This window comes from Mycolicibacterium obuense, from assembly GCF_055397605.1.
The window spans coordinates 167,440-224,033 of sequence record NZ_AP043663.1 but is presented as its reverse complement, the minus strand read 5'-3'; the positions used below and the strand labels follow the sequence as shown (position 1 = coordinate 224,033).

Annotated in this window: 52 protein-coding genes and 1 pseudogene (2 of these 53 only partly in view); 24 read left to right on the top strand and 29 right to left on the bottom strand. The window is 69.0% G+C overall.

The features are described from left to right. The 4 genes from ACZ50N_RS01135 to ACZ50N_RS01120 form a co-directional block, all read right to left on the bottom strand. Positions 1–653 carry the beginning of a thiamine pyrophosphate-dependent enzyme gene (locus ACZ50N_RS01135; protein WP_464474392.1) on the bottom strand. The gene continues 1,330 nt to the left of window position 1, outside the view, so only the first 653 of its 1,983 coding nucleotides appear in the window; the start codon lies at positions 651–653; the stop codon falls past the left edge of the window. Continuing rightward, on the bottom strand, positions 650–2,275 hold the full coding sequence (locus ACZ50N_RS01130) for a glutamate synthase-related protein (RefSeq protein ID WP_464474391.1): 1,626 nt from the start codon (positions 2,273–2,275) through the stop codon (positions 650–652). Before ACZ50N_RS01130 ends, ACZ50N_RS01135 begins: the two co-directional genes overlap by 4 nt. A 16-nt stretch (positions 2,276–2,291) precedes the next feature. Next, positions 2,292–2,924, bottom strand: coding sequence for an NADPH-dependent F420 reductase (locus ACZ50N_RS01125; protein WP_464474390.1), 633 nt, complete (start codon positions 2,922–2,924; stop codon positions 2,292–2,294). A 131-nt stretch (positions 2,925–3,055) separates the two neighbouring features. Further along, entirely contained in the window at positions 3,056–3,799 is a 744-nt protein-coding gene (locus ACZ50N_RS01120; protein WP_464474389.1) for an SDR family NAD(P)-dependent oxidoreductase, read from the bottom strand. 97 nt (positions 3,800–3,896) lie between these two features. Between ACZ50N_RS01120 and ACZ50N_RS01115 the strand changes: the two genes are divergently transcribed. Further along, a complete protein-coding gene (locus ACZ50N_RS01115; protein WP_464474388.1) occupies positions 3,897–4,508 on the top strand; it encodes a TetR/AcrR family transcriptional regulator in 612 nt (203 codons plus the stop codon). A 7-nt stretch (positions 4,509–4,515) separates the two neighbouring features. Here the strand turns inward: ACZ50N_RS01115 and ACZ50N_RS01110 are convergent, their stop codons facing one another. Beyond that, a complete protein-coding gene (locus tag ACZ50N_RS01110; RefSeq protein ID WP_464469440.1) occupies positions 4,516–5,673 on the bottom strand; it encodes a glycosyltransferase family 4 protein in 1,158 nt (385 codons plus the stop codon). Positions 5,674–5,709: 36 nt separating this feature from the next. Here ACZ50N_RS01110 and ACZ50N_RS01105 point away from each other — a divergent pair, with 36 nt between their 5' ends. Both ACZ50N_RS01105 and ACZ50N_RS01100 read left to right on the top strand, forming a co-directional pair. Next, entirely contained in the window at positions 5,710–6,477 is a 768-nt protein-coding gene (locus tag ACZ50N_RS01105; RefSeq protein WP_464469439.1) for a class I SAM-dependent methyltransferase, read from the top strand. A gap of 55 nt (positions 6,478–6,532) precedes the next feature. Beyond that, entirely contained in the window at positions 6,533–8,005 is a 1,473-nt protein-coding gene (locus ACZ50N_RS01100; RefSeq protein WP_073685213.1) for an aldehyde dehydrogenase, read from the top strand. 84 nt (positions 8,006–8,089) lie between these two features. Here the strand turns inward: ACZ50N_RS01100 and ACZ50N_RS01095 are convergent, their stop codons facing one another. From ACZ50N_RS01095 to ACZ50N_RS01080, 4 genes are all read right to left on the bottom strand, one after another. After that, complete coding sequence (locus tag ACZ50N_RS01095) at positions 8,090–8,485, bottom strand: YybH family protein (RefSeq protein WP_464469438.1); 396 nt, start codon at positions 8,483–8,485, stop codon at positions 8,090–8,092. Positions 8,486–8,566: 81 nt separating this feature from the next. After that, positions 8,567–10,402 carry an acyl-CoA dehydrogenase gene (locus tag ACZ50N_RS01090; RefSeq protein WP_464469437.1) on the bottom strand — a complete coding sequence of 612 codons (1,836 nt, stop codon included), beginning with the start codon at positions 10,400–10,402 and terminating at the stop codon, positions 8,567–8,569. Positions 10,403–10,435: 33 nt separating this feature from the next. Further along, on the bottom strand, positions 10,436–10,957 hold the full coding sequence (locus tag ACZ50N_RS01085) for a dihydrofolate reductase family protein (RefSeq protein WP_464474387.1): 522 nt from the start codon (positions 10,955–10,957) through the stop codon (positions 10,436–10,438). Position 10,958: 1 nt separating this feature from the next. Then, positions 10,959–11,870: a helix-turn-helix domain-containing protein gene (locus tag ACZ50N_RS01080; protein WP_464474386.1), complete on the bottom strand. Its 912-nt coding sequence runs from the start codon at positions 11,868–11,870 to the stop codon at positions 10,959–10,961. A 229-nt stretch (positions 11,871–12,099) separates the two neighbouring features. Between ACZ50N_RS01080 and ACZ50N_RS01075 the strand changes: the two genes are divergently transcribed. The 4 genes from ACZ50N_RS01075 to ACZ50N_RS01060 all read left to right on the top strand — a co-directional run bounded on the left by ACZ50N_RS01075 (position 12,100) and on the right by ACZ50N_RS01060 (position 16,539). Then, positions 12,100–12,780: an SDR family oxidoreductase gene (locus ACZ50N_RS01075; RefSeq protein WP_464474385.1), complete on the top strand. Its 681-nt coding sequence runs from the start codon at positions 12,100–12,102 to the stop codon at positions 12,778–12,780. Between the two features lie 153 nt (positions 12,781–12,933). Then, positions 12,934–13,677 carry a 1-acyl-sn-glycerol-3-phosphate acyltransferase gene (locus ACZ50N_RS01070; RefSeq protein WP_464475742.1) on the top strand — a complete coding sequence of 248 codons (744 nt, stop codon included), beginning with the start codon at positions 12,934–12,936 and terminating at the stop codon, positions 13,675–13,677. Then, positions 13,677–15,311, top strand: coding sequence for an acyl-CoA ligase FadD12 (fadD12, locus tag ACZ50N_RS01065; protein ID WP_464474384.1), 1,635 nt, complete (start codon positions 13,677–13,679; stop codon positions 15,309–15,311). Before ACZ50N_RS01070 ends, fadD12 begins: the two co-directional genes overlap by 1 nt. Then, a complete protein-coding gene (locus tag ACZ50N_RS01060) occupies positions 15,304–16,539 on the top strand; it encodes an alpha/beta hydrolase (RefSeq protein WP_046365723.1) in 1,236 nt (411 codons plus the stop codon). Before fadD12 ends, ACZ50N_RS01060 begins: the two co-directional genes overlap by 8 nt. A 3-nt stretch (positions 16,540–16,542) precedes the next feature. Here the strand turns inward: ACZ50N_RS01060 and ACZ50N_RS01055 are convergent, their stop codons facing one another. Together ACZ50N_RS01055 and ACZ50N_RS01050 are read right to left on the bottom strand one after the other, a co-directional pair. Then, complete coding sequence (locus ACZ50N_RS01055; RefSeq protein WP_464474383.1) at positions 16,543–17,961, bottom strand: WS/DGAT/MGAT family O-acyltransferase; 1,419 nt, start codon at positions 17,959–17,961, stop codon at positions 16,543–16,545. A 27-nt stretch (positions 17,962–17,988) separates the two neighbouring features. Further along, complete coding sequence (locus tag ACZ50N_RS01050; RefSeq protein WP_048421744.1) at positions 17,989–19,212, bottom strand: alpha/beta hydrolase; 1,224 nt, start codon at positions 19,210–19,212, stop codon at positions 17,989–17,991. Positions 19,213–19,372: 160 nt separating this feature from the next. Here ACZ50N_RS01050 and ACZ50N_RS01045 point away from each other — a divergent pair, with 160 nt between their 5' ends. Beyond that, entirely contained in the window at positions 19,373–20,287 is a 915-nt protein-coding gene (locus ACZ50N_RS01045) for an alpha/beta hydrolase (RefSeq protein WP_464474382.1), read from the top strand. A 3-nt stretch (positions 20,288–20,290) separates the two neighbouring features. Here ACZ50N_RS01045 and ACZ50N_RS01040 read toward each other — a convergent pair whose 3' ends face one another. Continuing rightward, positions 20,291–21,307 carry a MaoC family dehydratase gene (locus tag ACZ50N_RS01040; protein WP_464474381.1) on the bottom strand — a complete coding sequence of 339 codons (1,017 nt, stop codon included), beginning with the start codon at positions 21,305–21,307 and terminating at the stop codon, positions 20,291–20,293. Positions 21,308–21,345: 38 nt separating this feature from the next. Here ACZ50N_RS01040 and ACZ50N_RS01035 point away from each other — a divergent pair, with 38 nt between their 5' ends. The 3 genes from ACZ50N_RS01035 to ACZ50N_RS01025 are packed head-to-tail and all read left to right on the top strand — an operon-like array spanning position 21,346 to position 24,026. Then, on the top strand, positions 21,346–22,512 hold the full coding sequence (locus ACZ50N_RS01035) for an acyl-CoA dehydrogenase family protein (RefSeq protein WP_464474380.1): 1,167 nt from the start codon (positions 21,346–21,348) through the stop codon (positions 22,510–22,512). After that, positions 22,513–23,241, top strand: coding sequence for a GntR family transcriptional regulator (locus tag ACZ50N_RS01030; protein ID WP_464474379.1), 729 nt, complete (start codon positions 22,513–22,515; stop codon positions 23,239–23,241). A gap of 56 nt (positions 23,242–23,297) precedes the next feature. After that, positions 23,298–24,026, top strand: a complete 729-nt coding sequence (locus tag ACZ50N_RS01025) for an SDR family oxidoreductase (RefSeq protein WP_464474378.1) — start codon at positions 23,298–23,300, stop codon at positions 24,024–24,026. Here the strand turns inward: ACZ50N_RS01025 and fadD4 are convergent, their stop codons facing one another. The 4 genes from fadD4 to ACZ50N_RS01005 form a co-directional block, all read right to left on the bottom strand. After that, complete coding sequence (fadD4, locus tag ACZ50N_RS01020) at positions 24,027–25,577, bottom strand: fatty-acid--CoA ligase FadD4 (RefSeq protein WP_464474377.1); 1,551 nt, start codon at positions 25,575–25,577, stop codon at positions 24,027–24,029. Between the two features lie 63 nt (positions 25,578–25,640). Continuing rightward, entirely contained in the window at positions 25,641–27,470 is a 1,830-nt protein-coding gene (locus ACZ50N_RS01015) for a phosphoenolpyruvate carboxykinase (GTP) (protein WP_464474376.1), read from the bottom strand. Positions 27,471–27,666: 196 nt separating this feature from the next. Continuing rightward, positions 27,667–28,776: a hypothetical protein gene (locus tag ACZ50N_RS01010; protein ID WP_464474375.1), complete on the bottom strand. Its 1,110-nt coding sequence runs from the start codon at positions 28,774–28,776 to the stop codon at positions 27,667–27,669. Further along, a complete protein-coding gene (locus ACZ50N_RS01005) occupies positions 28,769–29,371 on the bottom strand; it encodes a hypothetical protein (RefSeq protein WP_464474374.1) in 603 nt (200 codons plus the stop codon). Before ACZ50N_RS01005 ends, ACZ50N_RS01010 begins: the two co-directional genes overlap by 8 nt. A 464-nt stretch (positions 29,372–29,835) precedes the next feature. Between ACZ50N_RS01005 and trmB the strand changes: the two genes are divergently transcribed. From trmB to mmpL3, 3 genes and pseudogenes are all read left to right on the top strand, one after another. Then, positions 29,836–30,600 (top strand): tRNA (guanosine(46)-N7)-methyltransferase TrmB, encoded by a 765-nt coding sequence (gene trmB / locus ACZ50N_RS01000; protein WP_464474373.1) that lies wholly within the window; start codon positions 29,836–29,838, stop codon positions 30,598–30,600. Continuing rightward, a pseudogene (locus ACZ50N_RS00995) lies at positions 30,597–31,279 on the top strand (NYN domain-containing protein). The gene trmB and the pseudogene ACZ50N_RS00995 overlap by 4 nt, the downstream one beginning before the upstream one ends. Positions 31,280–31,350: 71 nt before the next feature. Further along, positions 31,351–34,347, top strand: coding sequence for a trehalose monomycolate exporter MmpL3 (mmpL3, locus tag ACZ50N_RS00990; protein ID WP_046676677.1), 2,997 nt, complete (start codon positions 31,351–31,353; stop codon positions 34,345–34,347). Here the strand turns inward: mmpL3 and ACZ50N_RS00985 are convergent, their stop codons facing one another. Then, a complete protein-coding gene (locus ACZ50N_RS00985) occupies positions 34,348–35,496 on the bottom strand; it encodes an AI-2E family transporter (protein WP_046366561.1) in 1,149 nt (382 codons plus the stop codon). 77 nt (positions 35,497–35,573) lie between these two features. Between ACZ50N_RS00985 and ACZ50N_RS00980 the strand changes: the two genes are divergently transcribed. From ACZ50N_RS00980 to ACZ50N_RS00970, 3 genes are read left to right on the top strand one after another with little or no spacing between them, the layout of a single operon-like run. After that, positions 35,574–36,755, top strand: a complete 1,182-nt coding sequence (locus ACZ50N_RS00980; protein WP_133412808.1) for a lysylphosphatidylglycerol synthase transmembrane domain-containing protein — start codon at positions 35,574–35,576, stop codon at positions 36,753–36,755. Next, positions 36,752–38,029: a M23 family metallopeptidase gene (locus tag ACZ50N_RS00975; protein WP_464474372.1), complete on the top strand. Its 1,278-nt coding sequence runs from the start codon at positions 36,752–36,754 to the stop codon at positions 38,027–38,029. The genes ACZ50N_RS00980 and ACZ50N_RS00975 overlap by 4 nt, the downstream gene beginning before the upstream one ends. After that, on the top strand, positions 38,016–38,372 hold the full coding sequence (locus ACZ50N_RS00970) for a DUF3054 domain-containing protein (RefSeq protein WP_046366564.1): 357 nt from the start codon (positions 38,016–38,018) through the stop codon (positions 38,370–38,372). The genes ACZ50N_RS00975 and ACZ50N_RS00970 overlap by 14 nt, the downstream gene beginning before the upstream one ends. Here ACZ50N_RS00970 and ACZ50N_RS00965 read toward each other — a convergent pair. From ACZ50N_RS00965 to ACZ50N_RS00950, 4 genes are all read right to left on the bottom strand, one after another. Beyond that, positions 38,361–39,701 carry a HAMP domain-containing sensor histidine kinase gene (locus ACZ50N_RS00965; protein WP_464474371.1) on the bottom strand — a complete coding sequence of 447 codons (1,341 nt, stop codon included), beginning with the start codon at positions 39,699–39,701 and terminating at the stop codon, positions 38,361–38,363. The two genes, ACZ50N_RS00970 and ACZ50N_RS00965, sit on opposite strands and share 12 nt — an antisense overlap. Before the next feature lie 25 nt (positions 39,702–39,726). Then, positions 39,727–40,473: a response regulator transcription factor gene (locus ACZ50N_RS00960; RefSeq protein WP_046366566.1), complete on the bottom strand. Its 747-nt coding sequence runs from the start codon at positions 40,471–40,473 to the stop codon at positions 39,727–39,729. Between the two features lie 5 nt (positions 40,474–40,478). Then, the gene (locus ACZ50N_RS00955) at positions 40,479–40,868 is read right to left on the bottom strand and encodes a heme-binding protein (RefSeq protein ID WP_046366567.1); all 390 of its coding nucleotides are present in this window, start codon (positions 40,866–40,868) and stop codon (positions 40,479–40,481) included. A 136-nt stretch (positions 40,869–41,004) separates the two neighbouring features. Beyond that, positions 41,005–41,517, bottom strand: a complete 513-nt coding sequence (locus ACZ50N_RS00950; protein ID WP_464469421.1) for a hemophore — start codon at positions 41,515–41,517, stop codon at positions 41,005–41,007. A 291-nt stretch (positions 41,518–41,808) separates the two neighbouring features. Between ACZ50N_RS00950 and ACZ50N_RS00945 the strand changes: the two genes are divergently transcribed. Together ACZ50N_RS00945 and ACZ50N_RS00940 are read left to right on the top strand one after the other, a co-directional pair. Further along, positions 41,809–44,733 (top strand): MMPL family transporter, encoded by a 2,925-nt coding sequence (locus ACZ50N_RS00945; RefSeq protein ID WP_464474370.1) that lies wholly within the window; start codon positions 41,809–41,811, stop codon positions 44,731–44,733. Beyond that, complete coding sequence (locus ACZ50N_RS00940) at positions 44,730–45,230, top strand: XRE family transcriptional regulator (protein WP_464474369.1); 501 nt, start codon at positions 44,730–44,732, stop codon at positions 45,228–45,230. The genes ACZ50N_RS00945 and ACZ50N_RS00940 overlap by 4 nt, the downstream gene beginning before the upstream one ends. Positions 45,231–45,312: 82 nt before the next feature. Here ACZ50N_RS00940 and ACZ50N_RS00935 read toward each other — a convergent pair whose 3' ends face one another. Further along, positions 45,313–46,002: a hypothetical protein gene (locus ACZ50N_RS00935; protein WP_046366708.1), complete on the bottom strand. Its 690-nt coding sequence runs from the start codon at positions 46,000–46,002 to the stop codon at positions 45,313–45,315. Further along, the gene (locus ACZ50N_RS00930; protein WP_133412804.1) at positions 45,999–46,595 is read right to left on the bottom strand and encodes an Rv1363c family protein; all 597 of its coding nucleotides are present in this window, start codon (positions 46,593–46,595) and stop codon (positions 45,999–46,001) included. The genes ACZ50N_RS00935 and ACZ50N_RS00930 overlap by 4 nt, the downstream gene beginning before the upstream one ends. A 40-nt stretch (positions 46,596–46,635) precedes the next feature. Between ACZ50N_RS00930 and ACZ50N_RS00925 the strand changes: the two genes are divergently transcribed. Continuing rightward, on the top strand, positions 46,636–48,609 hold the full coding sequence (locus tag ACZ50N_RS00925; RefSeq protein ID WP_464474368.1) for a M13 family metallopeptidase: 1,974 nt from the start codon (positions 46,636–46,638) through the stop codon (positions 48,607–48,609). On the opposite strand, the gene ACZ50N_RS00920 is transcribed toward ACZ50N_RS00925, so the two are convergent. The 6 genes from ACZ50N_RS00920 to ACZ50N_RS00895 are packed head-to-tail and all read right to left on the bottom strand — an operon-like array spanning position 48,551 to position 53,724. Next, positions 48,551–49,030 carry a hypothetical protein gene (locus ACZ50N_RS00920; protein ID WP_464474367.1) on the bottom strand — a complete coding sequence of 160 codons (480 nt, stop codon included), beginning with the start codon at positions 49,028–49,030 and terminating at the stop codon, positions 48,551–48,553. The two genes, ACZ50N_RS00925 and ACZ50N_RS00920, sit on opposite strands and share 59 nt — an antisense overlap. Before the next feature lie 2 nt (positions 49,031–49,032). Next, positions 49,033–50,265 carry a DUF58 domain-containing protein gene (locus tag ACZ50N_RS00915; RefSeq protein WP_464474366.1) on the bottom strand — a complete coding sequence of 411 codons (1,233 nt, stop codon included), beginning with the start codon at positions 50,263–50,265 and terminating at the stop codon, positions 49,033–49,035. Beyond that, positions 50,262–51,227, bottom strand: a complete 966-nt coding sequence (locus ACZ50N_RS00910) for an AAA family ATPase (RefSeq protein ID WP_046366743.1) — start codon at positions 51,225–51,227, stop codon at positions 50,262–50,264. The genes ACZ50N_RS00915 and ACZ50N_RS00910 overlap by 4 nt, the downstream gene beginning before the upstream one ends. Then, positions 51,224–51,706 carry a hypothetical protein gene (locus ACZ50N_RS00905; RefSeq protein ID WP_464469416.1) on the bottom strand — a complete coding sequence of 161 codons (483 nt, stop codon included), beginning with the start codon at positions 51,704–51,706 and terminating at the stop codon, positions 51,224–51,226. The genes ACZ50N_RS00910 and ACZ50N_RS00905 overlap by 4 nt, the downstream gene beginning before the upstream one ends. After that, complete coding sequence (locus ACZ50N_RS00900; protein WP_464474365.1) at positions 51,703–52,668, bottom strand: DUF4129 domain-containing protein; 966 nt, start codon at positions 52,666–52,668, stop codon at positions 51,703–51,705. The genes ACZ50N_RS00905 and ACZ50N_RS00900 overlap by 4 nt, the downstream gene beginning before the upstream one ends. Positions 52,669–52,704: 36 nt before the next feature. Next, positions 52,705–53,724 carry a L,D-transpeptidase gene (locus ACZ50N_RS00895; protein ID WP_048424955.1) on the bottom strand — a complete coding sequence of 340 codons (1,020 nt, stop codon included), beginning with the start codon at positions 53,722–53,724 and terminating at the stop codon, positions 52,705–52,707. A 184-nt stretch (positions 53,725–53,908) separates the two neighbouring features. Here ACZ50N_RS00895 and ACZ50N_RS00890 point away from each other — a divergent pair, with 184 nt between their 5' ends. The 4 genes from ACZ50N_RS00890 to ACZ50N_RS00875 form a co-directional block, all read left to right on the top strand. After that, positions 53,909–54,208, top strand: a complete 300-nt coding sequence (locus tag ACZ50N_RS00890; RefSeq protein ID WP_133412799.1) for a thiamine-binding protein — start codon at positions 53,909–53,911, stop codon at positions 54,206–54,208. Positions 54,209–54,277: 69 nt separating this feature from the next. Beyond that, positions 54,278–55,501, top strand: coding sequence for a lipase family alpha/beta hydrolase (locus tag ACZ50N_RS00885; protein ID WP_464474364.1), 1,224 nt, complete (start codon positions 54,278–54,280; stop codon positions 55,499–55,501). 56 nt (positions 55,502–55,557) lie between these two features. Next, positions 55,558–55,863: a hypothetical protein gene (locus tag ACZ50N_RS00880; protein WP_464474363.1), complete on the top strand. Its 306-nt coding sequence runs from the start codon at positions 55,558–55,560 to the stop codon at positions 55,861–55,863. Positions 55,864–55,942: 79 nt separating this feature from the next. After that, positions 55,943–56,594, top strand: partial view of an HNH endonuclease signature motif containing protein gene (locus tag ACZ50N_RS00875; protein ID WP_464474362.1) — the 5' portion only. Its footprint extends 596 nt past the window's final position; the window shows 652 of its 1,248 coding nt (coding positions 1–652); its start codon is at positions 55,943–55,945; the stop codon falls past the right edge of the window.

The following is a 56,594-nucleotide window of genomic DNA, read 5'->3' as shown; positions in this document are numbered from 1 at the left end:
GCGCGGTCCTCTTTCGCGTCGTAGAGCCCAGTCAGCAGGTTCGTCGAGCCGGGTCCAGCGATCCCGAAACACGCGGCGGGACGGCCGGTGAGCTTCCCGTAGGCCGAGGCTGCGAAGGCCGCCGCGCCCTCGTGACGGATACCGATGTAGCGCAGCGTGTTCTGGGCCTCGGCGCGGTGCATGGCCTCGGCCATACCGAGATTCGAGTGACCCACCATTCCGAACACGGTGTCGACGCCCCAGTTGATCATCGTGTCGACCAGCACATCGCTGACCGTGCGCACGTGCGGTGCAGGCGCAGGCGCGGCGACGTAGACACCGTCGTGGCGGACCTCGACCGGATAGGTCCTGACGTCGAAATCGGGTCCGCCCGCCGCCTTGCCGGTGAACGGGTCGAAGTCGAACCCGTGCCAGGGGCATCGGATCTTGCCGTTTTCCACGGTGCCCTGCCCCAGCGGGCCGCCTTGATGGGGGCAGCGGTTGTCGATGGCGCCGTACTGCCCGTTCAGCTTGGTCAGCGCGACCGACTTGACACCGACCGGGCACACCCTCACCTCGCCCTCGGCGAGTGAGTCCGTCGCAACGGTCCTGTGCCACACCATGTCCGGGGTGTCCGGAGTGTTTGGGCCGTCGTGTGGTTCGTCGCCGGTCACAGCGGCACCACGCCGGCGTAGGGAACTCCGCTCAGACAGGCGACGTCACGGTCGAAGGTCACCAGGTCCTCCACGGTGAAATCAGAGAGGGTGCGGTGGCCGCACGCTCGGGCGAGAACGACCATCAACTCCACGCTGGACTGCAGAAATCGTCGAAGGCGCTGGGCCGCGAGGGCGACGGGCAGGCGCTCGCGCAGGTGGGGCTGCTGAGTGGCGATCCCCACGGGGCAGCTGTTGGTGTTGCAGGCACGCATCCCGACGCAACCGATGGCTTGCAACGCCGAATTCGACAGGCCGATGGCGTCCGCACCGAGCGCGAGTGCCTTGACCATGTCCGCGGCGGTGCGAATACCTCCCGTCACGGCGAGCGTGACGTCGTCGGCGCAGGATGCGGTCAGATGTCGCCGCGCCCGGGCGAGTGCGGGGATGGTCGGCACGGAGATGTTGTCGCGGAACAACAGCGGTGCGGCGCCGGTTCCGCCGCCACGTCCGTCGATGATGATGTAGTCGACGCCGATCGTGAGAGCCGCGTCGATGTCGCGTTCGATCTGCTGTGCACTCATCTTGTATCCGACGGGTATTCCGCCGGACAGCTCTCGAACCTCCGCGGCGAAGTCGCGGAACTGATCCAGGCTCGTCCAGTCGGGGAACCGCGCCGGGGATATCGCCTCGGTGCCCTCCGGGAGACCCCGCACGTCGGCGATCCTGCCGGTGACCTTGCTGCCGGGTAGGTGCCCGCCCGTCCCCGTCTTGGCGCCCTGGCCGCCCTTGAAATGGAACGCCTGCACCTTGCGCAGATGCTCGCGACTCCAGCCGAAGCGCGCCGACGCCAGTTCGTAGAGGTAGCGCGAATTATGCTGCTGCTCTTCGGGAAGCATGCCACCTTCACCGGAACAGATCCCCGTGCCCGCCAGCTCCGCCCCCGCGGCGAGGGCGACCTTCGCCTCCTGCGAGAGCGCTCCAAAGCTCATGTCGCTGACGAACAACGGGATGTCCAACACCAGGGGACGCCCGGCCGCCGGACCGATCACGGTGTGTGTGGTGACCGGCTCGTCCTCGAGCAGCGGCATGCGCGCGAGTTGTCCGGTCACCAGCTGGATCGACTCCCACTTCGGCAGCTGATCCCTGGGCACGCCCATCGCCGCCATCGGTCCGTGATGGCCCACCCGTTCCAGCCCCCGTGCTGCGAGTTCGTGGATCTGCGTGACGAACGGTTCCTCGGCCGAGTCGGCCGGCGTGATCCAGCGACCCTGGTAGCCGTCGTCGAAAGCCACAGCGCCCGTGCGCATCACATCCTCGACAGCCGTGTCGTCGAGGTACACGACACCGTCTGCCACCCAGGCGGGAAACGTGGTGAGGACGACCGACGGGTTCACCGGAGAGACTCCGGTCTCGGCGTGGTAGCGCCACCCGTGCAGGCCGCACACCAGGACGTCACCGTCGACGTACCCGTCGCTCAGTAGCGCGCCCCGGTGCGGGCACCGCCCCGACAGCGCCGACACGGCGTCGCCCCGGCGTATCAGGACGATGTCGACACCTTTGACCGAGACGGGAAATGGTCGATCCGGTGTGAGGTCGTCGAAGGTCGCGACTGGTATCGCATCGGCTGTGCCGGTGTTCACGGGAGACCCGGGCCCGTCAGTTCACGACCGTGATGCCGAGAACGAAGTCGGTGTTCTCGAGCCCGCGGATCTTGAGATTGAGTTCCAGCAGACCGGCGTACTCCAGGGCACGGGCCATCGCCAGGGGTCCGGCATCGAGCGGACGCAGTCCGAGGTTCTCGGCGAACGCGGAAACCTGCGCTTTCGCGTCGACGTCGTCGCCGGCGAGGAACGTGGTGATCGGTCGATCCGGATCCGGTGCCGATGCGAGGACCTCGGCGAAGAGGGTGTTGAACCCTTTCACGACACGCGTGCCGGCCGGGGCTGATGTGGCGGTCTCTTCGGCGCCGGAGCTGCCGTCAGGGATGACCAGACCGGAGAGGTCGGCAGCGAAGGGATTCGTGATGTCGAGTAGCACTTTCCCGTCCAGCGCCGTGCCGAACGCGCCGACCGCGGCCGCGGCCGCGGCGTACGGCACCGCCAGCACGACGATGTCTCCTGCCGGCGGTGCACCGAACGTCCCGACGGTCGCCCCGTCCAGCGCGCCCGCCAGCTGCTGCGCCTTGTGGGGATCGCGACCGAGGATCTCGACGGTGTCACCGGCGCCGAGGGCGCGGCCGGCCAGGGCGGTGGCCATGTGACCGACGCCGATGATGCTGATGCTGCTCACGGGGACTGCCTCGTTTCTGTGTGGATGTGCGATGCGGTGCGCGCCGACTGACTGGGCCGGCGTTCGTCTGGCATGACGGTGTCATCGGGGGCGTCACCTTCGCGTCGGTGAGAGTCCCTTAACCGGCCGCGTCAGAACTGACTGACGCCGCCGTCGACGTAGATTTCCGAGCCGGTCATGTAGGAGCTGCCGTCGGACGCCAGGAACCTGATCACATCGGCGATCTCCTGCGGCCGCGCACGGCGCTTCAACGGCACGGTGGCGGTCAGATCGGCCAGCGCGTCATCGGAGCCGGCGAACAGATCGCTCAGGCCCGGTGTCTCGGTGAGACCCGGAGCGACGACGTTCACGCGTATCCCGCGGTCGACGAGTTCTGCGGCCCAACTGCGTGCGAGGGACCGGATCGCCGCCTTCGACCCGGCATAGACGCTCGCCCCGGGGGCGGCCTTCACGTCGCCGTTGGACCCGCAGAGAATGATCGACGCCCGCTCGCTGAGCAGCGGTAGAGAGGCCTGGACAGCGAAGACGATCCCGCCGACGTTGGTGTCGAAGATCGTCCTGTGATGCTCCCAGGTGAGATTTCCCAGTGTCGCGAACTCGTTGATGCCGGCGTTGGCGAAGACGACGTCCAGTCGCCGTCCGGTTGCTTGGATGGTGGTCGCGACGCGGTCGAGATCGGCTTGGACCGTGACATCGGCGCGAATGGCGGACGCTCGATCTGCGCCGATGTCGGCGACGGCGGCGTCGAGGGCGTCCTGCCGCCGTCCGACGAGGAACACGTAGGCGCCGTCCTTCGCCAGGGCTTGTGCTGCGGCGAGCCCGATCCCGGATGTCGCTCCGGTGACGAGTGCGGTCTTTTCCTTCAGGGTCGACACGAGGGGTCCTCTCAGTTTTGTACCGATCAGTTCGAGACGACCCTACCAGTTTTGTACCGATCGGTATCAGGCTCGGTCGGGACATAGAATCGGGTCCATGGGCGCAGAGCAACGGCACGCAGGAGGCCGGCCGCGCACATTCGACGAGACGCAGGCGCTCGACCGCGCGATCGACGTGTTCTGGCGTCTCGGTTTCGAAGGCGCGTCGCTCGCGGAACTCACCGACGCGATGGGCATCAACAAGCCGAGCCTGTATGCCGTCTTCGGCAGCAAAGAGGAACTCTTCGTCCGCGCCCTGGAGCGTTACCGCCAGACCTACCACGGCCATCTCCGTCACCTGCTCGCACAGCCGCGCGCCTACGACATCCTGGAGTCCTACCTGAGAGACACCGCCAAGGCCGTGCGTGCTGGGACCGCGCCGGGGTGTCTGTCCATCCACGGCGGCATCTCATGCGGGCCGACCAACGCACGCATACCGCAGTTGCTCGCCGAGTACCGCCGCGGCATCGAAGACGCCATCGCCAAAGCGCTTGCGGCGGCCGATGATTCGGTGGACATCGACGCCGAGGCGCTGGCGGGTTTCGCTGTCACGATCGGGCAGGGTCTCGCGGTCGACGCCGCCGCAGGAGTGCAGCAGGCCAGACTCGACGCCGCCGTCGACGTCGCGCTTGCCGGCCTCGCGTCGCTGATCGGCCCACCGTCACCGTAGACCGGCGTCAGACCAGCCCGCTGACCCGCCGACCCGTCTGGACCGCGCCGAGCACAGCCGCCATCGCGTCCGCGCTCTGCTCCCAGGAGAAGTCTGCGCTGCGCACCTGCGCTTTCGCGCCGAGCTGCTCGCGCAACACATGGTCGGTCAGCAGTCGGTGCAGACCGTCGACCAGATCGTCGACGTCGTCGACCAGCACCCCGGTCACCCCGTCGACGATGGAATCGGACAGGCCGCCCGAGGAGCGGTATCCGATCGTCGGCACCCCGTGCTGGGCGGCCTCGATCACCGCGAGCCCCCAGCCCTCTTTGCGGGAAGGCAACAGGTTGACCCAACTGTGCTGCAGCAGTTCATGTTTCGTCGCATCGTCCACGTGGCCGTGGAAAGTCACTGCGTCGGAGATACCCAGTTCCTCCGCGTGGTCGAACAGCGGCTGCGCCCACCAACCGCCACCCACCACGTCCAGGTGCAGGCCAGGGATCCGGCCGCGCAGCCGCGCGACGGCGTCGAGCGCGTCCTCGATCTGCTTGTGAGGCACCAGCCGGGACAGCACGACCACCCGGGGCGTCACCGACCGGGGCGCCGTCAAGGAGGCCGGCGGCGCAGCGTCGACGCCGTTGCGTACCACCGCGACGTGGTCGGCGCGCACGCCCAGATCCGTCAGGTCCCGCGCCGAGGGCAGCGACACCGTCACGTACTGGTTGCGCCGATGCAGCCGCGGCGACAGGCGCGATTCGACGAACCACCCGATGCGGCTCTTCACCGGGCCCGCCACCGGCCACTGTTCGCGGTGGCAGTGGTGCACCAGCACCACCGCGCGCCGGCCGTAAGCCAGGCGGGCCAGGAACGGCAGGCCGTTCTGCGTGTCGACGACGACGTCGGGCTTGGCGCGGCGCAGCGGGCCTACACCCAGCCGTCCGGCCACCATCGCCAACCCCGCCCGCACGTACACCGAGTACGGCCCGCCGCGACGCTGGATCTCGACGCCGTCGACGACCTCGCGCCGGGCGGCCCCCGGATAGCGGGCGGTGCGCAGCGTGACCCGCACCCCCGACTGCGCGAGATGGGTACCGATGCGCTGCAGATAGGTCTCGCTGCCGCCGCCCTGCGGGTGCCCGGTGTCGCGCCAGCACAGCAGCAGCACGGAGTTCACGGGGGCGGACATCGGTGTTCAGACTAGCGGTGTGCCTAGGGTGGCCGGGTGGTCGCTACGGAACTGTTCGCCCGGCGCGCGACGCTGGCGCGCTCGCTGCGCCTGCTCTCGGCGTTCCGCTTCGAACAGAGCGACCCGGACCGGTTCTACGGCGCGCTCGCCGACGACACCGTCTCACTCGTCGCCGACCTCTGGACCGGCGTCACCGGCAGCGTCGCCGCCGGCCGGACCGTCCTCGACGTCGGCGGCGGCCCCGGCTACTTCGCGTCGGCGTTCACCGACGCCGGGATGCGTTACGTCGGCGTGGAACCCGACCCGCGGGAGATGCACGCCGCGGCGCCGCGCAGCCACCGCCGGGCGGGGACGTTCGTGCGCGCCTCAGGTACCGCGCTGCCGTTCCGCGACGACAGCGTCGACGTGTGCCTGTCCTCCAACGTCGCCGAACACGTCGCCCAGCCGTGGCGCCTGGGTGAGGAGATGCTGCGGGTCACCCGGCCCGGCGGGCTCGCGGTGCTGTCGTACACGGTGTGGCTGGGGCCGTTCGGCGGACACGAGATGGGCCTGACGCACTACCTGGGCGGCCGCCGGGCCGCCGATCGATACGCCCGCAGACACGGCCACCGACCCAAGAACGACTACGGCTCGTCGTTGTTCGCCGTGCACGCGCGCGACGGCCTGCGCTGGGCGTACGGCACCGGCGCGCTCGTCGCCGCATTTCCGCGCTACCACCCGCGATGGGCCTGGACCGTGACGAAGGTGCCCGGACTGCGGGAGTTCGCGGTGAGCAACCTGGTGCTGGTGTTGTCACCCGCCTGAATCCGGGAATTGCAACAGGTTCTACTTCCCGCTTTTGGTAGGTAGTGTGACGTTTATGACACAGAGCACCGCATTCCGGACCGAGTGGGACAAGTTGTTCATCGGCGGTAAGTGGGTCGAGCCGGCCACCTCGGACGTCATCGAGGTGCACTCCCCTGCCACCGGTGAGCTGGTCGGCAAGGTCCCGCTGGCGTCTGCCGCCGATGTCGACGCCGCCTGCGCGGCCGCGCGTCAGGCGTTCGACGAAGGCCCGTGGCCGCAGATGTCACCCGCGGAGCGCCAGGACGTGCTGGCCCGTGCGGTCAAGATCCTCGAGGAGCGGGCCGACGAGCTGAAGTTCCTGCTCGCCGCCGAGACCGGGCAGCCGCCGACGATCGTCGACATGATGCAGTACGGCGCCGCGATGTCGGCGTTCCAGTACTTCGCCGGCGCGGCCGACAAGTTCACGTGGCAAGAGATCCGCGACGGCATCTACGGCCAGACGCTGGTGGTGCGCGAGCCGATCGGTGTGGTCGGTGCCGTCACCGCGTGGAACGTGCCGTTCTTCCTGGCCGCCAACAAGCTGGGTCCGGCGCTGCTGGCCGGCTGCACGATCGTGCTGAAGCCCGCCGCCGAGACCCCGCTGTCGGTGTTCGCGATGGCCGAGGCCTTCGCCGAGGCCGGGCTGCCCGAGGGCGTGCTGTCGATCGTGCCGGGCGGTCCGGAGACGGGCCGCGCGCTGACCAACAACCCGGAGCTCGACAAGTTCACGTTCACCGGCTCGTCGGCGGTCGGCAAGGAGATCGCCAAGATCGCCGCCGAGAAGCTCAAGCCCTGCACGCTGGAACTCGGCGGTAAGTCCGCAGCGATCATCCTCGAAGACGCCGACCTGGACTCCACGCTGCCGATGCTGGTGTTCTCCGGGCTGATGAACTCCGGGCAGGCGTGCGTGGGGCAGACCCGCATCCTGGCGCCGCGGTCGCGCTACGACGAGGTCGTCGAGAAGCTCTCGGCCGCGGTGTCGGGCATGCTGCCGGGGCTACCCACCGACCCGGCCGCGATGATCGGCCCGCTGATCAGCGAGAAGCAGCGCGAACGCGTGGAGGGTTACATCGCCAAGGGTGTCGAGGAAGGCGCCCGCGTGGTCGTCGGCGGGGAACGGCCCGAGGGGCTGGACAGCGGCTGGTACGTGCAGCCGACGGTGTTCGCCGACGTCGACAACTCGATGACGATCGCGCAGGAGGAGATCTTCGGGCCCGTGCTGGCGGTGATCCCCTACGAGGACGAGGACGACGCGGTACGCATCGCCAACGACTCCGTCTACGGGCTCGCCGGTTCGGTGTACACGACGGACAACGATCGGGCGCTGAAGATCGCCCGTCGGATCCGGACCGGGACATACGCGGTGAACATGTACGCCTTCGATCCGGGGGCCCCGTTCGGCGGGTACAAGAATTCGGGCATCGGCCGTGAGAACGGCACCGAGGGCATCGAGGCGTACTGCGAGCCGAAGTCGATCCTGCTGCCGTTCGGCTACACCCCGGCCTAGTTCTTTCGGCGCCGAGTGCACGGTTTCTGACGGAATTCGAGGGGAGGGTTTTCTGTCAAGAACCGTGCATTCGGCGTCTCTGCCCTATGTGGTGTGGGGCATCGAATGGTGCTCGTGCGCGATCTGCCACGCGCCGTCGACTCTGCGCATGCCGAACGTGCTGCGCAGCCTCCGCTCCGGGCGGGCCGCGATGTCCTCCGGCATGCCGGCGCGGAACAACCCGTGCGCGTAGGCGACTGCGCCGTCGGCGATCACGTCGAGACGGACCAGCTCCATCACCGCACCGCCGGCGACCCAGTCGAAGAACTCCGGCCAGGTCTTGCGGTAAGCGTCGATGCCGTACACACCCTCGTCGGGCGGGGGCACGTCGTAGAGCACGATGTCGTCGGTGTGCGCGGCGATGACGCCGTCGATGTCACGCGCGCGGATCGCGTCGATCCAGCGGTCGATGACGGTGCGGATGTCCTGTTCGTTGGTCACGCGGGTGCAGACCGGGGCGGCAGCGGGAACTCATCGCAGCGCGAGGGGTCACCTTCTTCTCGCGACCAGAAACACGGGACCCTAGAACGCGGATTCGGGGACATCCATGGCGGTGAGGTCGACCGCTTCGAGGATCGCCCGCCGCGCCGTCAGCCCCGGCAGCATGTTCTTGGCGAAGAACAACGCGGTCGCCACCTTCCCGGTGTAGAAGTCGCGATCGCGTGCGCTCGGCGAGCCGTCCAACGCGGTCAGCGCGATCTCCGCCTGATGCAACAACTGCCAGGCCAGCAGCAGATCGCCGACGGCGAGCAGGAACGGCACCGATTCCAGGCCCACGCGGTAGAGCTGGCGCGGATCCTGCTGCGAATCGATCAGGTACTTCGTCATCGCCGCGACCATCGCCTGCACGTCCGCGACCGCCGTGGCGAGCAGCGCGCGGCCGTCGGCGAGCTCGGGGCGGGCCGCCCCGTCGTCGAGGAACCCTCGGATCTGCGTCACCACGTGCAGCAGTGCGCCCCCTTGGTCGCGGGCGATCTTGCGGAAGAAGAAGTCCTGCGCCTGGATCGCGGTGGTGCCTTCGTACAGCGAGTCGATCTTGGCGTCGCGGATGTACTGCTCGAGCGGATAGTCCTGCAGGAAGCCCGATCCGCCGAGGGTCTGCAGCGACTCCGTCAGGCACTGGTAGGCCCGCTCCGAACCCACGCCCTTGACGATCGGCAGCAGCAGATCGTTCACGCGGTCGGCCATCGACGCGTCGGCCCCCGACACCACCGCGGCGACCGTCGGGTCCTGGTGTGCGGCGGTGTAGAGGTAGAGCGCCCGCAACCCTTCCGCGTACGCCTTCTGCGTGAGCAGCGCTCGTCGCACGTCGGGGTGGTGGATGATGCTCACCCGCGGCGCCGCCTTGTCGGTCATCTGGGTCAGGTCCGCGCCCTGCACGCGTGACTTGGCATACTCGAGCGCATTCAGGTAACCGGTCGACAGGGTCGCGATCGCCTTGGTGCCCACCATCATTCGCGCGTACTCGATCACCTTGAACATCTGCGCGATGCCGTTGTGGGTGTCGTTGACCAACCAGCCCACCGCCGGGGTGCCGTGCTGGCCGAACGTCAGCTCACACGTCGCCGACGCCTTCAGACCCATCTTGTGCTCGAGTCCGGTGACGAAGGCGCCGTTGCGTTCGCCCAGCTCACCGGTCTCGGGGTCGAAGTGGTACTTGGGCACGATGAACAGGCTCAACCCCTTGGTGCCGGGGCCGGCCCCCTCGGGCCGGGCCAGCACCATGTGCACGATGTTCTCGAACAGGTCGTCGCCGTCGCCGTTGGTGATGAATCGTTTGACGCCGTCGATGTGCCACGTGCCGTCGGGCTGCTCGACGGCCTTGGTGCGGCCTGCGCCGACGTCGGAGCCCGCGTCGGGTTCGGTGAGCACCATCGTGGCGCCCCAGTCCCGCTCGATCATCAGCGAGGCCCAATGCCGTTGCTGCTCATTGCCGATCGCGTACAGGATGTCGGCCATCTTGGGGCCTGCCGAGTACAGGAACACCGCGGGCTGCGCGCCCAGAGCGAACTCGTTGATCGCCCACTCGACCATCGACGGCACCGGCACGCCCCCGATGTCGGAGACCATGCCGACCCGCGACCATTCGCCGTCGCGCCAGGCCCGGAACGTCTTCTTGAACGGCTCCGGGATGCTGACGACGTGGGTGGCCGGGTCGAATGTGGGTGGCGTGCGGTCGGTCTCGGCGAACGCCTCGGCCAGCGGGCCCTCGGCCAGCTTGGCGGCCTCGTGCAGCATCTGCCGCACCGAATCCCCGTCGAGATCTGAGAACTCACCCGTGGCGAGCACCTTCTCCAGCGCCAGCGTCTCGAACAGGTTGAACTCGATGTCGCGGACGTTGCTGCGGTAATGCCCCATGGTGGCCCAGACTATGCCGGAACGGCGCTCCCGTCAGGCTTTACGCCAGTGCGCGCAGACGAAGTCGGCGTTGCGGGCCGCGGTGACGAGCGTCCACTCCGAGCGCATCGGCAGTACCCGGGCTCCGGCGCCCAGTGTGCACGGCGCATAGGACACGATCATCTCGTCCACCAGTCCCGCGCCGACGAACTGCGCGGCCACCTCGCCGCCGCCGACCACCCAGACGTGGCGATCCCCGGCCGCCTCGACGAGCGTCGGGAACAGCTCGGTGATCTCGCCGGCGAACGTCTGCACGGGGTGGGCGGGGTCGACGATCTGCGGCCGGTGCGTCACTACCCACGACGGCTGGCGGTACATCCACTCCCCCGGGTGGTTGGCCAGAATCCACTCGTAGGTGTCCGCGCCCATCACCAGCGCGCCCACCGACGCCAGGAACGGGTCGATGGCGAAGGGCCCGTCGGCGTCGATGTCGCGGGTGACGAGCCACTGCAGGCTCGCGTGCTCGTCGGCGACGAAGCCGTCGAGACTCGAGGCGGTGTAGTAGATGCACGCCATGTCAGCTCCTCATCCACTCCAGCGGGTCACCGAGGCCGGCGTCGACGCCATGCTCGGCGAGCATCGTCCGGGCCAGTTCCCGGCGGTGCGCCGAGTAGGTCAGCACGTGCGCGACGATCCCGCACAGCGGGAACGACTCGGGCGGCTCACACAGCGCGTCGATGACGGTGTCACCAAGCCGTCCCGCGGCCAAGTAATCAGAAAGCGTTGTGCGCCAACGCTTTCCGATGTCGGCATGGAACGACGCGAGAGCCGTGGCGTCGACGGACCGGGTCGCCGCGCGCGCCGGGAAGTCGTCACCGATGATGGTGGCCAGCCACACCTGCTTGCTCCACACGATCGCGCCGAGTACGGCCCCGACACTGGGCTCGGGGCCGTCCCAGGCGAGCACCGTCTGGCCGGGGCGGATCGGCGCCGTCCACTGCTGCGCGCTCAGCCGCGTGGCACAGGTGAGCAGCCCGGCGGTGTCGCCGAGATCGTGCTCGATCATCAGCGCTGTCACGTCGGGCTGCGAGACCGGCGAAGGCTGGCTGTCGATCCACAGCGCCTGCGGCGGGTGGAAGTGCAGGCCGTTGGGCGCGGGCAGGCGGAAGTGCACGTCGGCGGCCTGCGACGGGGGACGTCCGTAGGTGCGCCGGAACGCCCGGGAGAACACCTCCGCCGACGACCAGCCCTCCGCGGCGGCGACGCTCGACACCGGCTCACCGCGCTGCAGCCGCCACGCCGCACGTTCGAGCATGACCCGACGCCGCAGCGCCGCGGGGGATTCGCCGGTGAGCCGCCGCACCTCCCGGGCGAAGTGGAATTCCGACGCGTGGCTGCTGCGCGCCATCGACCCGACGTCACCGTTACCCGCATCGGTGACCGCGTCGAGGAGTTCGCGCAGCCGATCGCGCCCCGAAGGTTCCGTCACGGGATCCGAGTATCGTCGCGGGCCGCTACGGCCACCATGACGATTCCTGCTGTGCCCGGACTCAGGCCGGACAGACGTGTGGCGGGAGCCCCCGACCGGGTCCCGCCACAGTGGTGATGAACCTACCGCCCGAGGTGCCCCGCCGCCTTCGTTTCGCACAGGGACTTTTCAGCGCACCCCCTGCGTTCAGTGTGCTATACCCAGCAGGGAACGATCCGAGGAGCCTGACATGACCACCGAACACATCACCGCACTCGTGACCGGCGCCAACCGCGGCCTCGGCCGCCGTTTCGCCGAACAGCTCCTCGAACGCGGGGCGACCGTGTACGCCGCGGCCCGCAACCCGGACAGCATCGACCTGCCCGGCGCCATCCCGCTGCAGCTCGACATCACAGACCCTGAGTCCGTGCGCCGCGCCGCCGAGACCGCGAGCGACGTCAACGTCCTCATCAACAACGCCGGCGTCTCCACCCAGGCGGGACTGCTCGACGGCCCGATCGAAGACATCCGGCTGGAGATGGAGACCCACTACTTCGGCACGCTGGGCGTCACCCGGGCGTTCGTGCCCGTCATCGAAAGCAATGGCAGCGGGAGCATCCTCAACGTGCTGTCGGTGCTGTCCTGGTACCACCCGCCGACCAGCGGCGCGTACTCGGCGGCGAAGGCCGCCGGCTGGGCACTCACCGACGCCGTTCGCGCCGAGCTCGCGCCCCGCGGCATCCACGTCGCGGCACTGCACGTCGGCTACATGGACACCGACATGGTCAGCTACGTCCCAGCAGACCAGAAGACCGATCCGGCGGTGGTCGCCCGGCTGGCCCTCGACGGGTTGTTCGCCGGCGATGACGAGATCCTCGGCGACCAATTGACGCGGACGGTGAAGAGCCACCTGTCAGCCGCCCCGCAGTGACAAGATGGTCGGCACGGCGCCGGCCACGCCTTGGGTAGACTGGCTAAAACTAGAACACGTTCCAGTCATCGCGCTCCAGGGGGTTCCGTGAACTCGACCGACGTCACGCCGTCCGAAATCACCAAATGGGACCCCGTGCTGACCGAGCGGGTGATGGGGCTGCTGAAACCCTTCCTGAAGGGATACCACCGCGCCGAGGTCCGCGGACTCGACACATTCCCCGCCGGCGGGGCGCTGGTGGTGTCCAACCACTCCGGCGGGTTGTTCGCGATGGACGTGCCGGTGTTCGCGAGCGGCTTCTACGAGAAGTTCGGGTTCGACCGCCCGGTCTACACGCTCAGCCACGATCTCCTGATGACCGGCCCCCAGGGTGTCTTCCTGAAGAAGACCGGCTTCATCCCCGCCAATCACCGCAACGCCGACGAGGCGCTGCGCTCCGGCGGGGTCGTGGTCGTGTTCCCCGGCGGTGACTACGACGTGTACCGGCCGACCCTGTCGGCCAACAAGATCGACTTCGGCGGCCGCACCGGCTATGTCAAGGCCGCGCTCAACGCCGGTGTTCCGATCGTGCCGACGGTCGGCATCGGCGGACAGGAAGCTCAGCTGTTCCTGACCCGGGGCACCGACATCGCCAAGGCGCTCGGCCCGATCGCCCGCGCCGCGCGCACGAAGATCCTGCCGATCTCGTTCGGCTTCCCGTTCGGGCTGTCGGTGGTGCTGCCGATCAACATGCCGCTGCCCGCGAAGATCACGATGCAGGCGCTGCCGCCGATCGACATCGTCGCCGAGTTCGGGGAGAACCCGGACGTCGACGAGGTCGACGCCCACGTCCGCCATGTGATGCAACGTGCACTCGATGACCTGGCCGCCAAGCGCCGGCTGCCGGTGATCGGCTGATGGGTCTCCTCGATCCGATCACCAGCACCGTCGGGATGGTGTCCACGATGGTGCGTGCCGGCGTGATAGCCCCGATGCGGCCGGACAAATACCTGCGAATCGGCGCTGCGATGCAGCGCGAGAACATGGCGGTGACATCCGGATTCGCCGCGGCCGCCCAGCGCTGCGGCGATCGAGCCGGACTCGTCGATGAGCTCGGCGTGCTGACCTGGCGCCAGATCGACCAGCGCGCCGACGCGTTCGCCGCGGCGTTGCAGGCACTGCCCGGTGGCGCTCCCGACGTGGTCGGACTGATGGCCCGCAACCACCGCGGCTTCGTCGAGACGATGATCGCGGCCAACCGCATCGGCGCCGACGTGCTGCTGCTCAACACGTCGTTCGCCGGCCCGGCACTGGCCGAGGTCGTGGCCCGCGAAAGCCTGGGCCGCACACTGGTGCTCGTCTACGACGAGGAGTTCACCGAGACCGTCGACCGCGCGCTGGCCGACAGTCCCGAGACGCCCCGGATCGTCGCGTGGACCGACACCGACGGCCACGAGCGGACCGTTGAATCGATGATCGGGGCCCATGCCGGGCAGCAGCCGCAGAGAGCGTCGACCAAGAGCCGGACCATCCTGCTCACCTCCGGCACCACGGGAACCCCCAAGGGCGCCAGCCACTCCGGGGGCGACCCGAGCGTGCTCAAGTCGATCCTCGACCGCACTCCGTGGCGGGCCGAACAACCGGTCGTCGTCGTCGCGCCGATGTTCCACGCCTGGGGCTTCTCCCAACTGGTGTTCGCCGCCTCGATGGCATGCACGATCATCACCCGCCGCAAGTTCGATCCGGAGGCGACGCTGGACCTGGTCGACCGGCACCGTGCGACGGGATTGTGCGTCGTGCCAGTCATGTTCGACCGCATCATGGAGCTACCCGACGAGGTGCTCGACCGCTACAGCGGTCGGTCCCTGCGGTTCGCGGCGGCGTCGGGTTCCCGGATGCGGCCTGACGTCGTCATCGCGTTCATGGACCGATTCGGCGACGTCATCTACAACAACTACAACGCGACCGAGGCGGGCATGATCGCGACCGCCACCCCGCGCGACCTGCGTGCCGCGCCGGACACGGCGGGACGGCCGGCCGAAGGCACCGAGATCCGCATCCCGGACGCCGATCTCCGCGAGCTGCCCGCCGGTGAGACCGGCGCGATCTACGTGCGCAACTCCACCCAGTTCGACGGGTACACCTCCGGCGCCACCAAGGACTTCCACGAGGGCTTCATGTGCTCCGGTGACGTCGGCTACCTCGACGAGGAGGGCCGGTTGTTCGTGGTGGGCCGCGACGACGAGATGATCGTCTCCGGCGGGGAGAACGTCTACCCGATCGAGGTGGAGAAGACGCTGACGCGCCACCCCGACGTGGCCGAGGCCGCGGTGCTCGGTGCCGACGACGAGAAGTTCGGTCAGCGCCTGGTGGCGTTCGTCGTGCTGCGGCAGGGTTCGCAGGCCTCCGCCGACACCTTGAAGCAGCACGTGCGCGACAACTTGGCGAATTACAAAGTGCCGCGCCAGATCACGGTCCTCGATGAGCTGCCCCGCAGCATCACCGGCAAGATCTCCCGCAAAGACCTGCAGGAACGCATCGAGCATGCCTAGACCCCGCCCGCTGCTGCGGGCCGTCGCCGAACTCCTCAACGCGGCCAACGGCGTTCGGCCGCTGGCCCGGGAGGGCTACCCCACCATCGGGGTCTTCGCGTTCGGCTGGCCCACCTCCGAGATGTCGGCGCTGTACATGCTCGGCTCGATGGCCGACGCGGTGCGCCGCGGCCTGCGCGGCGACTTCCGCGGCACCCGCGGTCGAATCGCATTGGCGCTCACCGCCGTCGCGTGGGCGCTGCTGTGGCTCATCCAGCGCCGCAACATGGCGTCGCAGCCGCACTTCGAAGATCCGCTCCGGGCCGCGCTCGGCGCGGACTACCAGGCCATCGCCGACAAGGCGAAGGCACGCAGGCGACGAAGGTTTGGCATCCCGCCCAACGACTTCGTGCGACGCCGCTATGTCGAGAAGGCCGCCACCGTCTCCTACGGACCGCACGGCGGGGCCAACCGGGCCGACATCTGGCGCCGCTCGGATCTGCCGCGCGACGCCAAAGCCCCTGTGCTGCTGCAGGTCCCCGGCGGCGCCTGGTCGATCGGGATGCGCCGGCCGCAGGCCTACCCGATGCTGAGCCATCTGGCCGACCACGGCTGGGTGTGTGTGTCCATCGACTACCGCGTCAGCCCCCGCAACACCTGGCCCGACCACATCGTCGACGTCAAGCGGGCGTTGGCGTGGATCAAGGAGAACATCGCCGACTACGGGGGCGATCCGGACTTCGTCGCGATCTCCGGCGGTTCAGCGGGCGGGCATCTCTCCGCCCTCGCGGCTCTGACCGCCGACGATCCCACGCTGCAACCCGGTTTCGAGGACGCCGACACCTCCGTGGTGGCCGCCGTCCCGATCTACGGCCGCTACGACTGGGTGTCCGCAGAAGGCAGCGGTCGCAAGGAATTCATCGCGTTCCTGCAGAAGTTCGTGGTGAAGCGACCGTTCCGCACCTACCGTGCCGTCTATCGCGACGCGTCACCGATCCTGCGGCTGCGCCCCGACGCGCCACCGTTCTTCGTACTGCACGGCCAGGACGACTCGATCATCCCCGTCGGCGAGGGACGGGAGTTCGCCGAGGCTCTGCGTGAGGTGTCCACCTCACCGGTGGTGTACGCCGAGATCCCCCATGCGCAGCACGCGTTCGACTTCTACTGGGGATCGCCGCGCGCTCACTACACCGCCCAGGCGGTCGAAGAGTTCCTGTCCTGGGTGCAGGCCACCCGCGCGAAGGGCTGACCGTCAGGGCGCGAGCGCGGTGTCGACCTCGGTCAGCTGCTCGGAAAGCCCTGCTGCCCGGCGGATCTCGACCAGTGCCTCGACCATCGCATCGGTCAGCTCATGGGGATCCTCGAGCGTCTTGCCGTCGGCGAGCACCGAGATGTTGAGCTGATCGACATAGCTCCACACGGTGATGTTCAGACCGCTGCCGGCCGTGAGCGGCCCGACTGAGTACAGCCCCGTCACCAGGGCACCGCCGACCCTCGCACGCTCCCGCGGCCCCGGCACGTTGGAGATCGGCAGGTTCATCACCTTGTTCTGGCCGTCTTTGGCCGACAGCCATCGGAACATCGCCTCGGCCGGCGCCGGCGGGAAGTAGGCCGACCACTGGCTCACCAGTTCGGGTCCGAGCAGCGTGTTGCTCTCCTTGCCCGCCGCTGCGGACTCGTGCGCCGCGCGGACCCGCTCCAGCGGGTCCTCGATCTCGACGGGCAGGCCTACCAGCACGCCGGTGAAGTAGTTGCCGGAGATCCGGTCCGGGGAGAAGTCGAAGCTCACCGGCACCGACGCCAACAGCGGGTGATCGGCGTGACCGTCGTAGCGCAGCAACAACTCTCGCAGTGCGCCAGCCGACATCGACAGCACCATGTCGTTGATCGTGACCCCGAGGTGTTTGGCGGTCGCCTTGACGTCGGCCAGCGCCACGGTGGCCGTGGCGAACCGGCGGGTCTCGTCGAGCATGTGGTTCATGAACGTCGGTGGTGGCGTGAACGGTCGGGTCAATTCGGGCGACAGCTTGTGCTGGCTCTCGCGGACCCGGCGCATTCCCTGCGCGGTGTAGCGCATCACCGACGGGACCCGCCTGATCTGGCGGAAGTGATCGGCGAACGCCGAGCGCACCAGCTCACCGCGCGTCGGCGCGGGATCGGTGGCGTACGAATCACGATCGGCCTGGGGCCCTTCCTGCAGATCCATGCCGCGGGCCAACAGATTCGCCGAGGCCACCCCGTCGGCGAGCGCGTGATGGATCTTGCCGAGCACCGCGATTCGGCCGTCGGCCAGGCCCTCGATCAGATACATCTCCCACAGCGGCCGGCTGCGATCCAGCGGGGTGCTCGCCAGCTTGCCCACCATCTCGTCGAGCTGCCGGCGGCCGCCGGGAGCGTCGACGCGGCAGGACCGCACGTGGTAGTCGAGGTCGACTTCGGCGTTCTCCCGCCACATCGGATGGTGGAACTTGAACGGGATGTCGATCAGTTCATAGCGAAACGGGTCGAGTTTGTAGAGCCGACCGTGGATGACCTTGCGCAGCTCCTCCACACCGAAGCGCGCTCCGCCCAGCCCGGCGAGATCGATGATCGCCAGCTTCAGCGTGTGCATGTGGACGTTGGGCGTCTCGCTGTACAGAAGGACAGCGTCCCACCCGCGAAGCCTCTTCACAGTCCCGACACCTCTCCTCGGAGGTGTCTATATAACCTCTTTAGCCCCGATGAGGCTGCGATTTCGATGAATGTGGTTGAGGAACAGGCCAATTGCCGTGGCAGCCGCACCCGTGCGGGCACCGTCGGTCATGTCGAATCCGTGTCCGGCGCCCGGCAGCTCCACGTAGCTGACGACCGACCGCGACACCTCCTTCAACCGGTCGACGAAACTGCGGGCCTGCGCCACCGGGATCACGCTGTCCCCGGTGCCGTGCAGAACCAGGAACGGCGGCGCCTCGGCGTGCACGCGGGCGATCGGGGAGGCCTTGCGAAAGATGTCGGGATGCTTGGTGATCGAGCGACGCACGACAATCCGCTCGAGGAAGTCGACGAACCGGACCCGCTCGACCGTGGACTTGTCCTCCCAGTCGTAGCGGCCGTAGATGCCGACCACCGCGTCGACCGACGTGTCCGAACCCTCCGGCAGCTCGCACTGCATCTCGGGGTCGTTGGCCGTCAGCCCGGCCAGTGCCGCCAGATGCCCACCGGCAGAGGTACCCGCGATCGTCACGAAGTCGCGATCGCCACCGAACTTGTCGACGTTCGCGCGAGCCCACGCGATCGCGGTCTTCACGTCTGTCAGGTGAGCCGGCCACGGATGGTGCGGCGCCACGCGGTAATCGATGGACAGACAGACCCAGCCCTTCTCGGCCAGGTGGGACATCAGCGCATAGCCCTGCAACATCCGGCTGCCGTGCACCCACGCGCCACCGGGCACGAACAGCAGCACCGGGGCGGGCTGCGCCGGCAGATCGTCACGGCGCCAGACATCGAGCAACTGCGTCGGGCGCGGACCGTACCGAACCGAGGTCCGGTGCACGTTGCGCCGGTGCTCGCGCATCTTCCACACCGGAGGGGTGCGTTCGGCCGCCGGCCACTCGATGTCGAGGTCCTTGGGCGACACCACACCGCGCAGCGCCGCCTGGGTCACCTCGTTGGTGCAGTCCCGGTCGCGCTGCTTGAGTTCTGCGTCATTGGGCGTCAGCAGGCTCTTGACCGTGGCATTCAGGAAGTCGGGGGCGTGGCGGGCACCCCAGATACCGGCGGCGGTCAGTGCGCCGAGCGGTTCCAGATGCTTGCCGATCACCGGCAGGGAGGCGCTCGCGACGCTGGCGGCCAGCAGGTAATCACCAGGGCCCGCCTTCATCAACCACTGCAAACGCGTGGTCAGAGTGGGCCCGGGATACCGGATATCCGGCCGTTCGGTCATGGCGCATACCGTACCCCCAGGCCCGCCCCCCAAACAGACATTCGGCGCAGGGTTGTTCACTGTTTTTCGGCTGTGCCCGACCTGTACCGCTCTCGGCATCGAAACTGCAGGTCAGGAGGGGTCCCGGTGAGCCGGTGAGAACACTGCGCATACTGAACCGATGGCCCGCACAAAGCCCGTCGTCGAGTTCCATCCCGAGCTGCGCCGTAGCGCTCGCCTGCTGCCGAAACAGATGATCACCCCGGTCACGCTGCCGTTCGTGCGCGCGGCCTCGCGGTTGATGTGGCGAAACGCGCCGTCGGATGTCGAGGTGCTGACCCTGGGCTCCGGCGTGTCGGTGCGGCTGCACCGGCCGGCCGGCATCTCTTCCCCCGGCCCGGCACTGCTGTGGATCCACGGCGGCGGGTACGTCATCGGCGACGCCGCTCAGGACGACGATCTGTGCCGTCGCTTCGCCGAGAAGCTCGGCGCGACCGTCGCCGCGGTGAATTACCGCCTGGCACCGCAACATCCGTATCCGGTGCCGCTCGAGGACTGTTACGCCGCCCTCTCCTGGCTGACCGGGCTGCCGTCCGTCGATCCGGACCGGGTGGCGATCGGCGGTGCCAGCGCGGGTGGCGGCTTGGCCGCGGCGCTGGCCCTGCTCACCCGCGATCGCGGCGAGATTCCGCTGGTGGCACAGCTTCTCGTGTATCCGATGCTCGACGACCGCACCGTCGGGCGCGCCGACCTGGACAACCCCGGTCACCGGTTGTGGAATCAGACGAGCAACCGATTCGGCTGGCAGGCCTATCTGGGCGACGCCGATCCCGACGTGGCCGTCCCCGCACGCCGCGACGATCTGGCCGGACTGCCGCCGGCGTGGGTCGGGGTGGGCACGCTGGACCTGTTCCACGACGAGGATCTGGCCTACGCGCAGCGGCTGCAGGATGCCGGCGTGCCGTGCGAGGTGACGGTGGTACCGGGCGCATTCCACGGGTTCGACGGGATCGCACCGAATGCCGATGTCTCACAGCGTTTCTTCGCGAGCCAGTGCGCGTTGTTGCGCAACGCCTACACGATAGCGGCGGCGTGAGGCTTATAGCACGAGGCCTGTGAAAACCCAGTCGAGGACGGCGCGGTCGGTGGCATCTCCCCCGTCGTCATCGTCGGTCACGGCGTAGACGAGGGAGCGCAGTCGGACCGTCACCCCCCGACCGTCGGTGCGCGGCTCGGCTGCCTCGATCGTGAGATCGCTGTAGAGGGTGTCGCCCTCGTGGACGGGCGCGGTGTGCTGACAGGACTCCCACCCCGACACCGCGACCAGGTTCGGCAGCAGCCGGGTGGCCTGCGCCAGCGCGAGCCCGATCGTGTGACCTCCGTAGACCAGACGTCTGCCACCGACGCGCGAATCATGATGTGTGGCAGCGATGTTGAGTGTCAGCCGAGCCAGCTCCGGTGCGCTGCTGACCACGTCGGCGGTGCTGCGCAGCACGGTGCCGGCCACCGGTGCGACCCCCGAGCCGGGCACTCGCGCCCGGAATGCAGCGACATCCCAGTCGGCGACGGGATCGGCGGGCGAACCGTCCGCCACACCGATGGCGTCCATGTCGTCGTGGTGTCCGGTGTCGACCGTGTCGGCGCTGCACGGCAGCATCGCGCAGCGGTGGAAATCGAGCACGAGGCGTCCGGCGCCGTCGGTCGTCGTCATCCGCAACGCGGCGAGACCGGTCGCGGCGCGGCCGGGCCGGACGGAATTCTGCTTCAGTGCAACGACTTCCGTGCGCGTGGCCAGCGTGTCGCCAATGACGGGAAAGCGGTGAAAGGTCAGGCCCCGGTAGAACAGATTGGCCATCACCCGCTGCGTGACGAGCGTGGACTGGCCGATCGCCACATCGCAGACCAGCGCGGGATGGGCGAGCCGTCCCCCGGCCACCGCGGCGGAGAGCTCCGCGTCGAGGGCGAGCCGCATCCGGTCGCCGAGGATCGCCTGATGAGTCGCTGCCGCACCGGACGTCAGCGTCATCGACGGTGCACTGTCGAACACTCGACCGACGTGCAGATCATCGAAGAACGGGCCGCCGGACATTTGGCCGTACAAATTCACAGCCCGCATGCTGGCACTTGACTGCGTAGTGTGTCAACATCGGTCGCATGGCCGTACATATGCTCACTGATGAAGAGGTCATGCTTGTCGAGACCGTGCGGTCGTTCATCGACCGTGAGGTGAAACCGTCGGTGCGCGAGGTCGAACACGCCAACACCTACCCCGAGGCGTGGATCGAGGCGATGAAACAGATCGGGATCTACGGGCTGGCCGTGCCCGACGAGTACGGCGGCGCCCCCGTCTCGACGCGCTGCTACGTGCTGGTCACCCAGGAACTGGCCCGCGGCTGGATGAGCCTGGCCGGGGCCATGGGCGGGCACACCGTGGTCGCCAAACTGATCGCGTTGTTCGGCACCGAAGAACAGAAACAGAAGTATCTGCCCGCCATGGCCACCGGAGAACTGCGCGCCACCATGGCCCTGACCGAACCCGGCGGCGGCTCGGACCTACAGAACATGACCACGACGGCGCTACCCGTCGACGGCACCGACGAGCTGGTCATCAACGGCGCCAAAACCTGGATTTCCAACGCCCGCCGCTCCGGGCTGATCGCCCTGCTCTGCAAAACCGACCCCAAGGCCGCTCCGAAACACAAAGGCATCTCCATCGTCCTGGTCGAGAACCCCACCCCCGGCCTGACCGTCTCCCGCGACCTGCCCAAACTCGGCTACAAAGGCGTCGAATCCTGCGAACTGTCCTTCGACGACTGCCGCATCCCCACATCGGCGATCCTCGGCGGTGCCCCCGGCCGCGGCTTCGCCCAGATGATGAAAGGCCTCGAAACCGGCCGCATCCAAGTCGCCGCCCGCGCCCTGGGAGTAGCCACCGCCGCCCTCGACGACGCCCTCGCCTACGCCCAACACCGCGAAAGCTTCGGCCAACCCATCTACAAACACCAAGCCATCGGCCACTACCTCGCCGACATGGCCACCAAGCTGACCGCCGCCCGCCAACTCACCCTCCACGCCGCCGACTGCTACGACAGCGGAGAGCGCGCCGACATGGAAGCCGGCATGGCCAAACTCTTCGCATCCGAGACTGCCATGGAGATCGCCCTGGGCGCCGTGCGAATCCACGGCGGCTACGGCTACTCCACCGAATACGACGTCGAACGCTACTTCCGCGACGCCCCCCTCATGATCGTCGGCGAAGGCACCAACGAAATCCAACGCAACGTCATCGCCGCACAACTCGTCGCCCGCGGCGGACTGTAGATGAAGCCCGCGCCTGCCTACCAGGTGCTGCGCGAACAGCTGCGCGAGGAGATCCGCGGCGGCCGGTATGCAGGCGGCGCGCGATTGCCCACGGAGTCCGAACTGTCTGAGCAGTATGGCCTTTCGCGGCAGACTGTACGGCGGGCATTCCAGGATCTGGTCGCCGAAGGCATGGTGTACCGGGTGCCCGGGCGCGGCACCTACGCCGGTGGGGACAGCCGCCGCTACCTGCGCAGGCTCGGTTCGATCGACGATCTGATGAGCCTGTCCGACGACACGACGATGGAGGTTGTCGACGGACTACGCCGGCGGGTCGACATCGATGCGGCCAGCCGGCTCCGCCTCGACGGCGACGTCGTTCACACGGTCGTCTTCCGACGGATGCACGATGGAATCCCGTTCGGCCACACGGTGGTTCACCTCCCTCCCGAGGTGGCGACGATGGTCACGGCGTCGGCCGATCTGCGCACCGGAGCCCAGAGCAGGCACACCGTGATCGGGCTGCTCGAGCCGCACCTGGGCAGTCCGATCGCCGAGGCGGCGCAGTCGATCACCGTGGGCACCGCGGACGACGGAGTCGCGGCCGCCATCGGGTGCGCACACGGGCATCCGATGCTGCGGGTCGACCGGCTGTATCGCGACTCCGATGGGCGTGCCGTCGAACTCGCCGTCAGCCATTTCCTGCCCGAGCAGTACACCTACCGGATCACCCTGCACCGCTCGGGATAGTCGGCAGGGTGCAGCGCACCCTGGTTGTGCACTTCTGCTGCCGTGATGCTGGGGCCATGAGCGATTCGAAGATCATCATCGTCACCGGGGCCAGCAGTGGGATCGGCGAGGCCGTGGCCGAACGGCTTACCGCAGAGGGACATCACGTCGTCGCCGGGGCCCGCCGGACCGAGCGCCTCGAGGCGCTCGCCGAACGCGTCAGGGGCACCGGCGGCAGCATCGAGGTCCGCGCGCTCGACGTCACCGACAGGGCGGCGGTGAGCGCGTTCGTCGACGCGACAGTCGCGACGCACGGACGCCTCGATGTGATCGTCAACAACGCCGGGGTGATGCCGCTGTCCCGGCTCGATGCGCTCCTGGTCGACCAGTGGGACACCATGATCGACGTGAACGTGCGCGGCCTGCTCCACGGAATCGCCGCGGCACTGCCGCACTTCCAGCGTCAGAGCGCGGGCCACGTCGTCACCGTCGCCTCGATCGGCGCGCACGAGGTGGTGCCCACCGCGGCCGTCTATTGCGCCACCAAGTACGCGGCCTGGGCGATCACCGAGGGCCTACGACTGGAAGTGGATCCGTCGATCCGGGTGACGACGGTGTCCCCCGGTGTCGTCGAATCCGAACTGGCAGACACCATCACCGATTCCACCGCGGCCGCGGCCATGCAGGACTATCGGGCGGCCGCGATCCCGCCGGACGCGATCGCTCGTGGAGTCGCCTATGCGATCGGTGAACCCGCGGACGTGGATGTCAACGAACTGATCATCCGGCCGGCACGTCAGCGCTGATCAGCTGTACTTCGCGATCAGCTCCTGCTTGAACAATTTGCCGGTATCGGTGCGCGGCAGCTGCGCCTCGAACGACAGGGAACGCGGGCACTTGTAGTGCGCCAACCGGTCCCGCAGCCACGCGATCAGTTCGTCGGCGAATTCGTCGGTGGCGTCGGCGGGGTCGACGGTCTGCACGACCGCCTTCACTTTCTGACCCATCTCGTCGTCGGGAATCCCGAACACCGCGGCGTCCATCACCAACGGATGCGTGACGAGCAGGTTCTCGGCTTCCTGCGGATAGATGTTCACGCCACCGGAGATGATCATGTGGTGGCGGCGGTCGGTCAGATAGAGGAAGCCTTCCTCGTCGAGATACCCGATGTCGCCCACCGTCTTCCAGCCGCGCGGGTCACGAGAGCTCTCGGTCTTGGCGGGATCGTTGAGATACTCGAAGTCGTTGCCGCCCTCGAAGTAGATCTCACCGGGCTGGCCCGGTGGCAGCTCGTTGCCGTCCTCGTCGAGGATGTGCACGGCACCGGCCATCGGCTTACCGACCGACCCCGGGTGTGTCAGCCAGTCCTCGGCGAAGATCAGCGTCGACCCGTGTGCCTCCGAGGAGGCGTAGTACTCGTCGACGATGGGCCCCCACCAATCGATCATCTGCTTCTTGATGTCGACGGGACACGGTGCAGCGGCGTGCATCACGCGCTGCAGGCTGGACACGTCGTAGGTCGTACGGACGTTCTCGGGCAGCTTGAGCATGCGGGTGAACATGACCGGCACGAACTGCCCGTGCGTGACCTTGTGCTTGGCGATCGCGTCCAGCGCACCCTCGGCGTCGAACTTCTCCATCACCACCGTCGTGATGCCGCCGGCCTGCGTCTGCATCGACCACACCGACGGTGCGGTGTGATACAGCGGCGCCGGGCTGAGATACACCGCGTCGGGATGCATCCAGAACGACACGAGCGCAGCCATCAGTCCCGGCGCCTCGGCCGGGGGGACGTGCGGCAGCGCGCGTTTGATGCCCTTGGGGCGGCCGGTGGTGCCCGACGAGTACTGCAGCAGATCTCCCTCGATCTCGTCATCGATCGGCGTATCAGGAAGTCCGGCAACGCATTCCGGGTAGCTCTGCCAGCCATCCAGCGTGCTGGAGGCGCTTGTCGCCGACGATTCGGCTCCGTCGACGACGAGGCGCACGGGCGGCAGTCCGTTCGGCAGTTCGGCTTCCAGCCCGGCGAGCGTGTCGGCGAGCTTGCCGGAGCCGACGATCGCCTTGGCTGAGCTGTTGTCGATGATGTAGGCAGCCTCGGCGGCGGTCAGGTGGGTGTTGATGGGGACGTAGTACAGCCCGGCGCGGCGCGCAGCCCACATGACCGCGTGCATGTGCTGGCTGTTCTCCATCAGGATCGCGACGGCGTCGCCTTCGACCAGACCGGCGTCGCGGAACAGGTGCGCCAACCGGTTGGCCCGGGCCTCGAGTTCGCCGAACGTCACCACCGTGCCGGACGGATACATGATGATCGCAGGCTTGTCAGGCGTGGCAACAGCGGTGTCGCGGATCTGCATGTGGAGAGAATACGACGCCCTACTTGACGGGTGTCAAGTAGGGCGTCGGGGATGCTTCTGGAGCTACTCGGCTTCGGCGAGACGCGTCTTGAGCGCGTCGAACTCGTCCTTGATGCCGGTGGGCAGCTTCTCGCCGACGAAGTCGAACCACTCCTCGATCAGCGGCAGCTCCTTGCGCCACTCCTCGGGCTTGACCTTGAGCGCCTCGTCGACGTCGGCGGCCGACACGTCCAGGCCGTCCAGATCGAGGTCGGCCGCTGTGGGCACGATCCCGATCGGGGTGCTCTTGCCGTCGGCCTGATGCTCGATGCGCTCGATCGCCCACTTGAGCACGCGGCTGTTCTCACCGAAGCCCGGCCACAGGAAGCGGCCGTCCTCGCCGCGACGGAACCAGTTGACGAAGAACACCTTCGGCAGCTTGGACTCATCGGCTTCCTTGCCGATGTTGATCCAGTGCTGGAAGTAATCGCCCACGTTGTAGCCGAGGAACGGCAACATCGCCATCGGGTCGCGGCGCACGGTGCCGACCTTGCCCTCGGCGGCGGCGGTCTGCTCGGAGCCGAGCGTGGCGCCGATGAACACGCCGTGCTGCCAGTCGCGGGCCTCGGTGATCAGCGGCACCGTGGTCTTGCGGCGGCCGCCGAAGAGAATCGCCGAGATCGGCACGCCCTGCGGATCGTCCCACTCCGGGGCCAGCGTGGGGCACTGCGAGATCGGCGTGCAGTACCGCGAATTCGGGTGCGCCGCTTTGGTTTCGGTCTCCCGCAGGATGTAGTCGTTGCCCTTCCAGTCGATCAGGTGGTCGGGCTCGCCCTCCAGGCCCTCCCACCACACGTCACCGTCGTCGGTCTTCGCGACGTTGGTGAACACGGTGTTGCCCGCCGCGATCGTCTTCATCGCGTTCGGGTTGGAGTCCCAGTTGGTGCCGGGCGCGACGCCGAAGAAGCCGAACTCGGGGTTGGTCGCATAGAGCCGGCCGTCCTTGCCGAAGCGCATCCAGGCGATGTCGTCACCGACGGTCTCGGCGCGCCAGCCCGGGATCGTCGGCTGCAGCATCGCGAGGTTGGTCTTACCGCAGGCCGACGGGAACGCCGCGGCGATGTAGTAGGCCTTGTTCTCCGGGGAGATCAGCTTGAGGATCAGCATGTGCTCGGCGAGCCAGCCCTCGTCGTGCGCCATCGCCGAGGCGATGCGCAGCGAGTAGCACTTCTTGCCCAGCAGCGCGTTCCCGCCGTAGCCCGAGCCGTAGCTCCAGATCTCGCGGGTCTCGGGGAAGTGGGTGATGTACTTCGTGTCGTTGCAGGGCCACGGCACGTCCTCCTGGCCCGGCTCCAGCGGCGCACCGATCGAGTGCAGAGCCTTGACGAAGAAACCGTCGTCGCCCATCTTCTCCAGCGCCGCGGCACCCATCCGGGTCATCGTGCGCATCGAGACCACCACGTACTCGCTGTCGGTGATCTCCACCCCGAGCTTGGGGTCCTCGGCGTCGATCGGGCCCATGCAGAACGGCACCACCCACATGGTGCGGCCCCGCATGCTGCCGCGGTACAGGGGAGTCATCAGCTCCCGCATCTCGGTGGGGTCCATCCAGTTGTTCGTGGGCCCGGCGTCGATCTCCCGCTCGCTGCAGATGAAGGTCCGCGACTCGACGCGGGCCACGTCCGACGGGTCCGACAGCGCCAGGTAGGAATTCGGCTTCTTCTCGGAGTTGAGCTTCTGGAAGGTGCCGGCCGCGACGAGCTGATCGCACAGGCGCTGGTACTCCTCCTCGGAGCCGTCCGCCCACGCGACGCGGTCGGGCTGCGTCAGCTCGGCGATCTCCCGAACCCAGGCCAGCAGCCCCTCGTGCTTGGTCGGTGCGGAATCCAGTCCCGGAATGGTCGCTGCGGTCATTGGCTAGTCGTCTCCTGCACTGTTCCTGCGCGTTGGCCTGATGGACCCTGTATGAAAACTTTGGGAGGAAAGTACGCCGTCGTCACCGACCTGTCCGAGGTCTTGACAAACCGGCTGTAACCTCTCGAGACCCTCCTGACCTTCGAGGTTAACGCGGGTGACATACCCGTGGAAATCCAGGATCGTGTCCGATCACTCACAGGAACGATTCAGAAGAGGTCATCATCGGCGCGGGGCGGCCAGCTACCGCTCGGTAACCGCGAAATCCGTTGTTTCCCGCCGCTGCGACGGCACCGAAGCCGGCAGCGAGGTCGGCGCTGACCGAGAGCACGCGGCTCGCCACCGCCTCCTCCAACTCAATGCGCAACGCGGCGAGGACGTCGGCCGTCCAGCGTTCCCATCGCGCGCGGTCGTGCAGCAGCCCCCGAGCCCGCACCACCCACGCGGTGAGCGCCACTCCGACCACTCCTCCCGCCGCGGACGCCCACCCCGGGCCGGTGGTGAGCGTCGCGATCAGCCGGGCCACCACCACCGCCGCCCCGACGCCGAAGCCGAGACCCAGCACGACCATCAACTGGGTCTCCAGACGACGACCGGACGGGAGCGGCGGCGGTGGCGAGTCCGGCAGAACGGGCAGGGGTGCCTGGGCCACCACCTGCGCGTCGAGCTCCGCCTCGATGTCGGCGCGGATCTGCTGACAGCGGCCGCGGACCAGGTCTTCGACCTGCGCGCGATGGCGCATCGTCAGCACCTGCGCGAGCAGCTCGGCGCGCGCCGCGAAGCAGCGGTGCCGGACCGTCGACGTCAGCTCGAGCCGCAGCTGCTGTAGCTGGACTCGTCGTCGCGCGTACTCGGCCCGCTCCGCCTCCCGGGTGCGCGCGGCGGCGCGCCGGGCCGACAGCGGATCGGACAGCTGCTTCGCGAGTGCGGCCGCCACATCGTCGATCCGCGGAACCCCCAGCCGTGGCGCCGCAGCGGCCGCCACCCACGTGGGCGACGGCCATCGGCCCTCGTTCGCTTCCAACACGGGCCGCCACCGGCGATGGTCGTCGATCTTGTTGACCACCGCGATGATCGCGCCGGCGCTCGCAGCGGCCGCGCTGGCCTGGACACACTCGGCCGTCGTCATCGGGGCGGTCGCCGACACCACCCACACCAGGACGACAGGAACCTGCCCGGGTGTCAGCTCGTGGGCCTCGACGACTCGGCAGTCCGGTACCCGCTCCCGAAGGCGGCGGGCCATACTCGTCACCCCTGCCCGCGCGGCGCCCGCCACCAGGACGGCAACGCCACCCGGCTCAGCCACCGCACGGCTCCAGCAGCCGCAGGCTGCCGCGCACGATGTCCTCTGCGCAGCGCCGGTGCAGCGCATCGAGGGGCCCGCGGGACAGACGATGGAAACGCAGCGCGCGGCGGGTGTGGGCGCCGAGGTCGTCGCCACGATCCACCGTCGCACCGGACGCCTCGACCACCTCGACGGCCGCGGTCATCACCGCCAGCGTGACGTCGTCACCGTTCAGCAGGGCGGCGAGCCGCTCGTCGCCCTGCTCGGCGGCGAGCGCGAGTAACCGACGCACCGCGCTCACGCAGCGCCGATAGCGGACCTCCGCTGCGGAGCGGCCGATCGCGACGCGCACCGCGTCGGTGCCGCTGAGTTCCCGCAGCCGCGCGGAGACTTCCTCCGCGTCCGCCCCGGCCGACACGGCGAGGATCGCGTGCGCCAGCCCGAAGCGGTCCAACCGGTCCAGCAGATCGCGGCGCACCTCGGCGGCCAGCGGATGCGGGCAGGACACGAACGCGTCCACCGTGCACACGTCGGCCGGCGTCCCGACCAGCGCCTGAAGCGCAGCGATGTCGTCGTCGTCGATCCGCACCCCGGCCAGCAGCGCGACCATCGGCACGACCGGCACCCGCAGCGGCGCCGCCGAGATCGGCCTTGTTCAGAACCACCACCGTCGACCCCGTCACGCACGCTCGGTCCTCGTCGGTCAGCGCCTCGGCGACGACGAGGACGTCGATGTCCGCGGCCTCACCCGGGGCGGCCACCCGGACGCCCAGAGCGCTGGCCACCGCGCTGCGACCCACCCCCGAGCGTCCACGCACGGCTACGCTGACAGGCGCACGCAACAGTCGCTCCACGGCGGCGACACCGGGATCGGGTTCCTCGCGGGCCCATGCGGCCATCACGTCAGCCAGATCAGCCGACATCCCCGCCCCCGTCCGGCGGACCCCCGCCCGCCTGCCAGGTGATCGTGACATCCGAACCGGGCAGCTCGGCGCACCAATTCCGGGCGGGCGTTCGCATACCAGCCGAAGGCAACTGTTGGGTATCAATCTGTAACACGATGCAGGGAGTGAGTCCGTGATGAGCGACGATGGACCGATGCGTGTGCCCTCTTCCAGCGATGTCGACCCCGACGTCACGGGCACCGGATCACCCGCCGTTCATCACCCGCGCCGGGTCACCAGCTTCCGCGCCCGCCGGTCGAGCATCTCCGATCGCCAGCAGGCCGTCTGGGACGCGCGCTGGCCGGAGCTCGGCCTGCTGGCCCGCACCGGTGATGAACCCGCCGCCCCGCTGGACACCGACGCCTGGTTCGGCAGGAAAGCCCCGCTGGTGCTGGAGATCGGCTGCGGCACCGGAACCTCGACGCTGGCGATGGCGCAGGACGAGCCACACCTCGACGTCGTCGCTGTCGAGGTCTACAAGCGCGGACTGGCCCAGCTGCTGTCCGCGATCGACCGTGACGGCGTGACCAACATCCGGCTGATCCGCGGCGACGGCGTCGACGTGCTCACCCACATGCTCACGCCCGGGTCGCTGACCGGCGTACGCGTGTTCTTCCCCGATCCGTGGCCCAAGGCCCGCCACCACAAGCGCCGGCTGCTCCAACCCGACACCGTCGCGCTGATGGCCGACCGACTGCGCCCCGGCGGGATCCTCCACGCCGCCACCGACCACCAGGGATACGCGGAGCAGATCGCCGAGGTCGGCGATGCCGAGCCACGGCTGCGGCGCGTCAGCCAGGACGCTGAACTCCCGATCTCGACCGCACGGCCCGAGACCAAATACGAACGCAAAGCGCTGGCCGGACCCCTCGTCACGGAGTTGCTGTGGGAGAGGTCATGAGCGTGACCCACGACGTCGCCGATCACATCGAGAGCGAGAACCGCTCCGACACCGTGCCCGCGCGGGTGCTGCTGGTGTGGGACGCCCCCAACCTCGACATGGGGCTCGGCGCGATCCTCGGCGGTCGGCCGACCGCCGCGCACCGGCCCCGCTTCGACGCGCTGGGCCGGTGGCTGCTGTCCCGCACCGCCGATCTGTCGGCGCAACACCCGACGGGGCCGCCGCTGGAGCCCGAAGCCACGGTGTTCACCAACATCGCCCCTGGTAGCGCGGACGTGGTGCGCCCGTGGGTGGAAGCGTTGCGCAACGTCGGGTTCGCCGTCTTCGCCAAGCCCAAGATCGACGAGGACAGCGACGTCGACTCCGACATGCTCGACCACATCGCGCTGCGCCGCGGTGAGGGATTGGCCGGGCTGATCGTGGCGTCGGCGGACGGTCAGGCGTTCCGCCTGCCGCTGGAAGACATCGCCCGTGACGGGGTCGCCGTCCAGGTTCTCGGATTTCGCGAACATGCCAGTTGGGCGTTAGCGTCGGATACCTTGGAGTTCGTCGATCTGGAGGACATCCCTGGTGTCTTCCGGGAGCCGCTACCGAGAATCGGGCTTGATTCACTACCCGAGCAGGCGCGTGGCTGCAGCCGTTCCGGCCGCTGTCCTCGCTGTTGGCGTCTCGTGTCTAGAACAGTGGGTAAGCCTGGTTGGGCCGGCTACGCGCCGACGGCCACACATTCGCAGATGATGAGGAGCTGAAGTGTTCGCCTGGTGGGGTCGAACGGTGTACCAGTACCGATACATCGTTATCGGTGTCATGGTCGCACTGTGCCTGGGCGGCGGTGTCTACGGCATGAGCCTGGGACAGCACGTCACCCAGAGCGGTTTCTTTGATGAGGGCAGCCAGTCGGTCAAGGCTTCGGTGCTCGGCGACGAGGTGTACGGGCGTGACCGCCTCAGCCACGTAGTAGCCATCCTGACGCCGCCGGACGGCGAGAAGGTCACTGATCCGGCGTGGCAGAAGGAAGTCACCGGCGAGCTCAACAAGGTCGTCGATGAGCACAAGGACCAGATAGTCAGCTGGGTCGGTTGGCTGCGAGCACCCGACAGCACGTCCGAAACCGTGCAGCAGATGAAGACGGAAGACGGCTCGAAAACGTTCGTCGCCATCCCGCTTCAAGGTGACAACGATGACGCGATCCTGAAGAACTACCAGGCAGTCGAACCGGCGTTGCGTCAGATCAACGACGGCAACATTCAGCTCGCGGGCCTCAACCCCATCGCCAGTGAGCTGACCGGAACCATCGCCACCGACCAGAAGCGCGCCGAGCTCGCCATCGTGCCGCTGGTGGCCGTGGTGCTGTTCTTCGTCTTCGGTGGTGCCGTGGCGGCCGCCCTGCCCGCGATCATCGGCGGCCTGACGATCGCCGGCGCGCTCGGCATCTTGCGGTTCACCGCCAACTTCATGGACGTGCACTTCTTCGCCCAGCCGGTCGTGACGATGATGGGATTCGGCATCGCCATCGACTACGGCCTGTTCATAGTCAGTCGCTTCAGGGAGGAACTCGCCGAGGGCTACGACGTGGAGGCCTCGGTGCGGCGGGCGGTGATGACCTCGGGCCGCACTGTGGCGTTCTCCGCGGTGATCATCGTGGCCTCGTCGCTTCCCCTGCTGCTCATCCCGCTGGGCTTTCTGAAGTCGATCACCTACGCGATCATCGCGTCGGTGCTGCTGGCGGCTTTCCTGTCGATCACCGTGCTGCCCGCGACACTCGGGATCCTGGGCGCCAACGTCGACGCGCTGGGAGTGCGGACGCTGCTGCGGGTGCCGTTCTTCCGCAACTGGAAGCCGATGCGTGTCTACCTCGAATGGCTGGCCGAGAAGACGCAGAAGACCAAGACCCGGGAAGAGGTCGAGAAGGGCTTCTGGGGCAGGCTGGTCAACGTCGTGATGAAGCGGCCCATCGCATTCGCGGCGCCGATCCTGATCGTGATGATCCTGCTGGTGATACCGCTCGGACAGCTCGCCCTCGGCGGGTACAGCGAGAAATACCTGCCACCGGACAATCCGGTGCGGATGGCGCAGGCTCAGTTCGACAAGGATTTCCCCACGTACCGCACCGAACCGCTGACGCTGGTGATCCAGAGCGACAACGGGCAGCCCGTCACCGATCAGCAGGTCGCCGATTTGCGGGCCAAGGCGGAGACAGTCCCTGGCTTCACAGACAGCGACGAGCCCTCGAAGATGTGGCAGGAGCGATCCGTCCAGGAGGGCGGGTCGAAGGATCCGTCGGTGCGGGTCCTGCAAAACGGCCTGGTCAACAGCGCTGACGCCCCCGCGAAGATCGAACAGCTTCGCGCACTGGCCCCTCCGCGTGGCACGACGGTGTTGGTGGGCGGCACTCAAGCGCTGGCCCAGGACAGCATTCAAAGCCTGTTCGACAAGCTCCCGCTGATGGTCGTGGTGCTGATCCTGACCACCACAGTGCTGATGTTCTTGGCGTTCGGGTCGATCGTGCTGCCGATCAAGGCCGCGTTGATGAGCGCGCTGACGCTGGGCTCGACGATGGGCATCCTGACGTGGATGTTCGTCGAAGACGGCCATGGCTCCGGGCTGCTGAACTACACCCCGCAGCCACTGATGGCACCGATGATCGGCCTGATCATCGCGGTGATCTGGGGCCTGTCCACCGACTACGAGGTGTTCCTGGTGTCCCGCATGGTCGAGGCGCGGGCGCGTGGCATGTCGACCGCGGAGTCGATCCGCATCGGCACGGCCACCACTGGGCGTTTGATCACCGGCGCCGCGCTGGTGCTCGCCGTCGTGGTGGGCGCCTTCGCGTTCTCTGACCTGGTGATGATGAAGTACCTGGCGTTCGGCCTGCTGATCGCGCTGCTGTTGGACGCGACGATCATCCGGATGTTCCTGGTCCCCGCGATCATGAAGCTGCTCGGCGACGACTGCTGGTGGGCGCCGCGGTGGATGAAGCGGGTCCAGGAGAAGATGGGCCTGGGCGAGACCGAACTGCCCGACGAGCGCAAGCGCCCGACCGTGCGCGAGACCGCACCGGCCGAGGCACTCGTCGGCGCCGGCGCACCGATCGCCGCCCCTCAGCGGGCACTGCCGCCGCACGATCCCGGCCACCCTGCGCCCGACCGCGCGGGCGTGACGACCCGCATCGCCACCGCGCAGCGACCGGGCGGACCGACAGGGTTCGCCGGTCCGTCGGGGGCCGGCACCTCGCGGCTGCCGGGGCCCGCTCCGCGTCCCCCGGTGTCGCCGGTGCTCGATTCGGAGCCGCAGACCACTCGTCTGTCGGTGGCCAAGAATGCCGTCCGCAATGCCGTCAACAGCGCGGCTGATGCGGTGACCCAGCGTGGCCAGCGGCCCGACGCACCGTCGACCCCGCCTCAGCGCGACGACCGCGAGATCGAATCGTGGCTCGGTGACCTCCGGGGTACGGGTGGCTCGCCCGCCACACCCGCGGCTCCGGCCCGGCCGTCCGGCGAGCCGACCCGGGCGATACCGGATCCCAGGTCCAACCGGGATGCAGCGGAACCGACGACCGCGATCCCGGCGCAGCGCACCGAGAACGACAACGAGGACGACGCGACGCGGGCCATCCCGACCGCGCGTGCGTCTGACGCGGACACGGCCACCGAGAAGCTCAACACCCGGCCCGACAAAGACGCCCCACGGCGCGGCGGCGGCGGGTTGAGCGCGCAGGAACTGCTGCGGCGCGAGGGCCGGCTGTAGCTAGCTCTGCTCCACGTCGTCCGGTTCGGCGCTGATCACCGGTCCGTCGTCGGCTTCCTGCGCGGCGGTGACCGCGTCCGGGTCGTCGGCAACGAGAACGCGGATCGCGCTGTTGAGGAACGCCAGCACCGGCACCGCGAGCAGCGCGCCGATGATGCCGGCGAGCACGCCGCCGCCGGCGATCGCGAGTACGACGGCCAGCGGATGGATCGACACCGCGCGGCCCATGACCAGCGGCTGCAGCACGTGGCCTTCCAGCTGCTGCACCGCCAGGATCAGCCCGAGCGTGATCAGCGCATAGATCACGCCCTTGGTCAGCAGCGCGACGATCACCGCGAGGAACCCGGTGACCACCGCACCGACCAGCGGGATGAACGCGCCGAGGAACACCAGGGAGGCCAGCGGCAGCGCCAGCGGAACCCCCATGATCGCAAGTCCCACGCCGATGCCGAGCGCGTCGACGAGCGCCACCAGGAACGTCGCCCGCACGTAGCCGATCAGCGAGTGGAAGCCCGCTCGGCCCGCATCGCGAATCCGCCGGCGGGTACCGGTCGGGAAGATCCGGGTGACGAACTCGAAGATGTTGCGCCCGCCGTGCAGCAGGAAAATCAGCGTGAACAGGACCAGCAGCGCACCGGTGACGATCTCGGTGAGGGTGCTCGCGGTGGACAGCGCGCCGCTGGTGACCTTCTCCTGGTTGTCGCGCAGCGCCTGGATCGCCGAGTTGCCGGCGTTGTCGATCTGCTCCCGGCTCAGGCCCAGCGGCCCGTCGATGAGCCAGCGTCGCAACCCGTCGATGCTGCGGGTGACCTGATCGACCAGCCCGGGAGTGCCCTCGATGAACTGGCTGACGACGAAGCTGAGCATGCCCCCGACCAGGGCCAGACCACCGAGCAGGATCAGTGCCACCGCCCCGCCACGCGGCGCCCCCCGCCGGTCCAGGAAGTCCACGGCGGGCATCAGCAGCGCGGCGGCCAACGTGGCCAGCGCAACCGGGACGACGATGAACTCGACTTGAACGACCACCCACAGCGCCGCGAACAGCGCACCGAAGATCACGAGAAGTCGCCAGGCCCACGCGGCGCCCTTGCGGACCAGCGGGCTGACCGACTCGTCGGCGGACGGGTCCACAAACGGACGCGCAGACATTCCGGTAGCGTAACGGCACTTCGCGCCTCGGCTTCGCTGCGCCGGTCCGGGCGGGTCAACGCCTTACCCTGTAGGGCGTGTCACACGACGCTCCCCCGGCGCAGCCGCGCGCGGCCGGCGCCGGTCCGGAGCGGCCCGGCCGGGGCAAGTACTGGTGGCTGCGATGGGTGCTCATCGCCGTCGCGGTGATCGTGCTGGCCGTGGAACTGCTGCTGGTACGCGATCAGCTGGCCAAAGCCTGGAAGAGCCTGTACTCGGCGGACTGGTGGTGGGTGCTGGTCGCGGCGCTCGCGGCGATGGCGTCGATGCACAGTTTCGCCCAGATCCAACGCACGCTACTGGCCTCGGCGGGCGTTCGCGTGCAGCAGTGGCGCAGCGAGGCCGCGTTCTATGCCGGCAACGCGCTGTCGACCACGATGCCGGGCGGCCCGGTGCTCTCGGCAACGTTCATCTACCGCCAGCAGCGGCTGTGGGGGGCGTCCCCGCTGGTGGCGTCCTGGCAGCTCGTCATGTCCGGTGTTCTGCAGGTGGTGGGGCTGGCGCTGCTCGGTCTCGGGGGCGCGTTCCTGCTCGGCGCCAGCAAGAACCCGCTGTCGCTGATCTTCTCGCTCGGCGGTTTCCTGGCGTTGGTGCTGCTCGCCCAGGCCGTCGCGACACGTCCCGAGCTGATCGACGGCATCGGGGTGCGGGTGCTCAGCTGGGTCAACTCCTTCCGCGGCCGGCCCACCGACACCGGGCTGGCGAAGTGGCGGGAGATCCTGGCTCAACTCGAGTCGGTGCAGCTGGGCCGCCGGGATCTGTCGGTGGCGTTCAGCTGGTCGCTATTCAACTGGATCGCCGACGTCGGCTGTCTGCTCGCCGCCTGCTACGCCACAGGCGGTCACCCGTCGCTGGCCGGTGTGACCGTGGCCTACGCCGCGGCGCGCGCCGTCGGCTCCATCCCGCTGATGCCCGGCGGGCTCCTGGTGGTGGAGGCGGTGCTGGTACCGGGCCTGGTGTCGAGCGGAATGTCGTTGGCGTCGGCGATCTCGGCGATGTTGATCTACCGGCTGATCAGCTGGATCTTCATCGCCGCGATCGGCTGGGTGGTGTTCTTCTTCATGTTCCGCACCGAGAAGGACCTCGACAGCGACACCACCACCGACATCGCGGCCCCCGCGGCGGCGCCGGCTGCCGTCGAGGAGATCTTCCCGCAGTTCAGCCCGGACCCGGAAGCCCCGCATCCGCCGCCGCCCGAGGAGACCCAGCAGGCCTCATGACGCTGTCCCGAACAACACCGTCCCGAACCTTCGCCGTCCTCACGGTGGCCGCGCTGACTCTGTTCTCCTCGGCCTGCTCGCCAGCGCCCGCCCCCGACACCGCCAGCTCGACGACGTCGGCCCCGCCGTCGAGTGCCACGCCGACGTCGGCCGGTGCCGCCCCCGGCCCCGCCCCTGCCGAGCCCTCGATGCTCACGCCGGTGCTCGCGCAGGCGGTGGCCGAACCGATCCCCGTGCCGGCGACCGACGGCAAGACGCACCTGGTCTACGAGCTCACACTGACGAACACTCTCTCGCAACCGGTGTCGCTCACCACGCTCGACGTACGCGCCGGCGACCAGACCCTGCTGACGCTCCCGGCCGACCGCCTCGCCGCCGCCACGCGACTGACCGGAACCGCGGCTCCCACAGGCGTTCTCGGGCCCGCACAGATGGCCCATGTGTGGCTGGACGTCGCGCTGCCCGCCGGTAGCCCGGCACCCGAGCGGTTGATCCACGCGCTGGGCATCTCGGTGCGCCAACCCCAGCCGCCGCTGATCCCCGCCGCGATGGTCGAGGAAGTCGCGCCGGTCACCGTGCAGAAGCGGACCCCGATCACCATCGCGCCGCCGCTCTCAGGCCCCAACTGGCTCGACGGCGACGGGTGCTGCGGCATCTCCGGGCATCGCGGTGCGCTGAACCCCATCAACGGAAACAGCTGGGCCGCAGAGCGATTCGCGATCGACTACGTGCAGCTGATGCCCGACGGCAAGCTGTTCACCGGCGCCCCGTCGGATCTGGCCGGTTACCCGTACTACGGCACCGACGTACACGCCGTCGCCGACGGCCCGGTGGTCGCGGTCGTCGATGGGATGGCCGAGGAGACGCCGTTCGCCGCGCCTACGGGCCTGACGTTGGCCCAGTATCCGGGCAACCACGTCGTACAGGACCTCGGCGGGGGCAACTACGCGCTCTACGCCCACCTGCAGACCGGCAGCATCACGGTCAAGCCCGGGGATCGCCTCACCAGCGGGCAACCGCTGGCCCACCTCGGCAACACCGGCAACACCGATGCCCCCCACCTACACTTCCACGTGATGAGCACGCCGGATCCGCTGCGCTCGGACGGTTTGCCGTTCGTGTTTCCCTCCTTCGAGTTGCAGGGCAGGGTGCCCGACTCCGAGGACCCGCTGTCCGCGGGGCGGCCGGTGCCGATGCCGCCCGCCGCGGATGCCGCGCCGCAGCGCAACGTCATGCCGCTGCAGGACGATCTGATGACCTATGCGGCGGGGTAGCAGAGCGCCGGCGGCACTGGCCGCCGACGTGCTGTGCGTGGTGGTGTTCTGCGCGATCGGTCGCCGCAGTCACGCCGAGGGGCTGACCGTGGCCGGCGTCGCGCAGACGGCGTGGCCGTTCCTGGCCGGCACCGCGCTCGGCTGGGTGCTGGCCCGCGCGTGGCGACGCCCGGTGGCGCTGCTGCCGACGGGCGTCGCGGTGTGGGTCGCGACGGTCGTGGTCGGAATGGTCCTGCGCAAGGTCAGCGGGCAGGGTACGGCGACGAGCTTCATCGTCGTCGCCACGCTCACCACTGCGGCGCTGCTGCTCGGCTGGCGGGCGATCGCCCGATCACTCCTCTGAATCAGCTTGGGGCACAGGCTCTGTCGCGATGTTGAGGGTGGCTCGCAGGCCGCCGAGCGGTCCGTCGGACAGCTCGATGGAGCCGCTGTGCAGCGCGGCCTGCTGCGCGACGAGCGCCAGGCCCAGACCCGAGCCGCCCGGGGCTGCGTTGCTGCCGCGGGAGAACCGCCCCAGCACGCTCTCGTGCTCGTCGACGGGTAGCCCGCGACCGTTGTCGTCGACGACGATCGTGACGTAGGTGTCGCGCCGGTAGGCGGCCAGCACGATCCGGGTGGCCTGCCCGTGGGTGATCGCATTGCGCACCAGATTGTCGACGGCCAACCGCAGTCCGCCCGGCCAGCCGAGGACGAAACCGAGAGTGTCGGCAGCGTGCACCTCGATCGTGACGTCACGGTTGACCCGCATGTTCTCCCGGGCGACCCGGTCGAGCATGTCGGTCATGTCGATCACTTCGCGGTCTTCGGCCTGGGCCAGCTGTCCGGACGCCAGCTGACCCAACGCGGTGATGATGCCCTCGACGCGACGCTGGGCGCGGGACAGATCGGCGACCACCTCTGCGCGCGCGTCGGCGGGCAGGTCGTGGATGCGCAGCGTGTCCAGGTCCGCGCGCATCGCGGTCAGCGGGGTGCGTAGTTCGTGGGCGGCGTTGGCGGCGAAGTCCTGCGCGGCCTGCAGCGAGTTGGTGGTGGCGCGCTGCGCCGCGGCGAGGCGGTCGAGCATCGCGCTCATCGCCTCGGACAGATCCTCGGCCTCCCGCACACCTCGCACTTCAGGCATGCTTTCCGAACCCTTGCCCAGCTGCTTGGTGTGTTCGGTGAGCCGGCGCAGCGGCCGGATCGCCGGCCCCGCCAACAGCCACCCCAGCCCGGCCGCAATCAGCACTGTGGCCACACCGACGGCGATGTAGAGCGGGACCCGGGCCTTGTTGAGCAGGATGCTGTCGGCGCGGATGCCGATCGACATCAGCACGCCGCCGTTCTGGTCGACCGGCAGCGTGCGCACCCGATACTCGACCCCGTTGACGGTGACGGTCTCGGTGCCCGGCGGCAACGCGGGAAGTTGGAAGCCGCGCTGGTAGACCACCTGTCCCGAGGACCGGGACCGGCCCGTTTGCAGCACGCCGCGCCGCTGATCGGACTGCTGCTCGGGATAGACGCTGGCGTCGACGATCGCGTCGAGGCGCCGATCGAGCTGCGCCGCATCGTTGTTGGCCAGCACGACCGAAGTCAGGATCGTGAACACCGCGACGACCGCGGCCGCGGCGGCGGCCGACGCGATGGCGACCCGGGTGCGCAGCGACGCCGATCGGATGATGCGTGGCAGCCTCACCGCGCGCCCGGGGACAGGCTGGGCCTCACGGCTCCTCCCGCAACACGTAGCCGATGCCGCGCACGGTGTGGATCACCCGCGGCAGGCCGTCGCGCTCGAGCTTGCGCCGCAGATAGGAGACGAACACGTCGGCGACGTTGGTGTCGACGTCGAAGTCGTAGCCCCACACCAGCTCCAACAGCCGCTGCCGGCTCAGCACCACACCGGCGTTCTCGGCCAGCGCGGCCAGCAGATCGAACTCTCGCTTGGTCAGCTCGACCCGCTCCCCGGCGGCGAACACCAGCCGCCTCGACGTGTCGATGGTCAGCGATCCCACCGTCATCGTGTCCGACGCCGGATCGGAGTGGTGTGCGCGGCGCAGCAGCGCATGCAGCCGCGCCACCAACTCTCCGAGGTCGAACGGCTTGGTCAGGTAGTCGTCCGCCCCGGCCTCCAGACCTGCGATGCGGTCATTGACGGTGTCGCGCGCCGAGAGCACGCAGATCGGGATGTCGTTGCCGAGAGCGCGCAACGCCGTCACCACCGCGACGCCGTCGAGTTCGGGCATCTGAACGTCGAGCACGAGCGCGTCATGGGACTCACTCGACAGCAGCCGCAGCGCTTCCTTGCCCGTCGCGGCGACCCTGACGTCGAACCCGGAGTGGCGCAGACCTCGCGCCACCGAGGTCCGCACATCCGGGTCGTCGTCGACCATCAGCACCGTCCGACCCGCACCGTCCTGGGCGGACAGCTCCCCCCCACGGGTGGGCGAAGCATCCACCCTGTCTCGCATGGCGCCTACGGGAAGAGCGGTCCGTTGGTGTCACGCTCCGAGAAGCCACACCGGTTCTTGATGTCGATCAGCGGCTGCCGGATCGCCGTCATCTCGTCCTTCACCTGCGGGTTGGCGTTCATGTAGTCGACGACCTTGGGCCGCAACTGGTCCATCGGCAGGCCCTGCAGGCCGGAGAAGAAGTCGTTGACCTGCGGGTGGGTGAACAGGTAGGCCGAGGTCGACGCCGAGACGCCGGAGGCGACGCCGGCGAAGTCGGCCGCCGTGCAGTTCGGCGGCAGCGCCGGTTGCGCCGATGCCATCGGCATCGCGGCGAACAGCGAGGCGCCGGCGACCGCGCCCGCGCCCAGAGCGCCGGCGACGGCGCGGCGCAGGATGGTGCCCGAGATCAACATGAAGTCTCCTTCAGCATTAGGTGAGAGCCGGCTCCTGTCGGGCCGGTCTGCTGACCATCCTAGGAAGCTAAGCAGACCGGTAGCCGACTTTCCTGCCGAGCAATTAACGGTTGGTGAGAAAAGTCCTCATCGCATGTCAGCGCAAGGGGGCCGTCGGCACGCCCGCGGGGGCCGTTTCGGCGGCACCGGCGCCCATGCTCGCGGCGGCCGGGGCCGGCACCGGAGCCACCGCCGCGGCCGCCGGGGATGCCGCCTGCACCACACCCAGCAGTTGCGGCAACGTCACCGGCAGCTGACACCTGGCCGCCAGGGAGACCAGCGGCTGCTGCAGACGCTGGAGGTCCGCCTGCACGAGCGGGTTGGCGTCGAAGAAGGACTTGTAGGCGCCGAGCCCCTGCGTCCCGCCCTGCTGCTTGGTGATCAGCGACAGCGCCTGGTTGGTCTGCGGATGGGTCTCCAGATACGTGCCGGTGTTCGTGGCCACCGAGCCTGCGGTCTTGGCGACCTCGCTGGCGGCACAGGGGTCCGGCGCGGCCTGCCCGGCCGGCGCGGTCGGGCCGAGCATCAGCACCGCTGCGCCACCGAGCGCGGAGACTGCTGCGGCGGCGGCGCCCACTCGGCGCGCGGTGAATGTCGTGCGTGCGAACATGACGAACTCCTCACGGCTGCGGGTGCCCGATGACACCGCACGGCCTTCCTACGGTCAACAGCAAAGATCCCCGACCGACGGACATCAACTGGCCCTCGTCGAGGTCATCGTGCCATCACCGGCGCCCGGTGCCCAATCGATGCCCAATCGATTGGTCCGCCGTGGCCCTCATTAAGGCTGCATGAGGCATCTCTGGCGGGAGCGTTTGCGCAGGTGCGCTCGCAACCACCTGCTGTACCCTTTCGCTACGAAAGGCCGGGGAGAAAGTGGGGACGTCCCATCCAGCAGTTCATGATGCGGGTGAGCAGCAACCTGCGCAGATTCCGCTGGGCGGTCTTCGCGGTGTGGCTGCTGCTTCTGCTCCCCTCGGTCTACCTGGCGATGAACCAGTCGGGCAATCTGACGGGCGGCGGATTCGAGGTCGAAGGCTCGCAGTCGCTGCACGTGCAGCGCCAGCTCGAAGCCCAGTTCCCCGATCAAGGCGCCTCCCCGTTGGCGCTGGTCGCCGCGCCCCGCCCGGACGCCTCCTTCGCGGACATGAACACCGCGGTGGCCTATCTGGAGAAGATCGCCGCCGAGGTCCCGAGCGTCACGGTGATGCCCAACCCGGGCCAGCCTCCCCCGCAACCCGACCGGCCCTACGTGATCACGTTGCAGCTCGGGTTCGAGAACACCGGCGCAGTCGACATCGCCAAGCAGCTACGCCAGAAGGTCGGCATCGACGGCGACGACCCGGGCCAGACCGAGAACGGCAAGGTGCGCTTCTACGTCATCGGGCAGGGTGCGCTCGGCGCCGCGGCGACGCTGGCCACCAAACACGACATCGCCCAGGCGGAGCGCTGGAATCTGCCGATCGTGCTCATCGTGCTGCTGGCGGTGTTCGGATCGTTCGCGGCCGCGGCGGTGCCGCTGCTGCTGGGCGTGTGCACCGTGGCCGTCACGATGGGCCTGGTCTATTGGTTGTCGATGTACACCACGATGTCGGTGTTCGTGACCACGACGGTCTCGATGTTCGGCATCGCCGTGGCCATCGACTACTCGCTGTTCATCCTGATGCGCTTTCGCGAGGAACTGCGCGCCGGTCGCGAACCGGAGGACGCCGCTGACGCCGCGATGGCGACCTCGGGGCTGGCGGTGGTGCTGTCGGGCCTGACGGTGATCGCGTCGGTCTCCGGCATCTACCTGATCAACACGCCCGTGCTGCGCTCGATGGCCACCGGCGCCATCCTGGCCGTCGCGGTCGCGGTGCTGACGTCGACGACCCTGACCCCCGCGGTGCTCGGCGCGTTCGGCCGCCGGGCCGCGCGGCGCTCGTCGTATCTGCACTGGGGCCGCGGGATCGAGGCGACGCAGTCGAAGTTCTGGACCCGCTGGACCGGCGGGGTGATGCGCCGGCCCTGGGTGTCGGCGCTGGGCGCGGCCGCGCTGCTGTTGGCCCTGGCCGCGCCGTCGTTCTCGATGGAGCTCGGCAACAGCATGCAGCGCCAGTTCGAGCCGACCCACGAGATTCGCGGCGGGGTCAACGCCGCGGCCGAAGCGCTGGGTCCCGGCGCGCTGGGCCCGGTGCGTGTGCTGGTGACGTTCCCTGAAGGCAACGCCGCGTCGGCGCCGGCGAAGCAACCGCTGCTCGACGCGATCCGGCAGCGGATGGCACAGGCGCCCAACACCGTCACGGTGTCGCCCGCGGTGTTCGGCACCGACTATCGCAGCGCGCTGCTGTCGGCGGTGCTGTCGGTCGACCCGGAGGACATGGGGGCGCGCGACACGGTCGACTGGATGCGGGCACAGCTGCCCGCGGTGGCCGGCGACAATGCGCGGATCTCCGTCGGCGGGCCGACGGCGCTGATCAAGGACTTCGACGACGAGGTCGCCGCGATCCAGCCGGCGGTGTTCGCGTTCGTGGCGCTGATCGCATTCGTGATGCTGTTGGTGTCGATCCGCTCGGTGTTCCTGGCGCTCAAGGGCGTGGTGATGACCGTGCTGTCGGTGGCCGCGGCGTACGGCAGCCTGGTGGCGGTGTTCCAGTGGGGTTGGCTGTCCGACCTGGGCTTCAAGCAGCTCTCGTCGCTGGACAGCACGATCCCGCCGCTGGTGCTCGCGCTGACCTTCGGGCTGTCGATGGACTACGAGATCTTTCTGCTCACCCGGATTCGGGAGCGGTTCCTACAGACCGGTAACACCCGCGACGCCGTCGCCTACGGGGTGTCGACGAGTGCCCGCACCATCACCAGCGCCGCGCTGATCATGATCGCGGTGTTCATCGGCTTCGCGTTCGCCGGCATGCCGCTGGTGGCCCAGCTCGGCGTGGCCTGCGCGGTCGCGATCGCGGTGGACGCGACGGTGGTGCGCCTGGTCCTGGTGCCTGCGCTGATGGCGATGTTCGACGAGTGGAACTGGTGGTTGCCGCGCTGGCTGGACCGGGTGCTGCCGTCGGTGGACTTCGAGAAGCCGCTCCCGAAGGCCGACATCGGCGATCTGATCATCATTCCCGACGACATCTCGGCGCTGGCGCCGTCGGGGGCGGACCTACGCACCGTCGTCAAATCCGCGGCGAAGCTCAAAACTCTTGTGCCGCAGGCGATCACCGTTGCCGACCCGCTGGCGTTCAGCGGTTGCCGGCCCTGCGGGAAGTTGGTGCCGGGCCGGTTGAAGACGGAGGGCCGGGTGTCGGCGGCGGTCAGCAACCGGGCGCACGGCAAGACCGTCGCGGTGAAGCTGCCCAAGCATCCGGTCACGATGTGGCGGGGTCGCCTCGACGTCGCGCTCGACGCGCTGGCGGTCGAGCGGTCGATGAGCGCCGACATGCATGCGGGCCGCACGCCGTTGGAACGCACCAGTCCGCTGGAGACCACGAACGTGCTGCTGCCCACCGGTGACCGGTTGCAGATCCCCACCGGCGCCGAGACGCTGCGGCTCACGAGTTACCTGATCATGGAGCGCAACAGCTCCCGCGACTTCTCCGAGTTCGCCGAGCTCGTCGCCTCGATGGACACGCAGACCGCGGCGGAAGTGCTGACCGGCATGGACCGGTACTACTCTGGTCAACCGGCGCGCGAGCAGTGGGTGGCCACCCAGCTGGTGCGCCGCCTGGCCGATCCCCGGCCTTCCGACGGGCCTGATGTCGCAGTGTCGGGGCCCGACGCGGAGGCCGAGTGGGCCGGAGTGAGGCAGCGGTGCCTGTCGGTGGCGGTGGCCATGTTGGAGGAGGCGAGGTGACTGTGTCGTCGGACCGCCGTTCGTCGGAGGTTTCCGGGTCGGCTCCCGGCCCGGCCCGCAGCTCGCATCCCGACGATCGGCCGGTCGAGTTCTGGCCGACGGCCGCCATCCGGGCCGCGCTCGAACGCGACGACCTCGCGGTGTGGCAGCGCATCGTGGTGGCCATCAAGCGCGATCCCTTCGGCCGCACCGCCCGCCAGGTCGAAGAGGTGCTCGAGACCGCTGAGCCGTACGGGGTGTCGAAGGCCATGTCGGAGGTGCTGGTCCGCACCCGGGAGCATCTCGAGGCCAACGAATGCGCCGAGGTGGGCCGCCACGTGCGGCTGCTGCTGGAGCGCTCCGGTCTGGGCGAGCAGGAGTTCGCCTCGCGGATCGGGGTGGCGCCCGCCGATTTCGCCGCCTACCTGGGCGGCACGGTCAGCCCGCCGGCGTCACTGATGATCAGGATGGGTCGGCTGTCGGAGCGCTTCGCGAAGATGCGCAACCCTCGCCACTGAGGCCCCTGCCGCGGAATACCGTTCCGGGTCGTGATCGGCCGCCGGTCACAGCCCTGGCTTCCCTCTGGCGGCCTGGCGCCTTCTAGCGGGAGTGCAGCGGCGAGACGTCCTCGACCAGCCAGCGGCCGTCGGTCTTCGACAGCGACACCCGCAACGCGAGCACCGCGCTGTCGGTCGGCTTACCCGGCGAGCTCTGCGTCCCACGCAGCACCACGGCCACACTGGCCGCCTCCGGGCCGATCGCCTCCACGCCCGCCGACACCGTGCTGGCCTGCGCCGACACGTTACGGCCGCCCAGATCCTTGGCGACGGTCGCGAAGTCGGCCTTGAACCGCTCCGCGCTCTCCGGCGACATCATCTGCGTCGCCCGGTCGATCGAGGCGGTCGGGTCCTGCGGGGTGAACGTGGCCGACGCTTCGGCGACGCTGCTGGCGATGCCGGTGACCTCGACGCTGTCGGAGTTCAGCGTGCGGTCGGGCACCGTCCACTGCGTGTAGCCGATCACCGCGGCCGCCACCACCGCGGCCGCCGCGGTCCCGATCACCGCCAGCCGCAGCCCCGGGCCGTCGTCATCGGTGCCGACGGTCACCGCGTCGCGGCGGGCCAGCACGATGTTGACGATGACGCCCTGCACCACGAGCAGGCACAGCACCGAGCACACCGACACCCACCACAGCGGCCAGGCCAGCGCCATGCCGATGTAGATCAGCGCGGCCACCGCGGCGAGCGGGGCGAGCAGGTCGAAGAGCGCGACGCGCAGCAGGTTCCTCATCGGATCGGCACCAGCCGGGAGATGAGCAGTTTGCCGTCCACATCGGAGACGTCCAGGCGCAGCGTCCACCGCACGGTCTGGGGCTTGTCGGTGCCGGCGTTCTCGCTGAGCGACGTGGCGACCACCAGCACCGTGTCGGTGCGGCTGGCGAACGCGGCCAGCTCGGCCGGCGGCGGCGCGGCCGGCGCCCCGGGCTGCGCGTGGTACACGCTCTCCAGCGCGACGGCGTTGATCTGTCCCGTGGTGCGCGCCTTGAGGGTGCGCACCAGCTTCCGATAGGGCTCGACGGTCTGCTCGAAGTCGGCGTTGAGCTGGCCGACGGTGCCGTCGTGCAGCGTGGCGAGGTCGGTGTCGACGGTGTCGGCGGTCATGTTGATCAGCACGCCGGTCCAGTCGGCGGCGGCCTGCAGCACCCGGGTGCGGTAGGCGCGTTCGTCGGTCTCGCCGTGATGGCCGGCCCAGATCATCGCCGCCAGCACGACCGCGGCGACGGCGACGACGGCCAGCACCGCCGACGCGATGCCGTAGCCGGTCACCGTACGGTGCGGCACCGCCCTCTCGTCTTCGCGGGATTCGGGCTGGTCATCGGGCATGCCGGTGAGGGTACCCGGGCCGTTCTGGAAGGATGTCGGGGTGACGGTAGAAGCGACATCCCTCAAGTCCGGTATCGATCTGCGGTACGTCGACGGTGACGCGAGGCCGCAGGACGATCTGTTCGGTCACGTCAACGGCCGCTGGCTCGCCGAGTATCAGATCCCGGCGGACCGGGCCACCGACGGCGCCTTCCGCACCCTCTACGACCGCGCCGAGGAGCAGATCCGCGATCTGATCACCGAGGCCGCCCAGGCCCACGCGCCGGACGGGACCGATCAGCAGCGCATCGGCGACCTGTACGCGAGCTTCATGGACGAGCAGACGATCCGCGAGCGCGGCTTGGCCCCGCTGCTGGAGGAGCTGGCCCTCGTCGACGCGGCGGACAGCCCGCAGGCGCTCGCCCGGCTGCTCGGTGAGCTGCAGCGCACCGGCGTCGGCGGCGGCACCGGTGTGTACGTCGACACCGACTCCAAGGACTCGACCCGCTACCTGCTGCACATGACGCAGTCCGGGATCGGACTGCCGGACGAGTCGTACTACCGCGACGAGCAGCACGCCGAGATCCTGGCCGCCTACCCCCGGCACATCGCCGCGATGTTCGCCCTCGTTTACGGCGGGGACCACAACGACAGCGCATCGGCGATCGTCGCGCTGGAGACCAAGCTCGCGGCCGCGCACTGGGATGTGGTCAAGCGCCGCGACGCGGATCTGACCTACAACCTGCGCACGCTGGCCGAGGTGGCCGATGAGGCGCCCGGCTTCGACTGGGCGGGCTGGCTGGCTGCGCTGGGCACGACGCCGACCGAAGTGGTTGTGCGCCAACCCGATTACCTGACGGCGTTCGCCGCGCTGTGGGAGGGCGAGAGTCTGGAGTCCTGGAAGGCGTGGCTGCGCTGGCGGCTGATCCACGCCCGCGCATCGCTGCTGACCGACGAGCTCGTCGCCGAGGACTTCGCGTTCTACGGCCGGCTGCTCTCGGGCACCGAGCAGATCCGCGACCGCTGGAAGCGCGGCGTGTCGGTGGTCGAGTCACTGATGGGCGACGCGCTGGGCCGGCTCTATGTCGAGCGGTACTTTCCGCCGCAGGCCAAGGCGCGCATGGACGAGCTGGTGGCCAATCTGCGTGAGGCGTACCGGGTGTCGATCAACACGCTGGAGTGGATGACCCCGCAGACGCGGGAGAAGGCGCTGGCCAAGCTCGACAAGTTCACCCCGAAGATCGGCTACCCGGCGAAGTGGCGGGATTACTCGTCGCTGGTGATCGCCCGCGACGACCTGTACGGCAACTACCGTCGCGGGTACACGCTGGAGTACGACCGCGACCTGGCCAAGCTCGGCGGCCCGGTGGATCGCGACGAGTGGTTCATGACGCCGCAGACCGTCAACGCGTACTACAACCCCGGCATGAACGAGATCGTCTTCCCCGCCGCGATCCTGCAGCCGCCGTTCTTCGACGCCGAGGCCGACGACGCCGCCAACTACGGCGGCATCGGCGCGGTGATCGGGCACGAAATCGGGCACGGCTTCGACGATCAGGGCGCCAAGTACGACGGCGACGGCAACCTGGTGGACTGGTGGACCGACGAGGACCGCAGTGAATTCGGCGCCCGCACAACGGCGTTGATCGAGCAGTACGAAACGTTCACCCCGCGTGGGCTCGAGCCGTCGCATCATGTGAACGGCGCCTTCACCGTGGGCGAGAACATCGGCGATCTGGGCGGACTCTCGATCGCGCTGCTGGCCTACCGGCTGTCGCTGGGAGACAAGCCGGCGCCGGTGATCGACGGACTGACCGGCGAGCAGCGGGTGTTCTTCGGCTGGGCGCAGGTGTGGCGCACCAAAGCCCGTGAGGCCGAGGCCATTCGGCGGCTGGCCATCGATCCGCACTCTCCGCCGGAGTTCCGCTGCAACGGCGTGGTGCGCAACATGGACGCCTTCTACGAGGCGTTCGATGTCAGTGAGAACGACGAACTGTACCTGGAACCCGAACGGCGCGTCCGGATCTGGAACTAGCGGGGAACGGGCCTGCGCGCAAGAAGGGCTTGAGCGCCAGCAGGAACCCCGTGAGGAGCACGAGCGGCGCTGCCAGTGGCAGCCACGGCAGCTCGACGGGCACCGCGATGACGAGGGCGGCGGCGGTGGCGAAGACGACGGCGCTCGTCATCGTCGGCACGGTCGCCGCGTCGTGCCGGGTGACCAGGTAGGCGGTGGCCGCGAGACCGGACAGTGCCGCCGCCAGCGGCGGGGTCCCGGCCAGCACGACCGTCAGGATCGTCGCGGCCACCGCGACCGTGGCTGCGGGCCGCCACCAGATCGCCACACCGACGGCGACGGCGGCCGCCCCGGCCGCGATCAACGGTGGCCCCGCCCCGTCACCGACCGCGGCCCCGATCATCACCGCGGCGAAAGCCAACGGCAGCAACACTTTCGCCATGCTCACCGCCGACGCTCGGGTAGCAGCGCCATCGCCTGGTCGAGGGTCGCCTCGTCGGGCCACGCCACGATGTCGACCCCGACCGTCGCCATGTCGCGGTACATGAACGAGCGCTGCATCCCCCACACCCGATCGATGAGCGGATCGAGGTCACCCTCGACGGGACAACCCTGCAGCACGTCCACCGCCACCACGGCATGCCCCCGTCGACGCAGGTCGATCAGCGCCAGCGCGAACTCCGTGTCCAGCATCGTGGAGAACGCGACGACGATCGCGCCGACCGGCAGGGCGGGACGCGGCGCGAGGGTGCCCGTGCCCGACTCATAGCTGCTGTCGGTGGCACCCAGCATCGTGTCGAGGATGCGGTAGAACTGCCGAGCGCCGATGTCGGCACCCAACCAGCGGGTGGTGCGGCCGCCCAGCGCGACGAGCCCGGCCCGGTCGCCGTAGCGCAGCGCGCTCTGCACCACCTGCGCTGCGCCGCGCGCGGTCCGCTCGGTGGCGACGGTGGCCGGCCCCGGCGGCTGCGGATAGGTGTCGAAGAGCACCACCACATCGGCGGCCCGATCGGTCAGCCGCTCGGTGATGTGCAGGGCGCCCCGGCGCGCGCTGACGGGCCAGTTGACGGTGCGGAGCTGGTCGCCGGGCACGTAGGGCCGGATGTCGGCGTATTCGACGCCGGGGCCGATGCGCCGGGTGAGGTGGGTGCCGAGCCGGTCCAGCAGTTCGGTGCGTGGCAGTGCGGTCGACTGGGGCGGCGCGACGGGGAAGACGAAGACCTGCGCGGCGGGAGCGGTGCCGATGCCTTCGAGCAGCCCGCCCCGGCCGAGGGCGCGCACGGTCGCGTCGACGGGGTAGCGGCCCCATCGCGCCGCCTTCACCGCCACCCGGACCGACCCGGCGGGCGCCTGGCCGTCCTCGACGCCGTCGACTGTCATCCCGGCCGGGGCGCCGGCCACCACGGCGACGGTGCTGCCGTCGTCGGCGTGAGCGGCGACCGTGACCTGCAGACGCTCCCCTTCGAAGCAGCGCTGCTGCGGCGGAGTCCCGCTCACCGACACCCTGGGAAGGGGTCGCTGCCAACCCAGCGAACAGAGCACCGCGATCACGGGTGCGGCGAAGGCGATCAGCTCCCAGCGGCCGGTGAGCACCGCGGCGCCCGACGCCACGGCCGCGCACGTCGCCATCGCACGCGTCAATGGCGATGCGCGCCAATGCAACTCGACATCGGTCACGAGGTTCCCCTGGCGCGCGGGACCGGAGTGCGGCGCAGCAGGTCGTCGACGACGTCGGCGCCCGCGACCTTGCGCACCCACATCTCGGGCCGCAGGCTGATGCGGTGTGCCATCACCGGCACGGCCAGCGCCTTGACGTCCTCGGGGACCACGAAGTCACGCCCCTGGAGCACGGCGCGGGCGCGGGCCAGTTGCACCAGATCCAGCTCCGCGCGGGGGCTGGCGCCGACGGCGACCTGCGGGTGGTGGCGGCTCGCCGTGGCCAGTGCGACGACGTAGGTGAGCACATCGTCGTGCACCGTGACCAGTTCCACCGACTCTTGCATCGCGAGCAGTTCCTGCGCGGAGACCACCTCGGTCACCTCGGGCGGTGCCGAGCCGCGCTGCAACCGCCGCCGGAGCATCGTCGTCTCGTCCTCTGCGGACAGGTATTTCAGCTCCAGCCGCAGGGCGAAGCGATCCAGCTGGGCTTCGGGCAGCGGGTAGGTGCCCTCGTATTCGATGGGGTTGTCGGTGGCCAGCACCAGGAACGGTTCAGGCAACCGGTGGGTCACTCCGTCGATGCTGACCTGCCGTTCGGCCATCGCCTCCAACAACGCTGCCTGTGTCTTGGGCGGGGTCCGGTTGATCTCGTCGCCCAGCAGCAGGTTGGTGAAGACGGGCCCGCCGCGGAACTCGAAACGGCCCGATTGCATGTCGTAGATGGTCGAGCCAAGCAGATCGGCGGGCAGCAGGTCCGGAGTGAACTGGACACGGGTGAAGCGCAGCCCGAGCGCGGCGGCAAAAGACTTGGCGATCAACGTCTTTCCCAGACCTGGCAGGTCCTCGACGAGCACGTGTCCGCGGGCGAGCACCGTGATGAGGATCAGCGTGAGGGCCTCGCGCTTGCCGACGACCGCGCGGCCGATCTCGTCGAGCACCGCCTCGCACGCGGCGGTGGTCGAGGCCAACGGCGCGGTCACAGCCGGGCCAGCCGCTGGAGGATTTCGTCGAGCACGTCGCGGCCGGGGCCGGGTTCGGTGGCGCCCGTGCGCGAGATGTTGTCCGGGTCCACCCACGGCCAGAGCCGCTCGCCGAACAGCATCCGGCCGGTCGCGTCGACGCTGTCCGGATCCTTGCGGGTGCGCGCGCCCACCGCGAGCTCGAACTGGCGCGCCAGCATGGGGCGCAGCCGGCGGTCCCAGTCCGCCCGCGTGGAGTCGGCCCACGAGATCAGCGTCTCGGTGCGAGAATGCCAACGCTGCAACGAGTTCGCGGCAGCGTCGACGGGGGTGTCGGATACGGCATCGGCATGCCGGACCAGATTCGAACGGATCCACAGCAGCGCGGCCGCCAACGCGGTGCCGGTGATGGTGACCACCAGCGCGCGGTCGGCGAGGGCGAACGCGCAGACCTCCACCGCGAGCAGCACCGCAACCGTCGCCGCGACGATCCGCGTCATGAGGCGCCCTGCAATTCGCGTTGCACCACCTGCAGCGCGCGCACTGCGTCGTCCCGGTGGCCCTCGTTCATCACGTGGGGGCTGAAGCGTGCCTCCTCGAACAGATCGACCAGTTGCGCGGCGCTGCCGGCGTGGACAGCACGCCGGGCGACGGCGCGCGCGAGCACCTCGGCCGGAGTGTCGGAGGCCTGCGGAACTGTCCCGGGCGATTTCTCGAGTTCCTGTTCCATCGCGACGTAGCAGGCGATGATCGCTTCGCGCGGATCGCGGCTGCGGTCGCCGACCTCGGCCAGTCCGCGCTCGGCCGCTCGGGCCAGATCCGGAGCGGGCGGCAGCGGCACTGACGCCACGGACTCCGCAGGGGCGGGAATCGCAGCGGGGCGGCGACGGCGCGCGGTCAGCGTGGCCACGACGGAGATCACGAGCAGTGCGACGGCCGTGCCCATCAGCAGATCGAACGCGCTGCCCTCGGTCCCGCGCCCAGGGCCGGCGCTGCCGTCGTCCGGTGCGGCCGGCGCGTCGGGCGGCGGAGCGGATGGGGACACGGCACCGGGGTCCGACGGATCGATCGTCGAGGCCCACCGCATCACGAGAGAGACGATCAGCAGCCAGGCGAGAAGGGCGGCCACGGCGACCGCCAGCATGCGCCAGGAGATCGCGCCGCCCGTGCCGACGTCACGGCGCGGGGGTTCGCCTTCTGCCCGCTGCGGGCGGGGCGACCGGGACCGCGCCAGCACCGCCACGGCCAGCGCCGTCAGCGAGACGATCAGCATGACGACGACCGCCACTTCGGAGCCCGGCCCGTCGGGCTCGCTGTCGGGCGCCGGACTCGGACTCGGTGCACCGGGAAGCACTCCGCGCAACGCGACGATGGCGGCGAGAGTCAGCAGGAGCACCCCGACGGTGCGGACCACCGCCTTGCCGTCACCGGGCATCCGCGCCCACCCTTCGCCTGCCTCCATCGTGGCACGGCGGGTGGCCGTAGAACGGTGACTAACTCAGAACATCTGCCAGTCCGACGCCCCGTCGGGCTGGTTGTAGAGGCCTGTCGAGTTCTTCACCACGACGGGATCGCCGCTGCCGAAGTTGTCGTAGAACCATTGCGCATTGGCGGGGCTGAGGTTGATACAGCCGTGGCTGACGTTGCGTTTGCCCTGATCGCCGACCGACCACGGCGCGCTGTGGACGAAGATGCCGCTGTTGTCGATGCGCACCGCGTCCTGCACCTTGAGTTTGTAGCCCTCGGCAGAATCGACCGGCACGCCGTAGGTGGACGAGTCCATCACGATATCGGCGAACTTCTCCAGCACGTAGTAGGTGCCGTTCTTGGTCTCGTGCTTGCCGTCGGGCTTACCCATCGACACCGGGAACGTCTTCTCCACCTTGCCGTTACGCACGATCGTCATCGTGTGCGTCGAGTCATCGACGGTAGCGACCAGCTGCTCGGGCACCGTGAAGCTGGACTTGGTGCCCGCGGCGTCGATGTTGACGACGGTGCCGGCCGGCCAGAAGTCCTGCGGGCGCCAGCGCAGCTGGGTGTCGCTGGTCCAGTAGAAGCGGCCGGGTACCGGCGGGACTGACGAGATGTGCACCGCGTCCTGCGCCATCTGCCGGTTGGCGATGGGCCGCGCGAAGTTGATGTAGATCGGCTTGGCCGCGCCGGCGATCGAGCCGTTGGTGGGGTTGAACGACGGCGGCACGAAGGGCGGCTGACCAACGAACGGCGTGGGGTTCTGCCCGGCGGGCGTGCCCTCCGGGATGGCCATCGGCTCGCCCGGGATGACGGCGAACGGGTCGGCAGCCGTGGGCGCCACAGCGGGCGTCGGGGCGGGCGGCGCGAACGGGTTCGGGAAGGCCAGCGGGTTCGGCGCGGGCGGCGGCGCGAACGGGTCCGCGGGGGCGGGCGGCGAGGCCACGTCGGGCTGGGCGAGTGCCGACGGCGCGCTGAGCACCATGCCGACGACCACGGTCATCACCGACAACACGGCGATGAACCGACTCCTGTTTGCCTGCCGCATGCAAGTACCTCCAAGTCCCGCGACTGCGTCCAGTGTGGCACAGCGCGGAGAGCGAATCTCCTGGCCAGCGGGCTGACGTACCCCGGGCAGCCGCCATTGTGGTAGCCCTGACCTGCACTGATGATCGTTACTGTGGCGTCGGGCGTTACGGGTCAGGGCCCCGCCGGCGCCGTAGGCTCGCACGATGATCGTCGCGTTCAGCATCAGTCCGTTGGCAGGAGATGACGCGGGTGGGGTCGGCGACGCCGTCGCCGAGGCGGTTCGGGTGGTGCGCGCCTCGGGCCTGCCCAACGAGACCAACGCCATGTTCACCAACATCGAAGGCGAGTGGGACGAGGTGATGGCCGTGGTCAAACGCGCCGTCGATGCCGTCGCCGCCGTGTCCCCGCGCGTCAGCCTCGTCCTCAAGGCCGATATCCGGCCGGGCCACACCGGCCAGCTCACCGCCAAGGTGGCGCGCATCGAGGACGCCCTTCGCGACTAGAGATTGCCTCGCCGGCGGACGAACCTTACCCTTGAGTAAGTACAACTGTTCACCGAAGGGGGTACCAGCGTGCGCACGACGGACATGCAGTCCCTCGGCGAGGTGGCCGCAGAGGGCCTGACTGTCCTGAACGGCCTGGTCCGCGGCATGCACACGGGCATCGCCGGCCGCGTGTTCTCCTCGATCGGGCCGGCGGCGCGGCCGGTGGAGATCGTGCACGACGCGATCGCGGGTGCGGTCTACGACGCGCTCGACGTGACCGGTGCGCGGGTGCCGCCGAAGGTCGCCGAGTTCGCAGCGGCGGGGCTGGCGTTCGACGACGATCCGCCGCTCGACGAGCGGCGCGGTGTCGCCGAAGCCATCGCCGCGCTCAACGGCATCTACGGCGACGAGCTCGCCGAGCGCGGCAACAAGCTCGCTGCGCCGATGGCGATCCGGGCAGGCGGTCGCGCGGTGGCGCTCACTCCCGGCGCGATCACCGCAGCATTCGGAGAACCCACCGACAAACTCGCCGTGTTCGTGCACGGGCTCTGCCAGACGGAGTCGTCGTGGCACCGTCCGCCGCGACCGTCGACCGGCGCCCCGCCGACCTGGTACGGCGAGCGTCTGCACGAGGATCTGGGCTACACGCCGATCGAGATCCGCTACAACACCGGTCAGCACATCTCCACCAACGGTCGCGCGCTCGACGACCTGCTGACCCGCCTGCTGGAGATCTGGCCGGTTCCGGTCAGCCGCATCGCGCTGATCGGCCATTCGATGGGCGGACTGGTGGCCCGCTCCGCATGCCACTACGCCAACGAGCGCAACCGCCGGTGGTGCCGCGCCACCCGCCAGGTGGTGTGTCTGGGCTCCCCGCACATGGGCGCCGACCTGGAGAAAACCGTCAACGCGGCCAGCTGGCTGATGATCCGGCTGCGCGAGACCCGGGCCATCGCCGAGCTGCTGAATCTGCGCAGCGACGGCATCAAGGACCTGCGTTTCGGTGCCGTCCTCGACGACGACTGGGGCGAGGCGGATCCCGACGAGTTCTTGCGGGACCGCTGCCGAGAAGTACCGTTCCTCCCCCACGCCCACTACCACTTCGTCGCGACGTCGGCGGCGCCGACAGCGCTCGGCATGGTCGTGGGCGATCACCTGGTGCGACCGGCCAGTGCCTCAGGCCGTGGGCGCACGCGCCGGCTGCCGTTCGCCGACGACGCCGGACTGGTCCTGACCGGTCTGCACCACTTCGATCTGCTCAACCATCCGGCGATCTATGACCGTCTTCACCAGTGGCTTTCTCGTAAGTGACCGGAACCACAGCGGCACGACGTTCGGATTGACCTGTCGGACAACGACTCACGACTATGGACACACACGACAAGCACGCATCGCCCGACCGGGCCGCGCCGTTGGGTCCGGTGGCCGGCGAAACCCTCAAGGACGCGGCCAATTGGCCGGGTCACACGATGATCGCGGTGGGTTTGATCGCCTTTGCCCTTTCTCTGTGCGGTTTCGCCGTCGGACAGAGCGGTCCGGCCGTGATCGGGGTGGTGATCGCAGTGGTCGGGCTGATCGCCGGCGTCGGCTGGCTGTACGCCGAACACCGCAGACTGCGCCGCCGCGCCGCTGACCTGCCCGCCGAACGGCCGGAGGACGTGCCGCCGGCCTAGTTGTCCCCAGAGCCGTTTTCATCCACAGGTTGATGGTTTGTCGGGCTGAATTGTCGGTTGTGAGTGGGAGATTGGGGTCATGCCCCCGGTCAGTTCCCTCGCCATCGACGAGCGGCTCTCGGTGCTGCATGAGGAGTTGGCGGAGCTGACCGGGCAGCGCAACGCGATCGACGCACGGATCGTGGAGATCGCTGCCGAGATCGACCGCGACGAGTTGTGGGCGGCTGCTGGGGCGAAGTCGACCGCGGGGTGGTTGGCGTGGAAGGCCGGAGTGTCTCCCTCGCGGGCGCAGACGATCGCCGCGATCGCGCACCGCTTCGACGAATTCCCGCACTGCATCGAGGGGTTGCGGGAGGGCCGGTTCTCCGTCGATCAGGTCGGGGCGATTGCCGAGCGCGGTCTGCCGGGATCTGACGAGCACTTCGCCACGATGGCCCAGTGTGCGACGGTGTCCCAGCTGCGGACCGCGCTGAAGATGCAACCCAAACCCACCCCCGAACCGGAGCCCGAACCCGATGCAGAGGATGAGGACGGCGAGGCCGTCATCGATCCGGGGCCGCAGGTGTCGATCACCTCGCACAGCGATGAGCAGTACACGTACTGGCAGATCGCGCTCCCTCACGTCGAGAACGCGGCGTTCGAAGCCGCGCTGGCGTCGCACCGCGACGCCCTCGTCACCGAATGGAAGGCCGCCGACCCTGACGGGCGGGCGTCGATGCCCGGCAACGCGG

What these genes read in the sequence shown, in the direction of transcription:
- ACZ50N_RS00960 (WP_046366566.1), bottom strand. Translation starts at nt 40,473, where the DNA reads ATGCGAGACAGGGTGGATGCTTCGCCCACCCGTGGGGGGGAGCTGTCC.
- ACZ50N_RS01070 (WP_464475742.1), top strand. Translation starts at nt 12,934, where the DNA reads ATGGGGCTGCTGAAACCCTTCCTGAAGGGATACCACCGCGCCGAGGTC.
- ACZ50N_RS01050 (WP_048421744.1), bottom strand. Translation starts at nt 19,212, where the DNA reads ATGACCGAACGGCCGGATATCCGGTATCCCGGGCCCACTCTGACCACG.
- ACZ50N_RS01115 (WP_464474388.1), top strand. Translation starts at nt 3,897, where the DNA reads ATGGGCGCAGAGCAACGGCACGCAGGAGGCCGGCCGCGCACATTCGAC.
- ACZ50N_RS01030 (WP_464474379.1), top strand. Translation starts at nt 22,513, where the DNA reads ATGAAGCCCGCGCCTGCCTACCAGGTGCTGCGCGAACAGCTGCGCGAG.
- fadD12 (WP_464474384.1), top strand. Translation starts at nt 13,677, where the DNA reads ATGGGTCTCCTCGATCCGATCACCAGCACCGTCGGGATGGTGTCCACG.
- ACZ50N_RS00905 (WP_464469416.1), bottom strand. Translation starts at nt 51,706, where the DNA reads ATGACGCGGATCGTCGCGGCGACGGTTGCGGTGCTGCTCGCGGTGGAG.
- ACZ50N_RS00900 (WP_464474365.1), bottom strand. Translation starts at nt 52,668, where the DNA reads ATGGAGGCAGGCGAAGGGTGGGCGCGGATGCCCGGTGACGGCAAGGCG.
- ACZ50N_RS00955 (WP_046366567.1), bottom strand. Translation starts at nt 40,868, where the DNA reads ATGTTGATCTCGGGCACCATCCTGCGCCGCGCCGTCGCCGGCGCTCTG.
- ACZ50N_RS00950 (WP_464469421.1), bottom strand. Translation starts at nt 41,517, where the DNA reads ATGTTCGCACGCACGACATTCACCGCGCGCCGAGTGGGCGCCGCCGCC.
- ACZ50N_RS00880 (WP_464474363.1), top strand. Translation starts at nt 55,558, where the DNA reads ATGGACACACACGACAAGCACGCATCGCCCGACCGGGCCGCGCCGTTG.
- ACZ50N_RS00970 (WP_046366564.1), top strand. Translation starts at nt 38,016, where the DNA reads ATGCGGCGGGGTAGCAGAGCGCCGGCGGCACTGGCCGCCGACGTGCTG.
- ACZ50N_RS01090 (WP_464469437.1), bottom strand. Translation starts at nt 10,402, where the DNA reads ATGGGGCATTACCGCAGCAACGTCCGCGACATCGAGTTCAACCTGTTC.
- ACZ50N_RS01025 (WP_464474378.1), top strand. Translation starts at nt 23,298, where the DNA reads ATGAGCGATTCGAAGATCATCATCGTCACCGGGGCCAGCAGTGGGATC.
- ACZ50N_RS00895 (WP_048424955.1), bottom strand. Translation starts at nt 53,724, where the DNA reads ATGCGGCAGGCAAACAGGAGTCGGTTCATCGCCGTGTTGTCGGTGATG.
- ACZ50N_RS00935 (WP_046366708.1), bottom strand. Translation starts at nt 46,002, where the DNA reads ATGAGGAACCTGCTGCGCGTCGCGCTCTTCGACCTGCTCGCCCCGCTC.
- ACZ50N_RS01085 (WP_464474387.1), bottom strand. Translation starts at nt 10,957, where the DNA reads ATGGCGTGCATCTACTACACCGCCTCGAGTCTCGACGGCTTCGTCGCC.
- ACZ50N_RS01035 (WP_464474380.1), top strand. Translation starts at nt 21,346, where the DNA reads ATGGCCGTACATATGCTCACTGATGAAGAGGTCATGCTTGTCGAGACC.
- ACZ50N_RS00975 (WP_464474372.1), top strand. Translation starts at nt 36,752, where the DNA reads ATGACGCTGTCCCGAACAACACCGTCCCGAACCTTCGCCGTCCTCACG.
- ACZ50N_RS00985 (WP_046366561.1), bottom strand. Translation starts at nt 35,496, where the DNA reads ATGTCTGCGCGTCCGTTTGTGGACCCGTCCGCCGACGAGTCGGTCAGC.
- trmB (WP_464474373.1), top strand. Translation starts at nt 29,836, where the DNA reads ATGAGCGACGATGGACCGATGCGTGTGCCCTCTTCCAGCGATGTCGAC.
- ACZ50N_RS00920 (WP_464474367.1), bottom strand. Translation starts at nt 49,030, where the DNA reads ATGGCGAAAGTGTTGCTGCCGTTGGCTTTCGCCGCGGTGATGATCGGG.
- ACZ50N_RS01040 (WP_464474381.1), bottom strand. Translation starts at nt 21,307, where the DNA reads ATGCGGGCTGTGAATTTGTACGGCCAAATGTCCGGCGGCCCGTTCTTC.
- ACZ50N_RS00945 (WP_464474370.1), top strand. Translation starts at nt 41,809, where the DNA reads ATGATGCGGGTGAGCAGCAACCTGCGCAGATTCCGCTGGGCGGTCTTC.
- ACZ50N_RS01110 (WP_464469440.1), bottom strand. Translation starts at nt 5,673, where the DNA reads ATGTCCGCCCCCGTGAACTCCGTGCTGCTGCTGTGCTGGCGCGACACC.
- ACZ50N_RS01060 (WP_046365723.1), top strand. Translation starts at nt 15,304, where the DNA reads ATGCCTAGACCCCGCCCGCTGCTGCGGGCCGTCGCCGAACTCCTCAAC.
- ACZ50N_RS01015 (WP_464474376.1), bottom strand. Translation starts at nt 27,470, where the DNA reads ATGACCGCAGCGACCATTCCGGGACTGGATTCCGCACCGACCAAGCAC.
- ACZ50N_RS00890 (WP_133412799.1), top strand. Translation starts at nt 53,909, where the DNA reads ATGATCGTCGCGTTCAGCATCAGTCCGTTGGCAGGAGATGACGCGGGT.
- ACZ50N_RS01100 (WP_073685213.1), top strand. Translation starts at nt 6,533, where the DNA reads ATGACACAGAGCACCGCATTCCGGACCGAGTGGGACAAGTTGTTCATC.
- ACZ50N_RS00930 (WP_133412804.1), bottom strand. Translation starts at nt 46,595, where the DNA reads ATGCCCGATGACCAGCCCGAATCCCGCGAAGACGAGAGGGCGGTGCCG.
- ACZ50N_RS01045 (WP_464474382.1), top strand. Translation starts at nt 19,373, where the DNA reads ATGGCCCGCACAAAGCCCGTCGTCGAGTTCCATCCCGAGCTGCGCCGT.
- ACZ50N_RS01075 (WP_464474385.1), top strand. Translation starts at nt 12,100, where the DNA reads ATGACCACCGAACACATCACCGCACTCGTGACCGGCGCCAACCGCGGC.
- fadD4 (WP_464474377.1), bottom strand. Translation starts at nt 25,577, where the DNA reads ATGCAGATCCGCGACACCGCTGTTGCCACGCCTGACAAGCCTGCGATC.